Consider the following 48,399-nt stretch of genomic DNA (forward strand, 5'->3'; position numbering starts at 1 on the left):
GGGTTCGGGTTCGGGTTCGGGTTCGGGTTCGGGTTCGGGTTCGGGTTCGGGTTCGGTGGGGGCGGGCGTTTTTGCGCAGTTCCCCGCGCCCCTGATGCCTGCGGCGCAGCTGCGGCTCCGGTGGGGGCTTGTGTAGCGCGTGCGGTTCGGTGGGTGGGTGGGTCGGGGCCGGGGTGGGGGGTATCCGTCCTCGGTCCGGCGGTTCTGCTGCTTTAGCTGTGCTCTGTAACGGACGCCGGCCGCTGCGGGCGGACACCCCCCCACCCCGTCCCCTTGCCGCCGTACGCGGCTACCAGCCCCGTCGGGGCGCGCGGTCGCGGCGGGGGAAGGTGTCGAACGGCCCGTCGTGGCGCGTGAGGTGGCGGTCCGCCCGAGCGAGTGGGGTGGCGAACGGAGTGGCGTCGGCGACTGCACCCACCCAGGGGCGCGGGGAACTGCGCGACCAGCCCCCACCGGCCCGCACCCGCCAAACAACCGAACCCGGCACCCCACTACGCGCCCCGCCCAACCCCAAACGCATTCGTCTCGCTGTCAGGGAACCCGGGTGGGGACCGGGTCCCTCTTTCTTCACTGAGTGGAGCGGACCGTGCATATCACATGAATCTGGAGCAGACAGTGACAACGCCGGACATAGCAGCGCGGCGCGCACTGGGGGCCTGTGCCGTCCTGATGGTCGGCGCTCTCACCCTCACCGCGTGCGGAGGCGACTCCGACAAGGGTGAAGGCAAGGGCGGCAAGGACCCCGCGAAGACGTCCGCGGCGGAGATCGTCTTCTCCGCCAGGAACGGTTCGACGGGCGCGTCGATCAACAGGACCGGCGTGAAGGTCAGCGACGGCACGCTGACCGGCGTGAAGATGACCGTGGCGGGCACGGGGCAGGAAGTGCCGGGGGCGTTGGCCGCGGGCGGCGGGAGCTGGAAGCCCGAGGAGCAGCTGGAGCGGGGGACGAAGTATGAGATAGCCGCGACGGCCAAGGACTCGGACGGCAAGGCCGTGGCCGCGAAGTCGGTGTTCACGACCGTCTCGAAGGCGAACAGCTTCATCGGGACGTACACGCCGGACAACGGGACGACGGTCGGTGTGGGGATGCCGGTGTCGTTCACCTTCGACAAGGCCATCAGCGACAAGAAGGCCGTGCAGTCGCACATCACCGTCAGCTCCAGCAGCGGGCAGCAGGTGGTGGGGCACTGGTTCGGGGCGCAGCGGCTCGACTTCCGGCCCGAGGAGTACTGGAAGGCCGGCTCCAAGGTCACGATGAAGATCGACCTGGACGGGGTCAAGGGCGCCAACGGTGTCACCGGTGTGCAGGAGAGGACCGCCGGCTTCACGGTCGGGCGCTCCCAGGTGTCCACCGTGGACGCCGACACTCAGACCATGAAGGTCGCGCGGGACGGGCAGACCGTGAAGTCGGTGCCGATCTCTACGGGCAGCCCCGAGTTCACCACGTACAACGGGCAGATGGTGATCTCCGAGAAGTACAAGAAGATCCGCATGGACAGCCGGACGGTCGCGCTGGCCAACGCGTACGACATTCCTGATGTGCCGGACGCCATGCGGCTGACGCAGTCGGGGACGTTCATCCACGGCAACTACTGGTACAACCAGGGGGATCCGCCCTTCGGGCGCACCGGCACCAGTCACGGCTGTGTCGGACTGCGGGACGTCAAGGGCGGGAAGGCGGACACCCCGGCCAAGTGGTTCTACGACAACTCGCTGGTCGGGGACGTGGTCATCGTGAAGAACTCCCCCGACAAGACGGTGGCGCCCGACAACGGGCTGAACGGCTGGAACATGGCGTGGAACGAGTGGGTCGCGGGGAGTGCCGGCGGCACCTCCTGATCGCTCCAAGCAGCCTCTGACCGGGGCGTTTTGACGGTTCGTCGGGCCGCGCGGGAACATCCTGCGCGGCCCGGGCGTTTTCCGTGCGTACGTTTTCTCGGTTCCCGGACATGATGTCCGACCGAGGAGCTACGGTATGCACCCACAAGGTGACATGCAGCAACGCCGGGAGAAACCTTGAGCGTTCCGTACGAGACGGCAGCGTACGAACCACCCGAGTCGCCCGAGTCTCCGGAGGAGCACCTCGCGCGGCTCCTCGGCCGTGCCCTGAACTCCTTCGAGCTGCCCGACGAGACGATCCGGAGACTGGACTGCGCGCTGGCGTACGACAGTTCGCTGCACTCCGCGCACCACAGCGCGGGGCTGCACCGGGAGACGTACCGGCACACGTGGCTGCTCGCCGACGGCTCGGCGCTGACTCTGTGGGAGCTCGTCCACAACACCGCGCGGGACAGCCTTCCGCAGCACGAGGTGTACGTCGACGAGGAGGAGCTGCGTGCGGCGACCGCGCGGCTGCCGTTGCCGCCGGACGCGCCGGACTTCGAGCTGCCGGTGACGGTGCAGCTCTCGCCCGTGCACCTGCCGCGGCACGCCTACGTCCCGGACGACTCGGCGGACCACGCGCGCCGGCTGCTGCGCCGCGCGGAGAACGCGGACCGGCCGGGCCCGAAGACGGCCGCGCTGCTGGCGGAGGCGTTCGCGCACCAGATCACGCAGGCGTTCGGGCGCCCGTGCCGGGCGGGCCGCGCCGGGCTGGGCTTCTCGCTCTACGAGCACGCGTTCCTGCTGCGCGACGGGGCGGAGATCTCCCTGTGGGAGGTCGAGCACACGGCGACGCCCGACGGGCGGCACATGTGCGAGGTGTACGTCACCGAGGACGCGGCCCGCGACGCCATGGAGCGGCGCGCGGCCCGGGTTTCCTGAGCGGGCCGACGGCTCCGCTCAGCGCCCGCCGCCGAGCTGTCGTACGAGACCCGCGAACGCGTCCTTCTCCGCCGGGGTCAGTTCGACGGACTCGTGGCCGGGAGCGGCCCGGCGCTGGCGGGGAAAGGCGGGCAGGCCGTGGTCGACGCGCCACGCGACGGCCTCGTGGCGGCCGTGCCGCAGCAGGTAGGCCAACCCCGCCGTCCAGGCGAAGGCCACCAGGACGAGAAGAGTGAGACCAAGCAACTGGTAGACGGAGACGTGCTCAGGCATGCGTTCCAGTAGACACCACGGTCCGGGACTTTGGTCCCGGACCGTGACGTATCTCGCAGTTGCCGTGAACAGCTCACCGCTGCCCCAAAGGGGCAGGGTCAGGCGGCTATCGGCTGCTTGTGCTCGGCCGCCGGGGCGGCGGCGGCCGGGGCGGCGGTGGCCGTCGTTCCCGGTGCGGGCTTGCGCATGCTCTTCAGAACGACCACCAGAGCGGCCGTGACGCACACCCCCGCCGCGATGGCGATCAGGTAGAGGAACGGGCTGCCGATCAGCGGGACCACGAAGATGCCGCCGTGCGGGGCGCGCAGCGTGGCGCCGAAGGCCATCGACAGGGCGCCGGTGACCGCGCCGCCCGCCATCGAGGCCGGGATGACCCGCAGGGGGTCGGCCGCCGCGAACGGGATCGCGCCCTCGGAGATGAAGGACGCGCCCAGGACCCACGCGGCCTTGCCGTTCTCGCGCTCGGTCTCGGTGAAGAGCTTCTTGCGGACGGTGGTGGCCAGAGCCATGCCCAGCGGCGGGACCATGCCCGCGGCCATCACGGCGGCCATGACCTTCATCGCGGAGTCGCTCGGGCTCTGCACGGCGATCCCGGCGGTGGCGAAGGCGTACGCGACCTTGTTGACCGGGCCGCCGAGGTCGAAGCACATCATCAGGCCGAGGAGGACGCCGAGGAGGATCGCGTTGGTGCCGGAGAGGCCGTTGAGCCAGTCCGTCATGCCCTTCTGGGCCTCGGCGATGGGCTTGCCGATCACGACGAACATCAGGAAGCCGACGATCAGCGAGGAGATCAGCGGGATCACGACCACCGGCATGATGCCCCGCAGCACCGGCGGGATCTTGATCCGCTGGATCGAGAGGACCACGGCACCCGCGAGCAGACCGGCGACCAGACCGCCGAGGAAGCCCGCGGCGATGTTGGAGGCGATCATTCCGCCGACGAAGCCGGGGACGAGACCGGGGCGGTCCGCCATGCCGTACGCGATGTATCCGGCCAGGACCGGGATGAGGAAGCCGAAGGCGACCTGGCCGATCTGGAACAGCAGGGCGCCCCAGCTGTCGATCTCGGTCCAGGAGAAGTGCTTCATGACCGAGGGCGCGCTCGCGATCTGCCAGCCGCCGATCGCGAACCCGAGGGCGAGCAGCAGGCCGCCCGCGGCGACGAACGGGACCATGTAGCTCACGCCGGTCATCAGCCACTTGCGGAGCTTGGTGCCGTAGCTGTCGCCGGACTCGCCGGCCCGCTCGACCGGTGTCCCCGCGCCCGCGCCGGCGCCCGCCGTCACCTCGCCGCGCTCGGCCTTGCCGCGGACCTCGGTGATGAGTTCGGCGGCGCGGTTGATGCCCGCCTTCACGCCGACGTCGACGGTGGGCTTGCCCGCGAAGCGGTCCTTGTCGCGTACGGGGACGTCGTGGGCGAAGATCACGCCGTCCGCCGCCGCGATGGCCGCCGGGTCGAGCCGGGTGAAGCCGGCGGAGCCCTGGGTCTCGACGACGAGTTCGACGCCTGCCTCGCGGCCGGCGTTCTCCAGCGACTCGGCCGCCATGTAGGTGTGGGCGATACCGGTCGGGCAGGAGGTGACGGCGACGATCCGGAAGGGGGCCTCGGCGACGTCGGGAGCGGTGTTGGCCGCTGCGGCATCGGCGGAGGCCGCCGCCGATGCCGCAACGGAGTCTTCGGTGGCTCCCTCGGCAGGCACCTCGTCGCCACGGATCAGCGCCGCCGCGCTCTGCGCGCTCCCCGCGGACCGCAGCGCGTCCGTGAACTCGGTGTTCATCAGCTGCCGCGCGAGGGAGGACAGGATCGTCAGGTGGGCGTCGTCCGCGCCGGCCGGCGCGGCGATCAGGAAGATCAGGTCGGCGGGTCCGTCCGGCGCGCCGAAGTCGATCCCGGCGGAGCTGCGTCCGAAGGCGAGCGTCGGCTCGGTGACGTGCTCGCTGCGGCAGTGCGGGATGCCGATGCCGCCGTCGAGGCCGGTCGGCATCTGGGCCTCGCGGGCGGCCACGTCGGCGAGGAAGCCGTCCAGGTCGGTCACCCGGCCCAGGGCGACCATGCGCTCGGCGAGGGCACGGGCCGCCGCTTCCTTGGTGTCGGCGGACAGGTCGAGATCGACCAGGTCCGCGGTGATCATGTCGCTCATCGCGGGCTCCTTCGCACGCGTATCGCCCGGGGAGTGGAGTGGGCGTAAGGGGAGGGGACGGGGGTGCAGCGGTGGGGGGTCGGGGGGAGGCGGGGGGGGGCGGGGCGTAACAGCGCCGGGGCGGCCGTACCGGCGACGGACGGGGAGACCGCCGGGACCGGGCCGCTCATGACACCGGCTCCTTCAGCACCCGGTCCACCGGCACCTCGGCCGTGACCGTCACCGCGGCCGGGTCCAGGTCGTCCGGCGTCGGCATGACGCTGCCGGGCAGCTGGACGGCCGCCGCTCCGTGCGCGACCGCGGAGGCGAGGGCCCCTGGGCCGCTGCCGCCGGCGATCAGGAAGCCGGCCAGCGAGGAGTCGCCGGCGCCGACATTGCTGCGTACGGCCTCCACGCGCGCGCTGGCGAACCAGATGCCCGAGCCGTCCACGAGCAGTTGCCCGTCGGCGCCCAGGCTCGCGAGGACCGCCCGCGCACCCATCTCACGCAGTTCCTCGGCCGCCTTCACCGCGTCGCCCACCGTGGACAGGGGGCGCCCGACGGCCTCCGCGAGCTCCTCGGCGTTGGGCTTCACCACGTCGGGCCGTTCGCGCAGCGCCGCCAGGAGCGCGGGCCCCGAGGTGTCCAGCGCGATCCGCGCACCGCCGGCGTGCGCCCGCGCGACGACCTCGGCGTACCAGGAGGGCGCGAGCCCCCGGGGCAGGCTGCCGCAGCACGCGATCCACGCGGCGTCACGCGACTGCACGCGGACCGTCTCCAGCAGCAACTCCTGCTCGGCGGCCGACAGTTCGGGACCCGGCGCGTTGATCTTCGTGAGCACCCCGTCCGACTCGGCGAGCGCGATGTTCGACCGGGTGGCCCCGGCGACCGGGACCGGTGCGACCTCGATGCCCTGCGCGTCGAGCAGGTCGGCGACGAGGGCCCCCGGCGCCCCGCCCAGCGGCAGGACCGCGACCGTGCGCTGTCCGGCGGCCGTGACGGCCCGCGAGACGTTGACGCCCTTGCCGCCGGGGTCCATGCGTTCGCCGGTTGCGCGGATGACCTCGCCGCGCTCCAGGGACGGGACCTCGTACGTACGGTCCAGGGACGGGTTCGGGGTGACGGTGAGGATCATGCGCGCACTACTTCCGTGCCGCCACTCTCGATGGCGACGGTGTCTTCGGGGCTCAGCCCGCTGTCGGTGATCAGCAGGTCCACATCGCTCAGGTCACCGAAGCGGGCGAAGTGCTCCTGCCCGTGCTTGGCGGAGTCGGCGAGCAGCACCACGCGGCGGGCTGCGGCGATCGCCGCGCGCTTGACCGCGGCCTCGGCGAGGTCGGGGGTGGTGAGACCGTGCTCCGCGGAGAAGCCGTTGGCCGCCACGAACAGGACGTCGGCCCGGATCTCGCCGTACGCCCGCAGCGCCCAGGCGTCGACGGCGGCGCGCGTACGGTGCCGTACGCGCCCTCCGACGAGGTGGAGCTGGATGCCGGGGTGGTCCGCGAGGCGGGCCGCGATGGGCAGGCTGTGCGTGACGACGGTGAGCGAGGCCTCCAGCGGGACGGCGGCGGCCAGGCGGGCCACGGTCGTGCCGGCGTCGAGGATCAGGGTGCCCTCGGTCGGCAGTTCGGCGAGGGCCGCCTTGGCGATGTGGTCCTTCTCGTCGGCCGCGGTCGTCTCGCGCTCGGCGAGGTCCGGCTCGAAGTCGAGGCGCCCGGCCGGGATGGCCCCGCCGTGCACCCGGCGCAGCAGCCCCGCGCGGTCGAGGGCCTTCAGGTCGCGCCGGATGGTCTCCGCGGTGACCTGGAACTCCTCGGCCAGCGAGACGACGTCCACCCGGCCGCCGTCGCGGGCGAGCCGGAGGATCTCCTGCTGTCGCTCCGGTGCGTACATGTCCGCTCACCTCCGACTGATGCCCGAACGTGTGGTTTCAGTCGGGAGGCTACGCCCGGATTTCCGGAAAGTAAACAGTTTCGGACCCCATCCGGGCATGAACGGACTTCCGAGGGGGCCGGGCACGGCAAAGGGCCCGGCACCCCAGCGGGTACCGGGCCCTCACCGCGGGCCTCAGGACACGAGCTCCGGCTCCTTCTCCTCCACCGCGGGAAGCCCGGCGGCCCCCTCCGCGTGCAGCACGGGTCGCTTCGGCAGCGCGAACATCAGCAGGAAGATGACGCCCATCACCGCCGCGACCCACCCGAGCGCGTGCTGGAAGGCGTCCACGAAGGCCGGGCCCACCTGCGCCGGCCCCAGGTCGTCCCCGATGACGCCGAAGAAGACCACCGACACCAGCCCGAGCCCCAGCGCGTTGCCCATCTGCTGCACGGTGTTGATCAGCCCCGACGCCGAACCGGCGTGCTCGCGCGGCACCTCCGACAGCACCGCGTCGGTGAGCGGCGCGACGATCAGCCCCATGCCCACGCCCATCACGACCAGCGGCAGCGCCATCTGCCACGAGCTGATCGACATGCCGTACCGCCCGGCCTCCCAGAGGTAGAGCAGCACGCCCACCGCCATCAGCAGCGCACCGGCCTGGAGCACCCCGCGTCCGAACCGCGGCACGAGCTTCTGCACCGACAGCCCCGCCGCCGTGGAGACCGCGATCGAGAACGGCACCCCGGTCAGCCCCGCCCGCAGTGGGCTCCAGCCGAGGCCGGTCTGCATGTACAGCGTCCACACCAGGAAGAAGATGCCGAGCCCGACGCCGAACACGGTCTGCACCGCGATCCCGGCCGCGAAGCTCTTCACCTTGAACAGCGACAGCTCGACCAGGGGCGACCCGTCCCGCGCGCCCTTGCGCCTCTCGTACGCCACCAGCGCCGCGAACACCAGGGGCGCTCCGGCCATCGACACGTACCCCCACAGCGGCCAGTCCAGCTCCTCGCCGCGGGTCAGCGGGTAGAGCAGCATCAGCAGACCGAGCACGACCACGGCCACGCCCACCAGGTCCAGCTTCAGCGCCCGCGGGGCCTTGGACTCGGTGATGAAACGGCTCCCGAGGACGAGCCCCATGATCCCGACCGGCAGGTTGATGAGGAAGATCGGCCGCCACTCGAGCCCGAAGAGGTTCCACTCGGTCAGCAGCGCCCCGAGCAGCGGACCGGACACGGCCCCCAGTCCGACGACCGCGCCGAACAGCCCGAACACCTTGCCCCGCTCATGCGCGGGGAAGGTCGCGTGCACGATCGACAGGACCTGCGGCACCATCATCGCCGCCATGCCGCCCTGCAGGATCCGGGCCGCGACCAGCATGTCCGGGTTCGCGGCGAAGCCGCACAGCGCCGACGCGAGCGTGAACCCGCCGATGCCGACGAGGAACAGCCGCTTGCGCCCGTGGATGTCACCGAGGCGCCCTCCGGTGATCAGGCCCGCGGCGAAGGCGAGGGCGTAACCGGCGGTGATCCACTGGATGTGGCTGACGGAGGCACCGGAGTCCTGCCGGATGGACGGAATGGCGATGTTGACGATCGTGACGTCGACGAGGTCCATGAAGGCCGCGGTCATCACGATGGCGAGAGCGAACCAGCGACGCCGGTCGCCCGCGGCGGACGGTACGTCGTGGATGCCCGAAAGGGAGGTCTCGGTGGAGGTCATGTCCTGAACCTATGACCCCATTAGGTCAGATCGTGTCCTAGTTCTGCGGCATTCTCGAACTCATGACGACGGACACTCCGGCACGGCTCCTGACGCTCCTCTCCCTCCTCCAGACGCCCCGCGAATGGCCCGGCGGTGAGCTCGCCGACCGCCTCGGGGTCTCCCGCCGCACGGTGAGGCGGGACATCGACCGCCTCCGTGAACTGGGCTATCCCGTCGAGGCGTCCAAGGGCTCCGACGGCGGCTACCGGCTCGTCGCGGGCAAGGCGATGCCCCCGCTCGTCCTCGACGACGAGGAGGCGGTGGCCATCGCGGTCGGACTGCGGGCGGGGGCGGGGCACGCGGTGGAGGGGGTGGACGAGGCGTCCGTACGGGCGCTGGCGAAACTGGAACAGGTCCTGCCCTCCCGGCTGCGGCACCGGGTGTCCACCCTCCAGGCCGCTACGACTCCGCTGACCAGCGGGGACGGGGCGAGCATCCCGACCGAGACCCTGACGGTGATGGCGTCCACGGTGGCCGGCCACGAACGCCTCCGCTTCGGCTACCGCGCGAAGGACGGCGCCGAGTCCCGCCGGGTGGTGGAGCCGTACCGGCTGGTCTCCACCGGGCGCCGCTGGTACCTCGTCGCCTACGACCTCGACCGCGGCGACTGGCGGACCTTCCGGGTCGACCGGGTGAACGACCCCTTCGCCACGGGGGCCCGGTTCGCTCCGCGGGAGCTGCCCACGGGGAGTGCGGCGGAGTACCTGCGGCAGTCGATGTACCGCCGCCAGGAGACGTACGAACTCGTCGTGACGTTCGAGGGCGAGGCGTCCGTGGTGGGGGCCCGGGTGCCGGCCTGGATGGGGGTACCGGAGTCCCTGGGCGAGGGACGGTGCCGCTTGCGGGCGGCGGTGGCCGATTCCGTGGACTGGATGGCGGTGCGGCTGGCGATGACCGGGGTCGAGTTCCGGGTGGAGCAGCCGCCGGAACTGGTGGATGCGGTGCGGGAGTTGGGGGGCCGACTGGTTCGGGCGTCGGGGGAAGTCGCCTGAGGGTGGCAGGGCGGCGGGCGCCGGGCTCGGGCCGAACCCGGCAAGCCACCCCATGTGACAGAATCTCCCCTCCGGTGGGTCACCCCGTGGTTCAGGTACGGGGTGACCCGCCGTTTCGCTTTTCCGGGGCGCGAAAACGAGCCGGACCCCGGCGCCCGGGGGGAGGGGCGCCGAAGTCCGGCTCGGGGAGAGTCCCGGCGCCGGGGGGGGATAGCGTCGGGACTTGGTTCAGGAGGGTCCGAAGGGTCTGAAGTCCAGGCCTCCGGGGCCCGAACACCTGGACCCTGAAGTCTTGTGCCCAGGGTCCAGCCGGTTAAGCGGCGTAGTACAGCCATGTTTACGCGGTCTTTCGCCACCCGGCGTACGCGGGCACACCCCGCCTACGCCGCCGCGTCGAACCCGGTGGACCGCGCCAGCTTCTTCAGCTCCAGCAGGGCGTGCTTCTCGATCTGCCGGATCCGCTCGCGGGTGAGTCCGTGCTCCTTGCCGACCTCGGTCAGCGTGCGCTCGCGCCCGTCCTCGATGCCGTACCGCATCTTGATGATGGACGCGGTGCGCTGGTCGAGGCGGCCGATGAGGTCGTCCAGTTCCTCGCTGCGCAGCAGCGTCAGCACCGACTGCTCCGGCGAGACCGCCGACGTGTCCTCCAGGAGGTCGCCGAACTGGGTGTCGCCGTCGTCGTCCACCGACATGTTCAGCGAGACCGGGTCACGGGCCCAGTCCAGGACGTCCGTCACGCGCGCCGGGTTGGAGCCGAGCTCGGCGGCGATCTCCGCGGGCTCCGGGTCGCGGCCGTGCTCGCGGTTGAACTCGCGCTGCACACGGCGGATACGGCCCAGCTCCTCCACCAGGTGGACGGGCAGCCGGATGGTGCGGGACTGGTCGGCGATGGAGCGGGTGATGGCCTGACGGATCCACCAGGTCGCGTACGTCGAGAACTTGAAGCCCTTGCGGTAGTCGAACTTCTCGACCGCGCGCACCAGACCGGCGTTGCCCTCCTGGATCAGGTCGAGCAGGGGCAGTCCGCTGCGGGGGTAGCGGCGGGCCACGGCGACGACCAGGCGCAGGTTGGAGCGGATGAACACGTCCTTGGCGCGCTCGCTCTCCTCCACCAACGCCTCCAGCTCTTCGCGGGTGGCGTCCGCCTTGGCTTCCTCGAACCCGTCGAGGACCTGTCGGGCGAACACACCCGCCTCGATGATCTGGGACAGCTCGACTTCCTTGGCGGCGTCGAGCAGCGGCGTACGCGCGATCTCGTCGAGGTACATGCCGACCAGGTCGCGGTCGGCGATCTCGCCGCCATGGACGCGAACACTGCGTGCCGCGTCGGTAGACCCGCCGGTGGCGGACTTACGACGGGCGACGGCACGGGTTGCCATGCGTGCTCCCTTGCGAGTGGGGGTCCCCCCAGGCCTTTAGGGCTCTGGGGGAGGGTCAGCGGGTGGTCCTACGGACGCTGGGTCCCGGCTCCGGTTGCTTCCGGACTCTCCTCGGGTGCCCTGCATCCGATGGAAACAACGACTGGAAACCGGACAGAATTCCCAAGCCGTGCCGCTATTTTTCTGATCTTGCAGTATCCTGCCCGGCCACATGAGGAGGCGCGATGCCGTCGGAACGTACAGAGGTGCAGGTCAGGCCGGGAGTCGAGAGCGACCTCGGGGCTCTCACCGACCTCTACAACCACTACGTTCGTGAGACGCCGATCACATTCGATACCGCTGCCTTCACCCCGGAGGAGCGCCGCCCCTGGCTGCTCTCCCACCCTGAAGACGGGCCGTACCGTCTGATGGTTGCCACCGACACGGAGTCGACAGGAACCTCACAGCGGATCCTCGGGTACGCCACATCCAGCCCCTTTCGCGCGAAGCCCGCGTACGCGACCTCCGTGGAGGTCACCGTCTACCTCGCTCCGGACGCGGGCGGCCGGGGCGTCGGCACCCTCCTCTACAAGGCCCTCTTCGAGGCCCTGGCCGGCGAGGACGTGCACCGCGCCTACGCGGGCATCGCCCAGCCCAACGAAGCGTCCACGCGGCTGCATGAACGCTTCGGGTTCCGCTACGTCGGCACCTACCGGGAGGTGGGCCGGAAGTTCGGCCGCTACTGGGACGTGGCCTGGTACGAGAAGGACCTCTAGGCCCCGCGCGAGGACCTCAGCCGAACTGCACCGACCGCTTGGCCATCCCCATCCAGAACCCGTCGATCACGGACTTCTGCGTGTCCAGCTCGCCGCTCACGTCCGCCGCGCCCATGGTGACGAAGAGGGGCGCGAAGTGCTCGGTGCGCGGATGGGCGTAGCGCCCGGCCGGGGCCTTGTCGAGGAAGTCCAGCAGGGAGTCCACGTCCCGCGCCTCAAGGGCCCGCCGGCCCCAGTCGTCGAACTCCGAGGACCAGGTGGGCACTCCGGGGCCGGTGTGGCGCAGGGCCGCGAGGTTGTGGGTGAAGAAGCCGGAGCCGACGATCAGGACGCCCTCGTCGCGCAGCGGAGCGAGCTTGCGGCCGATCTCCATGAGCCTGACCGGGTCGAGGGTCGGCATGGAGACCTGGAGGACGGGGATGTCGGCCTCGGGGAACATCTCGACGAGGGGGACGTATGCGCCGTGGTCCAGTCCGCGGTCCGGGACGTCCTGCACGGGGACGCCGGGGGCGCGCAGCAACTTGCGGACGGAGTCGGCGAGTTCGGGGGCGCCGGGGGCGCCGTACGTCACCTTGTAGTAGTGCTCGGGGAAGCCCCAGAAGTCGTAGACGAGCGGGACGGGCCGCACCGCGCCGAGGGCGAGGGGGGCCTCCTCCCAGTGGGCGGAGACCATGAGGATCGCCTTGGGGCGGGGCAGGTCCGCGGACCAGGCGGCGAGCTCGCCGGGCCAGATCGGGTCGTCGGCGAGCGGCGGCGCGCCGTGACTCAGATAGAGGGCGGGCATGCGCTCCAGCGTGTCGGCGGACATGGCGGGGACTCCTCCGGTACTTCCGATGCAGTGGATGTTTCAAATTTAAAGCTTCTATGACATGACTGTACGCCTCATTTGTTTAAGCTTCAAGGAGAGAGCTCGTAGAGTGGGATACATGAACACGGCATCCGTCCCCGACGAGGAGCCCCAGTGGCTCGACGACGAAGAGCAGCGCATCTGGCGCTCGTACGTGCACGCCACGACCCTGCTCGAGGATCACCTCGACCGCCAGCTCCAGCGGGACGCCGGCATGCCGCACATCTACTACGGACTGCTCGTGGGCCTCGCCGAGGCCCCGGACCGGCGGCTGCGGATGACCGAGCTGGCCATGAAGGCGAAGATCACCCGGTCCCGGCTCTCGCACGCGATCGCCCGCCTGGAGCGCAACGGCTGGGTGCGCCGGGAGGACTGCCCGGACGACAAGCGCGGCCAGTTCGCGGTGCTCACGGACCCGGGCCTGGAGATGCTGCGGGGCGCCGCGCCGGGCCATGTGCGGGCCGTGCGCAACGCCGTCTTCGACCGGCTCACCCCGGAACAGCAGAAGTCCCTCGGCGAGATCATGGAGATCGTCGCCGAGGGACTTCAGCCGGACGAGGCGGGCGCGGATCTGCCCTGGCTCCGCTGAGCCGCTCACTCAGGGAGACCAGGGCAGTTCCTGGGGTCGTACGTACGGGGCGTCCCCATCCCCGTACGTACGAGGTTTTCGAAGGGGTACCGCGGGGCGGTCGCCGTCAGTGGGCGACGACCGGCACCGCCAGTTCCTCCTCGGCACCCTCTCCGGACCCGGCCACCGGGGCGGTGTCCGTGCGGCCGGCGTTGACGAGGGTCACGACGATGACCGCGGCGAGCACCAGCATGCCGACGGCGAACCAGATCGCGTTGGTGTAGCCGTGCACCTGGCCCTCCAGCGCCACCAGCTGCTGCTGGGACTTGGAGGTCGCGGACCCGATGTGGTCCTTGATGTACGCGGTCGTCGCCGAGGCGGCGATCGTGTTCAGCAGGGCCGTACCGATCGCGCCGCCGACCTGCTGCGAGGTGTTGACCATCGCGGAGGCGACACCGGCGTCCCGGGGCTCGACGCCCAGGGTGGCCAGGGACATGGCCGGCATGAACGCCGTACCCATGCCGAGGCCGAGCAGCAGCATGGCCGGCAGGATCGTCGAGGCGTACGACGACCCGATCTCCAGCTGGGTCATGAGGAGCATGCCGACCGCGGCGACCAGGAAGCCGGGGCCCATCAGCAGCCGCGCCGGGACGCGGGTCATCAGGCGGGCGCCGATCTGGGTCGAGCCGACCATCATGCCGACGATCATCGGCATGAAGGCGAAGCCGGTCTTGATCGGCGTGAAGCCCTTCACGATCTGCAGGTAGTAGGTCAGGAACAGGAAGGTGCCGAACATCGCGATGATCGCGATGCCGAGCGAGAGGTAGATCCCGCCGCGGTTGCGGTCGGTGATCACGCGCAGCGGCAGCAGCGGGGCCTTGGTCCTGGCCTCGGTGACGACGAAGGCGATCAGCAGGACGGCCGACGCGACGAACATGCCGACGGTCACGGAGTCGCCCCAGCCGTCGGACTCGGCGCGGGTGAAGCCGTAGACGAGCGCGACCAGGCCCAGGGTGGACAGCAGCACGCCGGGGATGTCGAGCGGGTTGCGGTTGCGGCCGCCCTCGGGCTCACGGATGACGAAGTACGCGCCGAGCGCGGCGACGATCGCGAACGGGATGTTCACGAAGAAGGTCCAGCGCCAGTCCAGGTACTCGGTCAGCACACCGCCGAGGATGAAGCCCACGGCGCCGCCGCCACCGGCGATCGCGCCGTAGATGCCGAAGGCCTTGGCGCGCTCCTTGGCGTCCGTGAACATCACGGCGAGCAGGGAGAGCGCGGCGGGCGCGAGCAGTGCGCCGAAGACGCCCTGCAGGGCACGGGCGCCGAACATCATGCCGCCGGAGGTCGCGGCACCGCCGAGCGCGGAGGCCGCGGCGAAGCCGATCAGGCCGACGACGAAGGCGCGCTTGCGGCCCCACAGGTCGGCTATGCGGCCGCCGAAGAGCAGGAGTCCGCCGAAGGCGAGGGCGTAGGCCGTGACGACCCACTGGCGGTTGCCGTCGGTGATGCCCAGGTCGGCCTGGGCGGAGGGCAGGGCGATGTTCACGATGGTCGCGTCCAGCACGACCATCAGCTGGGCGAGCGCGATGAAGACGAGCGCTTTCCAGCGGTTGGCGTCACCGGACACGGCTGGTGCGCCGGAAGCCTTTGCGGCTGTTGCAGACATGGGGGTACCCACTTCGGGACTTCGGAACGGAAAAAAATAGTGAAAGGGGACGGTCCGTCGTCGGTGACGGCCGGTCGAAAGTCGTTGTGGAGACTGTGCTCGCGCGCTGAACTAATCGGTTCTCGTCGGTCGGATCAGGTCTGGCGGAGGTCCTCCAAGGTCAGGGCCGCACCCGGCAGTGCGGAGCGGGCCGGGGCCCGCAGTCCGTCCAGGAACAGCTGAAGGGTGCGGTGCACGAACCCGTCGAAGGTGAGGCAGCCGGTGCCGGCCGGGGGCCGGGACAGCTGGGCCACGGCGACCATCAGGTCACCGACGCTCACGTCCGCGCGGAGCTGACCGGCCGCCCTGGCCCGGTCCATGAGCTGCTCGACGAGCTGCTCGATGCGTTCGCGTGCGGCCACCAGGTCGGGGTGGTACTGGTCGAAGGTGTCCTGGATCATCGGGCACAGTGCCGTGATCCGCTCGTCGGCGGAGGCGTGCACGAAGCACTCCAGGGCGCCGAAGGCATCCCCGGTCTGCGCGAGCGCCAGCTCGGCCGCCTCGGACGTCCGGTCCATGACGGAGCAGACGACCTCGCGGACGAGCGCGTCGCGGTCGGGGAAGTTGCGGTACACCGTGGCGTTGCCGACGCCGGCCCGGCGGGCGATCTCGTCGAGCGGCACATCGGGGCCGAACTCGGTGAACATCTCGCTGGCGGCGGTGACGATCCGCTCGCGGTTGCGCAGGGCGTCGGCGCGGGGCGCCTTGCGCTGCACGGAGAGAGCGGTCTGCACGGTGGACTCCTCGGTTGGCGGGTGATCCGGGGATTCGTTCCCCGTTTCGCTCGGACACTGGTCTAAACGGGGAGACGCTCCCCGGTTATTTCGGGTTGAGGGGAAATTTATGTTGTGACCTGAGTCACAAGTCCGCGATACCCACGTTCGGTCTCCCCCAGCGCGCGTGCACCCCTCCCCCGGCCACAGGGTGATCGAAGAGGTGCAGCCTTCCGACCAGCGGCTGCCGCGCTCCGAAGGGTGCTCGCATGCCGTGGACCAGACGTCGCATACGCCCGCGCCGCGCCGCCGCCCTCGTGTCCGTGACCGCGCTGACCCTCGCGGTGAGCACCTCGGCCGGCACCGAACGCCTCGTCCCCGGGACCACGACCGCCGGCCCCACCGCCCTGGCCCGCTCGGACACCCACGGCGCCTGTCAGATCAGCGGCGGCCCGGCCGTCCAGATGTCCGAGGGCCTGCCCACGCCCGGCGGCTACTCCCGCTCCACCGGCACCGTCCACGCCCTCACCCTGATGATCGACTTCTCCGACGCCCCCGGCTCCGGCAGCGCCCAGAGCCGCTTCCGCGAGTTCTTCCCGCAGACCCAGAACTGGTTCCGCACCAGTTCCTACGGCCGCCTCGACTACCGGCCCGAGGCCCCGATCACCGACTGGCTGCGCATGCCGAAGTCCTTCCGGGCCTACGGCATAGAGCGCGGCGCCCCCTTCGACCCGGGCTACCGCCGGCTCGTCCAGGACATCGTGGCCGCCGCCGATCCCCAGGTGGACTTCCGGGCGTACGACTTCCTGAACGTCCTGGTGACCCCGAACGCCGGCCCCTCCGCCCTCGACACGGTCCTGTCGGTGACCTTCGCCGGCAACCCCGACGCCCCGGTCGCCGACGGCGTCCCCGTCGCCAACGCCTCCTTCGTGTACTCCCGCCAGGACGACGGCTCGGGCTCCTACCCGCAGACCGGCTACCGGGTGCTGCCCCACGAGAACGGCCATGTCTTCGGCCTGCCCGACCTCTACACCCAGAACGGCGGGGGCGCGGTCGGCCACTGGGACATCATGAGCGAGGACTGGGGCGCCGACAACGACCTGCTCGGCTGGCACAAGTGGAAGCTGGGCTGGCTGGACCCGACGCAGGTCGACTGCGTGACGGCGCCCGGGACCTCGGAGTACACGCTGACCCCGCTGGCCCGGTCCGGCCTCGGCACCAAGCTCCTCTTCCTCCCCCTCGGCGGCCGCACCGGCTACGCGGTCGAGCTGCGCACCCGCGAGGGCAACGACGAGACGGTGTGCCGGCCGGGCGTCCTCGTCTACAAGGTCGACGCGGACGTGGACACCGGCCGGGGCCCGGTGCGCGTGTACGACGCGCGGCGCAACAGCGGGGGCTGCACCCGGAGCCCCAACGTCCACGCGGAACTCTCCGACGCCCCCTTCGCGGCCGGCGAGGAGTTCCGGGACCCGGCCAGGGGCGTGCGGGTGCGGGTGCTGGGGGCGGACGGGGACGGCAATTACCGGGTGTCGGTGACGCGGGGATAGCGGTGGGCGGCCGCCTCCCCCCGAGGCCGTGGCACGCCGTCGGTGCCGTGGCGGATTACCGTAGGCCTGCCGCGACCGCCGTACCGGAGAGCCGATGCCCGCTGAGACGACCACTCCCCCGCCGGTACCGGAGTCCGCCGTGCCGGCCGAGGCGGTCGCACCGCTGATCCGGGGGGTCTGGGTGCTGCGGGAGCTGACGGAGGCGGGCGGGACCCTGAGCCTGAGCGGCCTGGAACGGGCGACGGGCCTGGCGCGTTCCACGGTCGACCGCATCACGTCGACGCTGGCCCGCATGGGATACGTCCGTCTCGACGGCCGGGACGCGGTGGCGACCCCCCGGCTCATGGAACTCGGCAACGCCTATCTCGCCGCCCTGCGGCTGCCCGCCCTGCTCTCCTCGCGGGCCGACGCCCTCGCCGACGAGCTGGACGAGTCGGTGTCGCTGGCGGTCGCCGACCGTGACGGTATCCGCTTCATCCACCAGGCCACCCGCCGCCGCGCGATGTCCCTCAGCTTCCGCATCGGCGACCTGCTCCCCGCCGAACGCACCGCGCCAGGGCCCCTGTTCGCCTCCGAGTGGACGGACGACGACTGGCGGACGTGGCGCGAACGCCGGGCGGCGGACCCGGAGAACCGCGACTTCCCGGCCGTACCCCCACGGGAACTCCCGCTCCCGGAGGGCGCGTTCGAGACGAGGGCGGCGCAAGCGGGCAGGAACGGCTGGGCGCTGGACGACCAGTTGATCGAACCGGGCCTGGTGGCGGTCTCCGCGCCCGTACGGGATCCGCGCACGGGCCGGATCGCCTGCGTGGCGAACGTCGTGAGCCACACCAGCCGCCACACGGCGGCGGACCTGCGCGACACCCTGCTGCCGCGGCTGCGGGCGACGGTGGCCGAGATGGAACGCGAACTGGCCGCCGCCCCGGAGCCGGACCCGGGCCCGCCGCCCTCGGGATCGGCCGCGTGGATCGGCGCGTCCAAGCACGAACTGGGCCGGGAGTTCATCGAGTCCCTCGCGCGCGGCCTGACGGTCCTGACGGCGTTCGGCGAGGGCAGGGCCGCGCTGACCCTGACGGACGTGGCACGGGCGACCGGCCTGGCACGGGCGACCGCCCGCCGTGCCCTGATCACCTACGAACACCTCGGCCTGGTCCGCGGACAGCCGGAGTCCCGCACCTTCGTCCTCACCCCGCGGGTCCTGTCCCTGGGCTTCCCGCCCCTCTCCCGTACGACCCTCCCCCGCATCGCCGCGCCCCACCTGGCGGACCTCTCGGCCCGGGTGGGCGAGTCGACGGCGCTGGCGATCCTGGTGCCGCCGGGGCCGGGGCCGGACTCCGGCCCGGAGATCCAGTTCACGGCGAGGGCCGTGGCCCCGCGGATCATGGGCGTGGACATCAGGGTGGGCACCCGGCTGCCGGCCTCGGCGACGTCGCTGGGCCGGGTGCTGCTGGCGGAGAACCAGGCTCACGTCCTGCTGGACGAGGACTGGGAGGACGGTCTGCGCACGATCGCCGTCCCCCTGCACGACCGTACGGGCCGGGTCGTCGCCGCCGTGAACGTGGCCCTGCACGCGGCGGGCCGCACGGCGGCGGAGTGCGTCGATGAGCTCCTCCCCGAACTGCGCCTGACGGCGACCCGCATCGAGGGGGAGCTGCGGGCGGCCGGGCACTTCACTCGGGTTCCGCTGCTCTGAGGTCGGGGCGACGGCGGTGATCGAAGCACCCTGAACGCGGGTCCGCCGCGTGCCCCCCGTCGAGGCCACGCCGTCATGCCCGCAGGCAGGCGAGCACCGCGAGGACCCAGCGGCGGCCACCACCTCGTGGCCGACCCGTTGCAGCGGCCCGACGAGCCCTTCGCGCAACAGGCCGGCGTCCTCGGCCACGATCAGGCGAAGCGACCCGGAACCTGTTCCGGACCGCACACGTCATCACGGCACACAGGGCAGCAGCGCCGCCACCTCGACCGCCACCAACAACCGCTAGACTGTGCGCGGTGCACCACTCAGGTGACGCACCTGTGGATGTCTGGGCCCAGGGAGGGCGAGATCCACCCGATAAGGGCGGATTTCCAACATCTTTGCCCACACATCCCCGCCTTCGTAGCTCAGGGGATAGAGCACCGCTCTCCTAAAGCGGGTGTCGCAGGTTCGAATCCTGCCGGGGGCACAGAGAAACACCAGGTCAGGAGCCCTTCCGCCCGACGGACGGGAGGGCTCCTGCGCTTGCAGCACACATATGGCACACATGCCGTGCGCGCGGATGGTGGGGAGCTGTGCAGGATGGCCGTCACGGATGAGCTGGCTCGGCGTCGGTACGAGAAGCTGATCGACCGGCTCGAATCGATGATGCGAGCGGCTCTTAAGCCGCAGTTCCAGGGCTACCACGGTCAGCTGATCCTGAGCGGCGACGATCTTGCGGAGTTGGGCGACCTCAAGGACGTCCGGCATGCAGCTCGGGAAGCGGGACGTCGTCTCGGCTGGAAGACCACCACCCGTCTCGTCGGTGACCGGCTCTTCGTGCTGGACGAGCGGGAGGTACCTGAGGAGATCGAGCGGCTGGCCGGCGATGAGGCTGCTGCCGCGATCGACCGAGCCCGGCAGGACAGCCAGCGACCGCGCGGATGACCTGAGCCGAGGGAGACGGAAGGGGCTGCCCCACCGCATCAGCGCGGTCGGGCGGCCCCTTTCTTGCGGCTCCCCGGCACGCATCAGGCACACATCACGCTGCATCGTCCTCCAGGGCGGCCACCTCCTCAGCGGCCTTGCGGGCCTTCTTCTCCGCCTTCTCCAGCTTGGCCTTCGCCTTGGCCAGTTGCTTGGAGCGGCGCTTGTGCATCTTCTTCGAGACCTCGTCCAGACGGTCCGGGAAGAGGTGGCCATACGTGTCCAACGTCAGGGTCGCGGACTTGTGGCCCAGCATCGTCTGTACGACGTTGACGTCCGCGCCGCTTGCGATGGCCAGCGAAGCCGCCGTGTGCCGCAGCTTGTGCGGGGTGACCTTGAGGTGCCCAAGCCCGGCCTTCACGACCGCTGGCGCGAACAAACGCTGACGGAAGTTCCGCGCCCTCAGCGGTCCGCCCTGCGGGGCGGTGAAGAGCAACTCCTCGTCTCCCCGCCCCTGAACGTGCGGTTTCAACTCCTCTGCCAGGAACCGTGGGATCGGTACTGACCTGCGCTCATGGTTCTTGGGGGTGTCGAGGTAGAGCTTGCCGTTGTCCTCGGCGTACGCCTCGACGATGTGGGCCCGGCAGGAGGCCAGGTCCACGCGGCCCACCTTCAGCGCCGACGCCTCACCCCAGCGCAGACCGGTATAGGCCAGCAGCAGGATGAACACCCGGTAGGCGCCCGACGCGTTGGCCAGTGCGTCGACCTGCATGTCGTCGAGGTACACGTGGTCGGCAGGCGCCGCCTTCGGCAGCGGCACGCCGACCGCCGGGTTGACCGCCAGACGACGGGCCTTCACCGCGTAGCCGAGAACGCGGCTGAGGACGACGTACGCCTTGCGGACCGACCTGGGGCTGAGCTTCCTGCCGCCGGTCGCCTCGCCGGACAGCAGGTCCGCGAGCCACTCGGCGATGTCCTCGAAGTTGACGCGATCCAGCGGGGTGGTGCCCCATCTGGGGATCACATGGACGTCGAGAACGCCGCGATAGCGGCCCCGGGTCGAACGCTTGAGATGGATCTGCGCGGCCAGCCAGGACTCCGCCACCTCTGCGAACTTCACCCGGGCGGCGGCCGGATCACGGTAGGAGCCGTCATTGAGACGGGACTCCATCCTCGTCCGCTCCGCCTCGGCGTCGACCTTGCGGGCGAAGGTCTTCATCTTCGGCTTGCCGTCAGGGTCGTACCAGCGGACTCGGTAGCGACCGGGTGGCGTACGGCCCGCCCGCTTGGCATCAGCTGCGGCACGCGCGTACGCCGCGTGCCCTATGCGGTCCTCGATCCAGACCCGCGCCAACTAGCACCCCTCCCGGTCGCCGCTGGTCACCGACGGGAGCGGCAGGAGTAGCGTGGCGGCGGGGATGCCCAGCGCGGTGGCGATCACGACGAGGTCGTCGATGTCGCAGCGACGGCGCGCGCGTTCGGTTCGGCTGAGGGCGGTGTTGGTCATCGGGCGGCCCAGCGCAGTGCAGCGAGCGGCGAGCTGCTGCTGGGTCAGGCCGCGCACGAGGCGTAGGTGCTCGATGGCGCGGGCGGTGTGGAGGCCGGCAGGGCCTATTTCGACAGGTCGGGTTGCCATAACAGGTAGCTGTAACTTGCGGCCGGGCGCTATGGCAAGAGTTGGTTCTTAAACTCTACAGAAGTCACCCGAGGACTGAGTGGCGTTCCTCTCATCGAATTCCGGCACATCACGAGCCGTCTCTTCGGGAATGCCGTGCTACCTTCCCATCGCGCTCTGATTATGGGCGATTCGAGCAGGTATCAGCCGAACAGCGCACCGGGTTCATCGGATGACACCCGCGCACTCCGCAACACCACCGACCTGCGGAGGTATCGGATTCCGACACCTCTACCGATAACTTCGCCGTAAAAAATTTCGACTTCCGTGGAAGCGGTTTTGGCAACCGCTCATCCACCCTTACTGTTTTCGCCTCCCCAGCCACGCTGAGAGAAGTAGTACAGAGTTTCAGAACCAACTCTGGACTTCTCTCCGTGAGGTGTGGCTGTGTTGTCCAGGCCGTTGTCCAAGACCGAAAAGGAGCCTCGTGCCGACCTCTTCTCCCCGTAGCACCAATGCCCCTGCAACCGCTGCAACTGTCCGTGGCCCGCTTGCCACCCCTGCGGAGGTCGCGGCCTTTCTCGGGGTGCCGGTGAAGACCCTCTACCAGTGGAAGTACCGGGGCATCGGCCCCAACGTGCACAAGGTCGGTCGCCACCTGCGCTACCGCTGGCCCGAGGTGGACGCCTGGGTGAACGCCCAGTCCGCGTACGACCTCACGGCCTGATGCCGCCCTGCCGGGACAGCGAAGCGGCTCTCGGCGAGCCACCGCCGAGAGCCGCAGAGTCCCCGCCTCGTCGCCCTTGAACGATCGAATCGGTGGGCCGGGCTTGCCCGTCCGGCCCACCGGGAAGGAACGCCTGTGGACGAATCTACGTCCCCCGCCACCGCATCCTCGATACGCACCTGGCCGCCCGTCGCCGCCCCGGGCCAGGACCCCACCGCGAAAGCGCCCACCGCTGAGGACGACGAGCCAGGGCAGAGCGTGGAAGGCGCACAGCTACTGGACGAGCTGAGGGAAGCCATCGCGCGGTACGTGATCCTGCCCAGCAGTGAGGCCCTGACCGCCGTCACGCTGTGGGTGGCGGCCACGCACATCCAGCCCGCCCTCCAGCACGCACCTCGCCTCGCCGTGGTCGGGCCGGCGAAGCGGTGCGGCAAGTCCCGCCTGTTGGACGTGCTCACCGAGACTGTGCGCGAGCCGCTGATCACGGTCAACACCAGCCCGGCGGTGGTGTTCCGCGCCATCGGTGAGGACCCGCCCACCCTGCTGGTGGACGAGGCCGACACCATCTTCGGCAGCATCAAGGCCGCCGAGAAGAACGAGGAGCTGCGCGGCCTGCTCAACGCCGGCCACCAGCGCAACCGGCCCGCCCTGCGCATCTCGGGGCCGGAGCACAAGCCGCAGGCGTTCCCCACCTTCGCGATGGCCGCGCTTGCCGGTATCGGGGACCTGCCGGACACGGTCATGGACCGGTCCGTGGTGATCCGTATGCAGCGGCGCAAGGCAGGTGAGCGAGTGGAGCAGTTCCGGTCTCGCCGCGACATCCCCGCCCTGCACGCCCTGCGTGACCGGCTGACCGCCTGGCTGCGTCCGCTGACGGACACCGCAGCCGACCTGGTGCCGCCGATGCCGGTGCAGGACCGGGCGGCGGACACCTGGGAGCCGCTGGTGGTCGTCGCCGAACTGGCAGGTGACTCCTGGCCGGAGCGAGCACGGGCAGCGTGCGTGGCGATGTGCGCGGCCGAGGTCGGCCAGGAAGACGAGTCCAACGTGAAGACGCGGCTGCTGAAGGACGTACGCCGTGTCTTCGCGTGCTACGGAGATCCGGACTCCGTGCGCACGCGGGACCTACTGGAGGAGCTACTCAAAGACCAGGAGGCTCCATGGGCGGAGTACCGCAACACCGGTCTGACCGCGCGCTATCTGGGGATCCTGCTGAAGGGCTTCGGCATCCAGGCGGCCGTCCTCCGCTTCGAGGGCGGCCGGCAGGCCCGGGGCTTCGCGCGCACGCAGTTCACCGATGCCTGGGCCCGCTACTGCCCCGAGGAGCAACCACCCAGCGGCGATGGGACCACGCGTCACGAGTCGGCCGACCACCCGTAAACACCCGTCGCACACGTCGCACCGCAGGTCAACCCCGTGACGGGTCCGGTAACTGTGACGGGTCCTCCTGTACCACCCCAGGCTCCCGTACCAGCCCTGACCAGGCATGCGACGGGTGTGACGAGTCCGCCCCCTTCCCCACCGGCAGCCCTGCCCTGTGGCTATGGCAGCCGTCTCCCCCTGGAGTAACGCTTGCCCTCACGCACCACCCAACCCCCCGTGCCGGCACTGACTGCCGCGATCCGCCTCGGGGTCGCCCTGGTCGGCACAATCGCCTTGGCCCTCTCCTACGACGCCCTGCGGCAGATGGCCGTCGCCATCCACATCCGCGGAGTCCTCACATACGCCTTCCCGTTGGTGATCGACGGGTTCATCGCCATCGGCGTCGCCGCCCTGCTCATCCTGCGCACCGCACCCTGGCGCTCACGTCTGTACGTCTGGGCACTCGTCGGGCTCGCCACGGTCACGAGCATCTGGGCCAACGCCCTGCACGCCATCCGCCTCAACCAGCAGGCACGCACCGCCGGACTGCACCTGGACGACATCACCGTCGGCGCCCTGTCCGCCATCGCCCCTCTCGCGCTCGCCGGCGCGGTCCACCTCGACCTCGTCATCCGCCGCCACCCCACACCCCGCGCCCAAGAGGCTGCCGCCACAACGAGCCAAACGGTCGGCCACAGCCACAACGGCAGACACAGTGCCGAGCCGCCTGCCCGTTCGGACGATCAGACCTCCCTGCCGAAGAAGGTGCGGTGCTCGCCCGATGTGGCCGAGCGCGCGGACGTAGCGGAGGCAGCAGTCAACGTGCCGCAGGCCCCGACGCCGCTCACCAAAGAAGGCGGCCACGAACGCGACGCCACCTTCGACGAGCTGCTCGCTATCGCCCGCACCGCACCACTGGGACGCGGGGACCGCGCCTCACGTCGCAACATCGAGGCGGCCATCCGCGGCGCTGGGTACCGCATCGGCAAGGACCGCCTGACCCAGATCAAGGACCACGTACAGGCCGAACTCGACCAGGCCGCCCGCCGGCGGCAGGCCGAGCCCGACAAGGAACCCGTCGGCGCCCACTGAGCCCGCAGGCACGCCCGTCACCCTCGCGCTCGACTCCTCCCGTTCGTCCCCGCACAGCCCGGCGCGGGACGAGCGGTCTGGAGCCATGACCTCTTTCCCACCACGCACGGAGAACCGCACAATGCACGACCCGCACCACGAAGTCCCAAGCCTGCCGCAGCAGATGACCGCTACCGCCAACAGCGCAGCAAGGTATGACGCTGGACCGTCCAAGGGCCGGTCCAACGCGGACACCTCCGCCCCGGGGGTGGCGGAGGACCTCGGGCACCGGGGGGTGCCCGAGGAGGAAACGCCAGCCGACGCGGCCGAGCAGTCCCCCGCCGCGCTTGCCGACGAAGTCACCCTGCGTCGTATCGCTCGCCGGCGTACCCGCGAGAGCGTCCAGCGCAAAGAGCGTGTCGACGTCCGCTACAGCGCCGACGAGAAGTTCCGGATCCTCGCCCGTGCCCGCAAGATGGGCATCGCCGGCGCCCACCTCGTCGGCGCCGTCATCATGGCCTATCTCGACGGCGACCTCTCCGTGGGCCTGGCTGGGCAGCGCACCCAGCTCGACGACTGCCTCGACAAGCTCGACGCCCTGCGGGCCCAGGTCGCCCGCATCGGCAACAACGTCAACCAGATCGCCCACCGCGTCAACGCCGGAGGCGATCCGCACCCTGTGGACACCGCTGTCCTCGCCCAGACCGAGCGCACCCTGGACGCCGTCCGCGCCGCCATCGGCGACATCGCGCAGACCATGAACCACGCCGTCTCCGCGAGGGCGGCCCGGTGATCGCCAAGATCGGCAGCGGCAAGAGCACCGCCGGCCTGATCCGGTATCTGTTCGACACGAAGAAGGCCAAGGACCACACCGACCCGCACCTGGTCGCCTCCTGGGACGGCTTCGCTTCCGATCCCGGCCGCGCCGACGACTTCGACGCCACAAAGCTGCGGCTCGTGGCCGACCTCGACCTGCGGGTCAAGCAAGCCCGCCGACTGGGCCGGGCGCCCGAGCGGCACGTGTGGCACTGCTCGGTACGTGCCGCCCCCGGCGACCGGCACCTCACCGACGCCGAGTGGGCCGACATCGCCCACCGGATTGTGGCGGCCACCGGCATCGCGCCACAAGGCGATCCCGACGGGTGCCGGTGGGTCGCCGTACGCCACGCGGACGACCACATCCACATCGCCGCCACCAAGGTCCGAGGCGACCTGCGCACCGCCCGCCACTGGAACGACTACCTGACGGCGGACAAGGAACTCGCGGCCATCGAGAAGGAATACGGCCTGAAGCGGGTGGTGCGCGGCGACCGCACCGCCGTCCAGCGCCCCACCCGCGCCGAGACGGAGAAGGCCCGCCGCGCCGGCAAGACCCAGACCTCCCGCGAACGCCTGCGCACCACCGTCCGTCAGCTGGTGTCCATCGCCACCGGCCCGCAGGAGTTCCTCCACTTGCTCGACGGCGTCGAGGGCGTCCTCGTCGACGTCCAGCACTTCCCCTCCGGTGACGTACGCGGGTACAAGGTGGCCGTGGAAGGCGACACCAATGCCGCCGGTGAACCGGTCTGGTTCTCCGGCGCCAAACTCGCCCCCGACCTGTCCTTCCCCAAGATCCGCGAACGCCTCGCCGGCATCGAAGCTCCGCCCGTCACCAAGCCGGGCAGCCGGCGCGCGCCCAGCCCCTGGCACCAGGCCACCGCTGCGGCCGAGCGCATCCTCCACCACCTCGACCACGGCGACGAGGCAGCCGCCCAGGCCCACATCGCGGCCTTCGGCGAAGCCGTCGACCTCCTACCGCTGGTCGCCCCCAGCCATCTGCGGCCACATCTGCAGCAGGCCGCCACCGCGTTCGAACGTGCCACCCGCTCCCGCATGCGCGCCCAGCAGGACCAGGCCCGCGCCCTCCAGAGCGCCGTACGCGCTCTGCGCACCGCTCCGGTCATCGGCGGCTCCGGGCTGGCGATGTTCCTCGACATCGCCGTCCTCGTCGTCATCGCCACAGCCCGCTGGCACCAAGCCCGCCGGCACGACCAGCAGGTCGCCGCCGCCCACCAGGCCCTTGTCCATCTGCAGGCCGCGTACCAGCAGGCTGCTGCCGAGCCGCTGGCCGCCCTGGCCCAGCGTCGACCACCGGCCCGCACCGTGGAAAGGCACGCCCAGCGGATCCTCATGATCGTGCCCGAACACGCTCAGCGAGTCCTCGACGACCCCGGCTGGCCGGCTCTGGCCGCCGCCCTGACCGAAGCCGAGACCGCCGGCCACGACGCCGAGCTGCTCCTCCAGCATGCCGCCCGCCAGCGCACCCTGGACGACGCCCACTCCACCGCCAGGACCCTCACCTGGCGTGTCCAACGCCTCGCCGCCCGGCAGGTCCCCGGCGTGCAGGCACGAGCCGCCCGAGCCCACACGAGCGCGACAGCGCGACCGGCACGTCGCGAGCTGCGACGAGGACCGCTATGAGGGACAACGACCACCCGTACGAGCCAATCTGGCGACACCAGCTGGCGAGCGTAGATCCGCTGCAGCCGCCTCTACCTACTACCTATGCGGCTTCAGCCCCACGCGGAGGCGAGGACTCGCCTCCGCAGATCGACGACACCCTCGTTCTCCCGGCTGACAGCCCAGCACCAGGAGATCGAACAGCTACGGGAGCAGGCTGCCGCCGCCGGCAACGTGCGGCGTGGCTGTGTCAGTTTCTGTGGGAGTTGTTTCACGGTGGCTTCGGGAGTCATTCCGCCGGCTTCTCGGTGATCAACAACGGTGAGTTTTGATGTCACTCGCGGTGTCGGGGCTTCACCGCGGGTGGGCATTCTGGCTTTCTGCCGGCCTCGCGGGCCGGTTCCATGGAGACCGTGTTGCTGTTCGTCGCCCGCGTTCCTGCGGACTGGCCGACCAGGGAAGGTGGACAGCGCAACAGGTCGGTCGGGGCCGGGGTGTGCCCTGTTGGCCCTCTCGGGAAGAGGGCCGGGGGCGTATCCATGACATAGACCCCAGCGGTGCTCGGCAGGAGCTCGGGACGCTCTCAGAAGCACCCGACCCGTTGGACGCCCCGGACACGGTCCCGGGCGGCAGCGCCGTCTTTGGGAGACAGGCGTCTGTGTGTCCCTGGTCAGGCGCTCACAGGCTCTGACCAGGGGCATTCCAGCGTTCGTGGTTCCCCGATCCGTGCAGGGTGGCTGCGTGCGTCTTTGTGCCGTGCAGGCCAGGCAGTGGCGAGTCCCGTGGGGAGTAGGCTGCAGTCACCGAGGGTATTACGTGCGCCGGTGGCCGTGCTGACGCCGTTCTCGGTGAACGACAATGCCGGGCCGGTCAGACCGCGCCCGGAGGCAGGTTCACGTCATGGAACCGACTGCCGATCAAGTCGCACTCAGCGTAGTCCCCTCTCCACCGCTGCCGGCCCGGCTATCGCTGGCGCCATACGCAGCCGTCCCGGGCGGATTCGACGGAGCCTGGTGGCCGTACTCCCGCAATCTCGCCGACGAACTTCCCGCCCTGGTGGAAGCGATGGACGGGGTGGGCACCATCACCGGAGTCCTTCTGGGGATCGGGCTGTGGCCCGACATCCCGCACCGGATCTCCGTCGGCGGGCACGTCGTGACCGCAGGCTGGTTCATGTCCGATCACGAACAGCACGAGATCATGCTCTGCTCCTATCGTGACGGGTTTCGCACCCTGCTCATCGTTCCTCCCTCGACGGAGCCTGACACCGCAGCCTGGCTGATGAATAGGCCCGTACCGGTCGACAACAGCAGCACCGCCACCGAACTGCTGGCCATGGCAACGGCCCGCTTCGACGCCTCTGTTGAAGGTCCGCAGTGATCGGACTGCCGATGTGAGGCGTTCTGTCTGAGCACGGCCTGGACGTGCCGAGCCGCCCGTTCAGCCGGCTTCAGCCCGTTCGACCTGCGCCTTGGGGGCCGTCGGCGACGCCACCGGCGTCCTCGCCCAGGGCGCCACCGACGTCCTCGACACCGACGAGCCGATGCGCACCGACACCGTTTTCGACGCCGCCGGCCTCACAAAGATCCTCGCCGTCTGGTCCTCCATCGGCGCCCTGTGGGAAGACGGAACCCTCGACCGGCTCCCGGCACCACTGCCGAGGAGGACGTCTGGGTCCACTACGGCTTCAGCGGCACAGGCATGTGGATCGCCCCCATCGACGGCCGGTGGGCGGTACTTTTGACCAACGAGCTCTACTACTCCCGCGACCGCAAACCGCTGAACGGTGTCCGTAACGCCTTCCGAAAGCTGGCTTTCACTTAGGGACCAAATCCTCCTGGCGTGGGATGTTTCGCTCGGAGGGGTTCGGAGACCCGGTGAGCGGAGGTCGCGTCGTGTGCGGGTTCGGAAGTGAGCTGGCATTCAATTCGTCCACCCATACTGCCGTCCGGCTTCGATCGCGGGCGGCAGCGCTGTGGGCGTATTCAGGGGGCTGCGCGGCGGCCAGTGCTGGTCCGGAGCCGGGCGCATCCTGTGGCACCTGCCGCGACAGGGCAGGGACGGGGTGGCGCCCCTGCCCTTACCCCGTCGGCCCTCGGCTGTGAGGTACGCATCCTTCGACGCAGCCGCTTCCCCATCGCCCCGGCTTCGCCCTGCTGGTCGCCGAGACGACGGTGCTGGTCGGTTGCGCCTTCGGTTTTCCGATGGGCTCCGACGGCTCCGGCGGCCGGCAGGGCGGCGGAACGCTCCAGGAGATCATCCAGCGGCTCACTTCCCGGGCACGGTTCGTCGTCCTCACCCAGGTCGTGGCCCATCCGCACGCTCAGCACCGCGACATCGCCCGCCGGCTGCAACAGCGTCTCCTCACAGACCTGCACTCCTCCCTCGGCATCACCCTGCTGCATCCCGCCGACCAGACAGGACAAGCCGCCTTCTCGTCCTGGGGCTGGCAGAACATGGGTGAGGTCGTGGGGCTGCACGGCGCCGTCGCCCCCTGCGTGCTGACCTTGTCCGCCGAAGGAACAGCTCTTGCACGCCGGTGATGCGGCAGTGCGATGGCTGCGTGCCACGCCGTCTGCCACAGCCGGGAGTAATCTCAGACATACCGAGAACTTCCGGGCGCACGATGACGGCGGCGCCGTTCCCGGCGAGTGACACGAGACGGGCAGCCGGAAACCGCACGGCCCGGAACGGGATCGCACGATGAACGCCATCACACAGCCCGCCGAAGGTACGGCACCAGGTGACGGACACTCCTACCGCATGCCCTTGCCCCGGCTGCGCCTCACCCCGGACTTCAGCCATGGCCCGCTGGACGGCGCATGGTGGCCGCGCTGCGACGCACTGGAACTGGAACTGCCCGTACTGGTCGACCCCCTGGATCCGGGCATCGGCACCGTCACCCGTGTGACCGTGGAGCCGGCCGCCTGGCCCGATGCCCCGCAGGAGGTGATGGCGCCCGGCCACGTGATCGAGGTGGTGCTGACCGATTCCGCCGCCGAGGCGCATGCCATCACCGTGGACTGCGGCACCGTGGGGAGCTGGGAACTGCTGGTGATCCCCACGGAAGAGCCGGCCCGAGTGGCCACCCGGCTGCTGAGCGCTGCTGCCGACCCCGCGAACCCACTGTCGGCTCCGCGCCTGCCGGCACTCGCCGAGAGCGGCCCCGACGGACAGGACACATGGGAGTCGGAAGGAGGAGCCGGACCCGGTAAGCAGCCCGGTCGGCTCCGCACGACCGGCGGGCCGGGCATGCACGACCGCATGATGGAGCCATGGCACCGTCAGATCCTTTGTCATCCGGGCCCGCCCCCGCCCCTAGCGTGACCACGGAAGGTGAGCGAATGCCAGCAGGGCGACGCCCGGACCGGTCCGAGAGCTTCGGGGAAGCTCTTCTCGGGAAGATCCTCGACAGCGCGCACGAACTCCCGCCCCACCTCATCGGGCCCCTGGTCGCCGACGTGATGGGACAGCTCGGTGGCCACCGTCCGCAGGTGCTGTTGCAGGACTACGGCCAGTTGGTGCTCGTACCGCTGCCCGGCGAGGGCCTCACCGGCGGGGAGCCGCAGGTGATCGACGACTCCGAGGCGGGCCGCTGCTTTCTCGACGCCGTCCCTGTCGAGGTGCCTCAGGAGGGCGGCGTCCGGGTCCATCTGCCCCTGCTGGACGGCGGTGACCAGGTGGGAGTCATGGCGGTGACGCTGGACAGTGTCGACGATGACGACCGCCGCCTGCTGCTCAGAATCTCCGGCCTGGTGGCCGACCTTCTGGTGACCAAGCACGGCTACTCCGACCTGTTCTTCGGCGTCCGACGCGATGAGGGGATGAGCGTCGCCGCGGAGATCCAGTGGTCGCTGCTGCCACCTCTGGCCATGATCATGCCCCGGGTCGCCGTGGCCGGGATCCTGGAACCCGCCTACGCCGTGGGCGGCGACAGCTTCGACTACGCGCTGAACGGCGACGTCCTCCACGTGGTCATGATCGACGCGATGGGGCACGGGCTGGACGCGGCCACGATGGCCACCGTGGCCATCGGCTCCTACCGCCACGCCCGCCGCGCCGGCATCGGACTGTTGGAGATCTACGCGTTCATGGACCGCGCCGTGGCCGAGCAGTTCGGTCCCGAGCACTTCGTCACCGCGCAGATGCTGCAGCTGGACACGACCACGGGGCGGGTGCAGTGGGTCAACGCCGGGCACCCGCCGCCGATCCTCGTCCGCGACCACCGCGTCGCACAGCGTCTGGTCGCCCCGACGACCCTTCCCGTCGGCCTGGGCGGTTCGGAGCCTCGGGTGAGCGAACTGGGGCTGGTGCCCGGGGACCGAGTCCTCTGCTTCACCGACGGAGTGGTCGAGGAACACAAGAGCGGCGGGGAGGAGTTCGGCGAGGACCAGCTGATCGACTGCGTGAACCAGCTGGAGAGGACCGGCCGCGGCATCCGGGCGGTGACGCGCTCCCTGTCCCACACGCTCAAGCAGGCGCGCGGCGGACAGACCAGCGACGACGCGACGCTGCTCATGGTGGAGTGGCGCGGCTGACCTCTCGTCCCCGCCGTCCGTCACCGTTGCACGGCCGCAGGTACCGCACATCCGTGCGATCACTACGCCTCGCCGCCGGTCAACGCGGAGTAGTGTGGGCAGTACCGAGGGCATTTCGCACACCGGCTGCCACGCCGGGTCGTCCCCGGCGAAGGATGACACCCGGGCCGCGGCACAGGTGGCCCGGAGACGGGTCCGCATCATGTCGGCGACCTTGTACCCCACCCTGCCGCACCGCGAGCCCGTCGCAGCCCCGGCCGCACGTCTCGCGCTGAAGACCGACGGCGCCTCCCGCGGGCTGCTGGACGGAGCCTGGTGGCCACGGTCCCGGGACCTGCTCAGCGAACTGCCGGCGCTCACGGACGTGTTGGACCCCCTGTGGGGCCGCATCACCCGTATCGCCGTCAACCCGGAGCACTGGCCGGTCATCCCGCGCAAGATCCCCGTGAGCGGGCACATCGTCAAGGTCGGCTGGTTCACATCGGAGATCGACCCGCACAAACTGCTGCTGCTCTCCTACGGCACCAGCCGCTGGGATCTCCTCGTCGTTCCGCCCGAGACCGGGGCACAGTCGGCGGCCCGTCTGATGGCAGCCGTATCCGACCACGACGGCCCGCCCCTGACCGCGAGCGCGTACATCGCCGCGGAAGCGGCCCGGCACGCCGTCTCCCCCACCGACCAGGCACTGGACCCGGACGAGGCATGGGAGTACGAGGGCGGCGCCTCGGCGGTGTCCGCGGCCGGCACCGGACAGACCGGTCCGCCAGGGCCGGCCAGCCGGCTGATCATCGGTATGTGAGGTGGCCGCCATGAACGCCTTCCTGACAGCCATCGCTTTCCTGGTCCTCGTCGCAGTGGCGGCGTACGTGATCCACCGGCTCGGGCTCCAGCACGCCGACAGGATCGCGGCGTACCGGTACAGCACTCCCCGGCCCGGTCGCCGTGGCCGTGGCACGCCCCAGCCGCACGCCGCACCATGGGTCGGCATCCGGGCGTCCGACCGGCCGCCCGGCCGCCCCGCCCCACCACCCACCCGGCCCGCGGCGACGCGAGCCCGGGGCGTGGACGCAGGCTCTGGAGCACCAGAGGTTCCGAGCATCCGAACCGAGGCGTCATGACTCTTCCACGGCTGAACGTCTACCGGCACGACCGGGGCGCGCGGGCCCTGGTCACCCTGGCCGGTGTGATCGACCCCGTCACCGCGCCCCGGGTGCGCGCCGCTCTGGAGCAGTGTCTGCGGGACGGGATCACCCTCATCGACGTCGATCTGACCACCGTCGACCGCTGTGACGACAGCGGCCTGCGCGTCTTCCTCGACGTGTCGGAGCATGCCGCCGAGACCCAGGCGTTCCTGCTGCTGCACCACCCCTCCCCGCAGACCGAACGACTGCTCATAAACACGGGCTCCGACGGTCTGCTCTACCCGATGAGGCCGGGAGGAGCGCGCCCTCAGCGGGCCCGACGTCGGCAGAAGCGCCCCAGGGAACGGGCCGCCTGATCGGAGAGCGCTGGTGCGCCGGTCAAGCCGTACGCCGGTCGCGCCCCGTGCCGCCCACAGGACCGCGCCCGCTCCCGGTGTCGATGAGGATCTGTTCCGCGTCGCTGACGTTGTCCACCCGGACCGCCTGGGCCATCGCGGCACGGGCGGCATCCGGTGCCGCGTCGGGCGGGACGACCAGCAGCGAGAAGATGTCCCGGTCGCCCCGGGTGATCAGAACCGTGTCGTCACCGACCGGGAAGGAGTCGATGTGCACCACGTGGTCGTCCACGACGACACGCGTCGGGAGACCCTCCCAGGCGGAGGCATCCAGCCCCACACGGGACACGGGGCCGAGGTGGGCGACGAGGGCACTCAACAGGGCGGGCAGCTCGGCCCCGATGTCGCGCGAGCGCGGCCACCACGCGCCGTCGAGCGCGCCTTTGCGTGATTCGGTCGTCTCCAGCCGGAGAAGCGCAGATCCCGGTCGCACGGCCTCGTGGACGCCACTGGGCAGCCGCCGGGGAACAGGTGGTGTGTCCGAGCTGGTCATGATGACCACCCGTCTGTAGGGCCGGTGCGACGACGGGACTCCGCCCCGCAGCTCCCACGCTACTCCTGGCGCCACACGCACCGACGTCTGCAAGATCGCCCGCCCTCTCGCCCCGCCCCGCCCCGACGGAACGGATCCAGCACACATGAGGTTGGGAAGCCCCGTGAACACTGGAGAACCACGGAGTGGTGTTTTCCCAGGCCAGACGCACTCCGACCGACGTTTCCTCAGGTCAAAGCCCTGCCCAGGGAAAACTCCTAAAGCGGGTGTCGCAGGTTCGAATCCTGCCGGGGGCACAGACATAAGGGCCAGCTCAGGAGGGGTTTCCTCCAAGGCTGGCCCTTGGCCGTTTCAGGCGCCGTGCCACATCCGTGCCGCATCCGTGCCACTACGAGCCCGCCCGATCCTTTTCAGGGGGCTCGGGGGTGGCCACTCCCCCGCCGCCCCGGATCATGGCCCCAAGCCGGTCGGCGATGGCCCGGTCCCGGTCGCTGTGCCGTCGAGGCGAGCGTGTTGCCCGTGTGCCGAAGGTCGTGGAAGGGCAACTCGGCCGTGACACCCGCAGCCTTCCGAGCCTTCACCCAGTCGTCCCTCCGCCGCGGTTGCCCGCCTCTGCGGATCGACGAAGACGTGTGTCTCGGTCGGCAGCGGCGCGTCGAGGAGTGTCTGGACCACGTCAGGTCAGAAGGTAGGCCTTCAGGATCGTCACCGCGTAGGTGTTGCCGGTGGTGTCGGTCAGGGTGGATTTGAGGGAGACCGAGCGGGCGTTTTCCGGGTGGGTCAGGGTGAGGGCCCTGTTGCCGTGGGTGGTGGTCACCGGGGCGGGGGACCATGTCTTGCCGGCGTCGTAGGAGACCTTCACCGTCAGGGATTTCAGGTCGGTGGACGCCGGCCCCTGGAGGGAGAGGGGGATCGTGGTGCGGCACCTGGTGGGGCACCCCAGGGAGATCGACGTCGCCACGCAGGACATTCCCGAGCCGGCGGTCCGGACAGTCGACAAGGACGGCACCGCCACGCTGATCACCTTTTTCTCCCAGGAGTCCGGCACGGAGTCCTGACCCCTGAGGCGCGCCCGCCGCCGGCAGCCGTCACGGCACCTCGCATGACAAACCCACTGGTGATCGCTGGACGGGTGACGGGCCGACTCGGGGATCTAGTGATCGTTTCCAATGGGGTACAGCAACGGGCCATTGACCGAGCAGGTTCCTGCCTGGCTGGTCGCGGCTCGGCTGAGAGCGCTGATTGTCTGTCCCGCCCGGGGAGGAGTGAGGGAGGCCCCCCGACCGGGGGTTGCCCGGCGTCCGAGGTGATCCAGCGGCTGTGACCGGCCGTCAGCTCCCCGGACCGGTACTCGTCAGGATCACCAGCCGCTGCGTCGCCCTGGTCATCGCCACGTACCGGTCCACCGCTCCCTCGACGCCCTCACCGAAGTTCTGCGGGTCCACGAGGATCACCAGGTCGAACTCGAGGCCCTTGGAGAGGGCCGGGGTCAGGGAGCGGACCCGGGGGGTCGGTGCGAAGTCGGGGGCTCCGATGACGCAGGCGATGCCTTCCGGGTGGTGTTCGAGCCACGTGTCCAGCACCGACGGCAGGTCCGTCACCGGGCCGTACGTCACCGGGGTGCCGGTGCTGCGGATCGACGTGGGGACGTTGGCGTCCGGGAGGGCGGCGCGGATGACCGGCTCGGCCTCCTTCATGATCTCTTCCGGGGTGCGGTAGTTGATGCTCAGGGAGGCCATCTCGACGCGGTCGAGGCCCACCCGCCGCAGCCTCTCCTGCCAGGACTCCGTGAAACCGTGCCTCGCCTGGGCGCGGTCGCCGACGATGGTGAAGCTGCGGGACGGGCAGCGCAGCAGCAGCATCTGCCACTCCGCGTCGGTCAGTTCCTGTGCCTCGTCGACGACGACGTGGGCGAACGGGCCGGCGAGCAGGTCCGGGTCGGCGATGTGCAGGGCGGACTCGTCGACCAGGGCGTGGTGGAAGTCCTCGCCGCGGAGCATCGTCACCAGGCCCATGCCGTACTCGTCGTCGGCGACCGCGCTCAGGTTCTCCACGACCGTGGTCATGCGCTCGCGTTCGGCGGCGACGGTGGCCTCGTTACGGCGTCTGCGGCGCGAGATCTCGGGGTCGCCGAGCCGCTGCCGTGCCGCGTCCAGGAGCGGCAGGTCGGACACCGTCCAGGCCTGGCCGTCCGCGCGCTGCAGCGCTCGTACCTCGTCGCGGTCCAGCCAGGGGGCGCACATCCGCAGATAGGCCGGGACCGTCCACAGGTCCGAGACCAGGTCGGCCGCCTCCAGCAGCGGCCACGCCCGGTTGAAGGCGGTGAGCAGTTCACGGTTCTGGCGCAGCGACTTGCGCAGCAGCGCCTCCGGGGCGTCGCCCTCGTGCCGGTCGACCAGGATCGTGAGCAGCTCGTTCCAGACCTGGTCGCGCGCGTCGTTGTGCGGGGCGCCCTCCGCCGCGTCGAACGCCTCGGCCCAGTCGGCGGCGGTCAGCGGGATGTCGGACCAGTGGGTGGTGACGGTCATGCCCTCGGTGGGCGGCTCCTCGTAGAACCGGACGGCCCTCTCGATCGCCTTCACCAGGTCCGCCGACGACTTCAGGCGGGCCACCTCCGGATCGGTCTCGACCCCCGCCGTGGCTCCCTCGGCCACGAGGTCCCTGAGGACGCAGGTCTGCACGCCCTCCTCGCCGAGGCTGGGCAGGACGTCGGAGACGTAGGCCAGGTAGGGCCGGTGCGGGCCGACGAACAGCACGCCGCCGCGGCGGTGCCCGAGGCGCGGGTCGGAGTGCAGGAGGTAGGCGGAGCGGTGCAGGGCGACGACGGTCTTGCCGGTGCCGGGACCGCCGTCGACGACGAGCGCGCCGCGTGATCCGGCGCGGATGATGGCGTCCTGGTCGGCCTGGATGGTGCCGAGGACGTCCCGCATCCGTTCCGAGCGGTCGCTGCCGAGGCTGGCGATGAAGGCGGACTGGTCGTCGAGCGAGGCGCGGTGCCCGGCGAGGTCGTCGGCGGCGAACACCTCGTCCCAGTAGTCGCTGATCCGGCCGTTCGTCCAGCGGTACCTGCGGCGGCTGGCCAGCCCCATCGGGTTGGCGTGGGTGGCTCCGAAGAACGGCTCGGCCGCCGGGGAACGCCAGTCGACGAGCAGTCTGCGGCCCTCGCTGTCGGTGAGACCGAGCCGTCCGACGTACACGGGCTCGGTGTCGTCCGCGCCCACCATGTGTCCGAGGCACAGGTCCAGGCCGAAGCGGCGCAGAGTGCGCAGCCGGGCGCCGAGGCGGTGGACCTCCGTGTCCCGGTCCATGGCTTCCTGGCCGATGCCGCCGGGCGCCCGGAGGGTGGCGGCGAGGGTGTCGGACAGTTCGGCGATCGTCTCTTCCAGGCACCGGGCGATGGCCGCGAAGTGTTCCTCGTCGGCGGCGATCAGCGTCGGTTCGGCCTTGGCGGCAAGGCGCTCGGGAAGGTCGAACACACGGGTGGGCAGGGAATTCAAGTCAGCAGCTCCGATATGAGGTCATCGTCTACGACCACGAGGGACGAACGGTCCGGGCCGGTAAGTGTGCGCCCGCACCGGGGCCTTGCCGCAAGCCCCCCGGTGCGCTATACGTTGAGAGTGGCAAGGAGTGACGTGACCTCCTTGCCTTTGCTGTGTCCCCCTCCGAATCGGACCGCGCCGGGCACCGCAGCCCGCCTCCGCCGGAGCGCCATCCTTCCTCAGTATGAACCACTGGCATCGCACACACTCCGGAAAGCCTTCGAAACATTCGAAGAATAGGGAGACTTTCCGATCTTCCATCTCCGTGATCTTCCGAAAGATTTCGGCGATTTCCTCAGGTGAGAGGGATCTCGAAGCATTCGAAACATCTGCCGAAAGTGTTGACGCTTGACAGGGTCAGACCAAAACTGTGGGGCATGACTGACACACCCGCACACCCGACGCGCCGCACTGTCTGCGGCCTCCTGCTCGCCACCGGGGCCACCCTGGCCCTGCCCGGTACCGCGGAGGCGGCCACGGTCATCACCACGAACCAGACCGGGACCAACAACGGCTACTACTACTCGTTCTGGACGGACGCCCAGGGCACGGTCTCCATGACCCTGAACTCCGGCGGGAACTACAGCACTTCCTGGCGCAACACCGGCAACTTCGTCGCCGGCAAGGGCTGGAGCAACGGCTCCCGCAGGACCGTGAGCTACTCCGGCAGCTTCAACCCGTCCGGCAACGCCTACCTGGCCCTCTACGGCTGGACCTCGAACCCGCTCGTCGAGTACTACATCGTCGACAACTGGGGCACCTACCGGCCCACCGGAACGTACAAGGGCACCGTCACCAGCGACGGCGGGACGTACGACATCTACCAGACCACCCGGTACAACGCCCCGTCCGTGGAGGGCAACAAGACCTTCAACCAGTACTGGAGCGTGCGGCAGTCGAGGCGGACCGGCGGTGCCATCACCACCGGCAACCACTTCGACGCGTGGGGCCGGGCCGGCATGCCGATGGGCAGCTTCAAGTACTACATGATCCTCGCGACGGAGGGTTACCAGAGCAGCGGCAGCTCCAACATCACGGTGGCGTGATGAGGGCCCGGGCGCACCTGCCGTTACTGGCCGCCGCCTCGCTCGCCGCGGCCGGCACCCTCACCGTCCCCGCCGCCGCTGCCCCCGCGCAGGCCGCCGCCTGCTCCGGATACGTCGGCCTCACCTTCGACGACGGCCCCGGCAGCGGCACCACCACCCTGCTCAACTCCCTGAAGCAGTACGGCCTCAGGGCCACCATGTTCAACGAGGGCCAGTACGCCGCCGCCAACCCGGCGCTCGTCAGGGCCCAGGTCAGCGCCGGGATGTGGGTCGGCAACCACAGTTACACGCACCCGCATCTGACCCAGCAGAGCCAGGCGACCGTCGACTCGGAGATCTCCCGCACCCAGCAGGCGATCGCGAACGCCGGCGGTGGCACACCGAGGCTGTTCCGGCCGCCGTACGGCGAGACCAACGCGACGGTGAAGGCCGTGGAGGCCAAGTACGGGCTCACCGAGGTCCTGTGGCAGGTCGACTCGCAGGACTGGAACAACGCCGGCAGCGACGCGATCGTCGCGGCGGTCGGCCGGCTCACCAACGGCCAGGTCATCCTCATGCACGACTGGCCGGCCAACACCCGCGCGGCGATCCCGCGCATCGCACAGACACTGGCCGCCAAGGGGCTGTGCTCCGGCATGATCTCGACCCAGACCGGCCGCGCGGTGGCGCCGGGCTGAGCCACGGCCACGGCAGTACTGCCGCAGCAGTCCGGCCACAGCAGTCCGGCCACGGCATTCCGGCCGCGGTGAACCGGCCTCGGCGCGGCGGTCTTTCCCCCTTGGACCACCGCGCCGAACCCGGGTCAGCGGAGAAGCCGCTCCCGCACGACGACGTGGCGAAGGCGGACGGCAACGACTGTCTGTACGGCCTGGAGATCGAGAACCGCGGCAAGGGCGGGGACCCCTACCCGGCGGCGCAGTACCGGCAGGCCGTGCTGTGGGCGGCGGCGATCTGCCGGGCGCACGGCTGGAGCGAGAAGTCCGTCGCCGGGCACAAGGAGTGCCAGCCGGGGAAGATCGACCCCAGCTTCGACATGGACGACTTCCGGGCCGCCGTGAAGAAGCAGCTGGCGGCCGGGGCCGGCAAGACACAGCCGTCGAAGCCCGCGGGCAAGCCCCGCGTGGACCTGTCCCGGCTGGTGACGGCCGCGAAGACCGACCCCGGGGCCAAGCAGGGCCACGTCAGCTACATGGCCGGCACCAACCTCACCGAGGCCGCCCTCGCCGAGCTCGGCTACCTCTCCCGCGCCTACGCGGGCGACGGCTCCTTCGGCACCACCACCGTCGCCGCCTACGCCAAGTGGCAAAAGCACCTGGGCTACACGGGCGCCGACGCCAACGGCATCCCCGGCAAGGTCTCGCTGTCCCGGCTGGGCGAGCGGACGGGGCTCTTCACGGTCGTGGCCTGAGCGGTCCCAGGACCGGCCCGCCACCGCGGCAACAGCGCCGTGGCCGAGTTGCGGGCCGGCCCGGACCCTGCGGTACTGGCTGTATCTCCCGAACCGTCGCGGAGTCCTGTCTACAGGACCTCGGGCAGAGGAGGCACAGCATGGCCAGACATCTGGTGGTCTGCTGCGACGGGACCTGGAATCGCGCCGATCAGTCGCACAAGACCAATGTGGCCAAGGTGGCCCTGGCCGTACGGCGACGCACCGCCGTCGGCACGGAACAGCGGGTGTACTACCACAGCGGGGTCGGTGCCCAGCGGCCGGAACGGCTGCGAGGCGGCGCGTTCGGCCTGGGCCTGTCGAGGAACGTGCTCGACGCCTACCGCTTCCTCATCCAGACCTACCAACCCGGCGACCGCCTGTACCTGTTCGGGTTCAGCCGGGGCGCGTTCACCGCGCGCAGCCTGGCGGGGCTGGTGCGCAACTGCGGCATCCTGCGCCGGGAGCAGGCCGACCGGATCGGCGAGGCGTGGGCGCTGTACCGCAGCCGCACCAAGCAGCCGACCAGCGTGGCGGCCACCCTGTTCCGCCAGGCCTACGCCCACGAGACGGAGATCCGCTTCGTCGGCGTCTGGGACACGGTCGGCTCCCTCGGCATCCCGGTCCCGGCCCCCTGGTTCCTGCGCCCGCTCGTCAGCCGCTTCAACAAGCACTGGGCCTTCCACGACACCGACCTGAGCACGTGGGTCAACGGTGCCTTCCACGCCCTGGCCATCGACGAGCAGCGCTCCGCGTTCCCGCCGACGCTCTGGCACCAGCAGAAGGGCGCCGCCGAGCAGGGCCAGGAACTGCGGCAGGTCTGGTTCACCGGGGTGCACACCGACGTCGGAGGCGGCGAGGCGGACTCGGGGCTGTCCGACCTCACGCTGCTGTGGATGGTCGGGCACGCCACCCGGTACGGCCTCGAGTTCGACACCCGGGTCCTCAGCGAGAAGGGGCCGGACGAGATGAAGCCGGACAGGAGCGCCGACTTCGCCGTCCGACCGGACCCGCTGGGCGCGCGGCACTATTCGCGGGTGAAGTTCTACAAGGTGTTCCGGGTATTGGACCGGCCCATCGGTCAGGCGGAGGAACCGAGGGACCCCAAGAAGCCGAGGGCACCCGAGGACCACGTCCTCGACGGGTGCGAGTACCTGTCCGACTCCGTCCTCGCGCGGTACGAGCTCAAGAGCGACTACCGCCCTCCGGAGCTCGACGAGTACTTCACCATCTTCGGGGAGGCCCGGCGCGTCGAGCACGCACCGCTCCGGGTGGACGAGCCCGCCCCGTACAGTGCCCCCGTGCCGACCGTGGAACCCTGCCCCGCCTGCGACGGGCCGTTGACGTCCGGCGGCATGCTCCTGGTCCACCGCGAGGACGACGGCCTGCGCGCCTGCCGCACGCTGTGGCGCTGCGCGGAGGGGCACCTGTGGTGGCGGTGGGCCGACCGCCCCGGAAAACCGCTGGAGGAGTGTCCGTATCCGAAGGTGTTCCGGGGCATGTTCCAGGGCTGAGGAACCCGTACAGATTTCCTGTACGGGTGACAACGGGTGAACGTACGCCCCGAAATGGGGAGTTCACCGGCATGAGCAACAAGAGCCTCAGTACGCGGCGCCGGAAGAACGCGACCGCCGTGAAGATGGTCGGGTCTCTCGTCGGCACCTTCCGGCGGGCGGCCGGTCTCACCCAGCGGGCCCTCGCCGACGAGGTCGCCGTGGACGAGGAGACCATCGCCTCCGTCGAACAGGGCAGGCGCACGCTGAAACCGGACCTCGCGGCCCAGCTCGACGAACTCCTCGACACCAAGGGGGCGTTGTCGGTCGCGCTGGAGAACATGCCGGAGATCGACCTCTTCCCGCGCTGGGCGGAGGAGTACATCGACCTGGAACGGGAGGCGCTGGCCCTGTCCTGGTACGACAACCAGGTCCTGCCGGGCCTCCTCCAGACCCCGGCGTACGCCCGCGCGGTGTTCCTGAACGACGTGCCCGCGCTGACGGAGGCGGAGATCGAGCAGCGGGTCGCGGCGCGCACCGAGCGCCAGGAGATCCTGGAGCGCCCGGAGCCGCCCACAGTCAGTTTCGTCATCTCCGAGGTGACCGTGAAGGACAGACTGGGCGGGAGCGAGGTGCACTCGGAGCAGCTGGACCGGTTGCGTGAGTTGGCAGGCCTGCCCAGCGTCACCCTTCAGATCATGCCGGTCGGCCGTGGCTTCCACGCCGGGCTCTCGGGGCCGTTCATCCTCGTCGAGACGCCTGATCACCAACGCGTCGGATACGTCGAAGGACAGCTCCACGGCCGGATGGTCGCTGATCCCGACGAGGTCTCCGTGCTGGAACGCAAATATGCGATGCTGCGGTCACAGGCGCTCAACCCGCAGGAGAGCAAGAGCCTGTTGGACCGTTTGCTAGGAGACTCATGAGCACCGCACTTCAGTGGTTCAAGTCGAGCTACAGCAGCGAGCAGGGCGGCGCGTGCCTCGAAGTCGCCGCCTCACCCGGCACCGTCCACATCCGTGACTCCAAGGACACCCACGGCCCCACGCTCACCGTCACCCCCGGCACCTGGACGTCGTTCCTCGCGCTTGCCCAGCGCTGAGAGCGTCAGGGTCACGGCGATCGACGCGGTCGCCATGAGTGTCATCGCCGTGGCCGGGGACGTCAGTTGGGCCAGGGTGCCGACGAGGGCGGCACCGAGGCCCTGGAGCGCGACCATGCCGGTGGTGTGCAACCCGAAGGCCTGACCGGCGAGTTCGTCGGGCGTGAGGGACATCAGGCGTTCCTGGAGAACCAGCGAGGCGGCGAAGCCCACCGCGGCCACGGTGACGGCCAGGACCGACAGCGCGAGACCGGGCCGTAGGAAGAAGAACAGGTACGGCACCGCCAGCAGCAGGCGCAGCGGGGTCGCGAGGCGGGGCCGCAGCGCGGGCGGCACCAGGCGGCCCACCGCCAGGTCGCCCAGGAACATGCCCAGCGCCCCGCACGCGTACATCGTGCCCGCGGCCGAGGGGGCGTAGGAGACGTAGAGCGATTCGCCGCCCACGATCAGGCCGTTGGGGACCCACAGGCCGAGGAGGGCCAGGCGACGGGGGCGCGAGGACCACAGCAGGGTGTTGGTGGTCCAGGTCGCGGAGAGGGACGGGCGGCCGGTGGAGCGCGGGGGCGGGCCGTGAGGCCGAGGCGGGTGACGGCGGCCGACAGCAGGTAGCAGGCCGCCGTGAGGAGCAGGCAGGCGCGCGGGGACAGGAGCGCGAGGAGCGCGCCGCCCGTCGCGAAGCCGGTGATCTGGATCAGGCCCCAGAGCATGTTGAAGACCGAACGCCCGAGGACGTAACCGCCCTTGGGGAGGATCTCGTTCATCAGGCCGCCGCGCACTCCCCCGCCCAGGGAGGCGACGAGCCCTTGCAGGAGCAGGACGACGAAGACCGCCCAGATCGGCAGGCCGGGCAGGGCCAGCACCGCCGTACCCGCCGCGAAGGCGAGGGAGACGACGGTCAGGGTCGCGCGCGGGGGCAGCCGGTCGGCGCCGGAGAGCAGGAACGCGGCCCCCAGCAACTGCGCGAGCTGGGGGCCGAACATGCTCACCGCCGAAAGCAACGGGGAGCCGGTGGCCCGGTAGACCAGCGTGCCGAGGGCCAGGCCGCCGATGGTCTGGGCCGCCGCGTAGGTGGCGAAGGAGAGGAGGAAGGGGGCGTAGTCCGGGGTGCGGAAGAGCTCGCGGTAGCTGCGCATGCGCAGGAGTGTCGTCAGCGGCCGGCGGGTGACGGTTAGTCTTTCGCGCGTCCGCGAAACGACCGGGGGGTTCATGGGCTGGTGGCAGGTCGACGGGGACACCCTCGTCCGCAGCCGGTTCATGGTCTGCCCGTTCACCGAGACCTTCGCGAGCCTGCGGCTGCTGCACCGGGGCACCGGCGCCCACCCGGGCGAGGATGCCTGGCTCCGTGCCCAGCTGCCCGGCTACCGCGCGCGCCTCGCGGCCGACCCGGTGACCGCGCTGCTGGTGCGCTCCGGGATGGGCACGTCCTGGATCGCCGACTTCCTCGCGCCCCTGCCACGTGACGGCTCGCCCCTGGAGGAGACCCTGGCGCGGATCCGGGCCACCGATCCCGCCCGGGCCCGCGCGGACGTCCGGGTCTCCCTGCGCGGCCCACTGCCCGCCGCCCTGGAGCGCGACGACCTCCCCGAGCGGGTGGCCGCGCTCCTCGCCCACGTCTGGACGGCGACCGTACGGCCGTACTGGAACCGTCGGCGGCAGATCCTGGAGGCGGACGTGGTCGCCAGGACCGCGCAGGTGAGCCGGGGCGGCTGGGCGGCCGTCATCGACTCCCTGCTGCCGGGACAGACGCGCTGGCTCGGCGACAACCGGCTCCAGGTGAACCGGCACGAGCACCCGCCCCGCGACATCCGCGGCGCCGAACTCGTCTTCGTCCCGGTCACGCCGGGGCGCGGCTGGGTGACCTGGGAGGAGCCGGGGCGGTACGCCCTCGTCTACGGCTGCGCGGGCGCCCTCGCCGACCCGGGCGCCCGGAGCGTGCCCGCGAGCCTCGGCACGCTGCTCGGTGCCGGGCGGGCCCGGGTGTTCGTCCTCCTGGACTCGCCGCTGAGCACCAGCCAGCTGGTCGCCGTGACCGGGCAGGGGCTGGGGTCGGTGGGGCGGCATCTGCGGGTGCTGCTGGACGCGGGCCTTGTGGAGCGGCGGCGGGCGGGGCGCTCGGTGCTGTATGTGCGGACGGCGGCCGGAGAGGTGCTGGTGGCGGCTTCGGGGGCCGGAACCGGGGATTCACCGAGCGGGGTTAGCATCCGCTCATGACGACTACAGATGGTTCCTCCCCCCTCGGCGTCGAGATCGGGGCCCTCACGGGCGGCTCCGCCGACCTCGCCCAGTACACCGGCAAGGCCGTCCTCATCGTGAACGTGGCCTCCAAGTGCGGGCTCACCCCGCAGTACAACGGTCTGGAGAAGCTGCAGGAGCGGTACGCGGAGCGCGGCTTCACCGTGCTCGGCGTGCCCTGCAATCAGTTCCTCGGACAGGAGCCCGGCAGCGCCGAGGAGATCGCTGAGTTCTGCTCGGCGACGTACGGCGTGACCTTCCCGCTGACCGAGAAGGTCGAGGTGAACGGTGAGGGGCGGCACGCGCTGTACGAGCGGCTGGTGGGCTTCGCCGACACGGAGGGGCACAGCGGGGACATCCGCTGGAACTTCGAGAAGTTCCTGATCGGGCGGGACGGGGAGGTTGTCGCCCGCTTCTCTCCGCAGACGGAGCCGGAGTCGGACGAGGTTGTGGCTGCGGTGGAGGGCGCGCTGGCGTAGCAGGCCGGGTGCGGGTTCGTCGTGGCCAGCCCCCACCGGCCCGCACCCGACACCCAACCCCACGGCCGAAGCGCCGCAGGCCCCCTCGGCAAGGACGGCGATCTGGTCGAGAGGGCTCTGTGGTGGTGCTTGTGCAGTTGTAGTGGTGTGGCGTGGTGTCACACCTTGACCGAGGCCACGAAGGCACTCCAGGCCTCGGCGGGGAAGGCCAGCTTCGGCCCCTCGGGGATCTTCGTGTCGCCGAGTTCGAGTGCTTCCTCTTCGGTCGACCTCACCATCAGGCACGCCCCGTTGGCGTTGGTGTAGGTGGAGGTCGTCCATGTGTCCAGGGTCCCCAGACGAATTGCCATATTCGCTCCGTAGCCAGATGCGCAGTGTTCGGATTACGCCAACCTTTACTGATCGTTGGCGTGATCGACGCTACTCGCCGGCCTCCTCTTTCGGAGCAGTCATTCACTCTTACGGCGGCATATTCCAAAGGACTCTTCCAGACGGACGAGGCCGGGGTGTACTATCCGGCCCGCCCTGTCCGGAAGGGGCTCAGAAGCGCTTCACCGGGCATACTCCCGGGCGTACTCCTTGGCGATGTCCTCGATCAGCTGACGCGACTGGTCGACGTTGAGCGCCTGCGCCCTCAAGTGCTCGTACATCACGGTGTACTTCTGCACGTCGTGCGCCTTCTCCAGGTACAGGTCGCTGGTGACGCCCTCGATGTAGACGACGCTGGAGTCCGCCGCGTCCGAGAACTCCAGGATGGAGTACTGCCCGCTGAGCCCGGGATGGGCGCCGACGTCGAACGGCAGCACCTGCACGGTGATATGAGGCTGCTGGGACATCTCCACGAGATACTCCAGCTGCTCGCGCATCACCTGCCGGCTGCCGACGACCCGGCGCAGGGCCGCCTCGTCCAGAACGACCCACAGCCGCAGGGGATCCCGCTCGGCCGCGACCCGGCTCTGCCTGCGCAGCCGTACCTCGACGCGCTTGTCGTTCTCCGTCTCCGTCGCCTCCGGCGCGCCGCCGCGCACGATGGCCTCGGCGTACGGCCGGGTCTGCAACAGGCCGGTGATGATCTGGGGTTCGTACACGCGCAGCGACTCGGCGTCGGTCTCCAGACCGATGTAGACGCTGTACGGGATGTCCCCGAACGCGTGCCACCAGCCCTGCTGCCGCGAGTCCTTGGCCATCTGCATCAGGGATTCGACGACCCGCTGGTCCTCGACCTCGTACACCCCGCACAGGTCGCGGACGTCGCGCTGGCTGATGCTGCGCCGGCCGTTCTCCAGCCGGCTGATCTTCGACTGCGACACGAGCAGCCGCTCCGCCACCTCTTCGGCCGTCATGCCCTTGAGCTCACGGAGCCTGCGCAGCTCCTGGCCCAGCCGGCGCCGCCTGACGGTGGGATTGACATTGGACGCCACGGGACGTGCACCTCCGGCTGCGTGCCTCGTTCTTGACTTTGCGTATCTGCTGTTGAGCAGACTGCCACCAAGGTGCTTATTACCGCTGGGAAACGGTGGATATGCGGTGCGTACACGTCAGTCGGGGACCACTTGGTGCCGTGGAGTCCGGGCGGGCCCGAACATGCGGCCGCGCGGGGCGGCGGAACCCGGCGGCGCCCGATGTACGGACGTCCGGTTCCGTCGCCCCGCGCGGACCAGCGGCTCCCGAACCGGGTCTTTGGGGACTGACGGTGCGGCGGCTGAGCGGTACGTGGTGCGGGTCGTGCGTGGTGCGGATCGTGCCTGGTGCGGTCGTGCTGCCGGCGGTGCGTGCCGTGGGACTGCGGCTCAGTGAGCCACGGCGCGCGCCATCGGTCCTCGGCGCGGTTGCATCGGAACGCCACGAGCGGGTTCCGGCGCGGGCCTGGCTCCGGGGGCGGCCTGACGGCCGGCCGGTGCCGGGCTACGACGTGGCTGTGCGGCCACGCCGTTCTGGACGTCCATCACGGCGTGCGCGACGAGTCCGCCCATCGGGTCGTGCCTGATCAGGTCCCGGAGCCGGGAGCGCGAGGAACGTCCCTCGTTGCCCGGATACAGGTGCTTGCCGAGGCCGACCGCGTGTGCCAGGGCGGCGAGCGCCGCGGTCCGCGGGTCCGGCGGTACGCCGGTGCGGATCGCCGAGTCCAGTCGGGACCTGATCTCCCGGCTGATCTCGTTGTCCGTCGCCTGGTAGCGAGTCGTCGGCAACACCCCGCACATCTGACCCGCCACGGCATGCACCATGCCGCACCGCTCCAGATGCGAGAGGTAGGTCTGGCGGAGCCCAAGGCGCGGCCCGCCGATCCAGTTCACTGCCCGCACGGGAGCGCCACGCCTTCGCAGCAACTCCAACGCGCAGTCCAAAGTCGGATCTCCTGTCGGCCGTGGGGCTACCACGGCGATACGATCCCCGTCTGGGGCTATCCGTCCGGCCAGCGCCAGCTCCACTAGCTGCGCTCCGGCCAGACCGAGGTCGAGCGACTGCGGCTGTGCGGTGGTACCCGTGGTCGGGTCCAACGCCAGCAACAGAAGCTCCTCCGGAAGTGTTCTGCGGCTCCTGCCCATCCATGCCTCCCCGCGTGGATGAAAGACAGGGTGACCCCTCTCACATTGGTCTGTCGAGGGTGCGTGACCTGTTTGTAGTGGAACCGGTAGGTATGTCGTTCTCGTCTACCGCTTGGGGCAGGGCCACACACAGGACACTGGTACATGGTTCGGACAGCGTGGTGTGGCGGCTGCCCGGGCGGCGATTCAACGGATCGGCAGGCGCAGGGTGACGGAAACCGATCACCTGCGGCACATGGAGGAGGCATCGGTGGCGGGCGAGTCCCCCGACAGGTCGAAGCAGCGCGAGTCGTCGGCAGAACCGACGTCGGGGAGCGCGAGTCCGGTTCCCGAGGCGAGGAGTTCCGCACCCGATCCCCGGCTCGCGGTGGCACGGGAGTCGATCTCTCTCGGAGGCGTCGACACGGCCACGAGGGTCTTCTCGGTACGTGATCTCCCGAAGACCGCCGACGAGAGCCCCGCAGAGGCTGGAACGGACGGTCCCGGCACCGGGGAGCCCGAGGACGCCCCTTCGGCCACAGAGGAGCGCCCAGAGGCCCCCGAGGACGCCTCACCGGCGGACGACGACCCGGCGACGGCGGACGGCCCGAAGGACGGGGGCCCGGCGGAGGGGCCGAAGGACTCCGGCACGGCCGAGGACTCGGGCTCCGGTGCGACTGAGGACTCGGACGGCTCCGGCACGGCCGAGGGCTCCAGTGCGGCTGACGGCCCGGACGACTCCGGCACTGCCGAGCGCTCGCCTGACGCGGGCACGGCGGAGGGGTCCGAGGACTCCGGGGCGGCCGAAGGGTCGGACGACGCGGGCACGGCGAAGGCTCCGGAGGACACGGACCCGGCGAAGACCCCTGACG

45 protein-coding genes, 1 tRNA gene and 4 pseudogenes are annotated in these 48,399 nt (G+C 70.4%); 31 read left to right on the top strand and 19 right to left on the bottom strand.

The annotated features are described in order from the left end of the window. The first annotated feature begins 615 nt into the window (after positions 1-615). Positions 616-1,839, top strand: a complete 1,224-nt coding sequence (locus tag H293_RS0130645; RefSeq protein WP_259294562.1) for a L,D-transpeptidase — start codon at positions 616-618, stop codon at positions 1,837-1,839. Between the two features lie 177 nt (positions 1,840-2,016). Next, the gene (locus H293_RS0130650) at positions 2,017-2,763 is read left to right on the top strand and encodes a DUF6227 family protein (protein WP_020121648.1); all 747 of its coding nucleotides are present in this window, start codon (positions 2,017-2,019) and stop codon (positions 2,761-2,763) included. 18 nt (positions 2,764-2,781) lie between these two features. On the opposite strand, the gene H293_RS0130655 is transcribed toward H293_RS0130650, so the two are convergent. From H293_RS0130655 to H293_RS0130675, 5 genes are all read right to left on the bottom strand, one after another. Continuing rightward, on the bottom strand, positions 2,782-3,036 hold the full coding sequence (locus tag H293_RS0130655; RefSeq protein WP_020121649.1) for a hypothetical protein: 255 nt from the start codon (positions 3,034-3,036) through the stop codon (positions 2,782-2,784). Between the two features lie 98 nt (positions 3,037-3,134). Continuing rightward, positions 3,135-5,177, bottom strand: coding sequence for a PTS fructose transporter subunit IIABC (locus H293_RS0130660; protein WP_020121650.1), 2,043 nt, complete (start codon positions 5,175-5,177; stop codon positions 3,135-3,137). A gap of 166 nt (positions 5,178-5,343) precedes the next feature. Beyond that, positions 5,344-6,291 (bottom strand): 1-phosphofructokinase, encoded by a 948-nt coding sequence (gene pfkB, locus H293_RS0130665; protein ID WP_020121651.1) that lies wholly within the window; start codon positions 6,289-6,291, stop codon positions 5,344-5,346. After that, complete coding sequence (locus tag H293_RS0130670) at positions 6,288-7,049, bottom strand: DeoR/GlpR family DNA-binding transcription regulator (protein ID WP_020121652.1); 762 nt, start codon at positions 7,047-7,049, stop codon at positions 6,288-6,290. Before H293_RS0130670 ends, pfkB begins: the two co-directional genes overlap by 4 nt. A 174-nt stretch (positions 7,050-7,223) precedes the next feature. Continuing rightward, a complete protein-coding gene (locus tag H293_RS0130675) occupies positions 7,224-8,750 on the bottom strand; it encodes an MFS transporter (protein ID WP_020121653.1) in 1,527 nt (508 codons plus the stop codon). Between the two features lie 62 nt (positions 8,751-8,812). Between H293_RS0130675 and H293_RS0130680 the strand changes: the two genes are divergently transcribed. Next, positions 8,813-9,784: a helix-turn-helix transcriptional regulator gene (locus H293_RS0130680; protein WP_020121654.1), complete on the top strand. Its 972-nt coding sequence runs from the start codon at positions 8,813-8,815 to the stop codon at positions 9,782-9,784. A gap of 380 nt (positions 9,785-10,164) precedes the next feature. Here H293_RS0130680 and H293_RS0130685 read toward each other — a convergent pair whose 3' ends face one another. After that, positions 10,165-11,163, bottom strand: a complete 999-nt coding sequence (locus H293_RS0130685) for a sigma-70 family RNA polymerase sigma factor (protein ID WP_020121655.1) — start codon at positions 11,161-11,163, stop codon at positions 10,165-10,167. Positions 11,164-11,387: 224 nt separating this feature from the next. Between H293_RS0130685 and H293_RS0130690 the strand changes: the two genes are divergently transcribed. Then, positions 11,388-11,918: a GNAT family N-acetyltransferase gene (locus H293_RS0130690; RefSeq protein ID WP_020121656.1), complete on the top strand. Its 531-nt coding sequence runs from the start codon at positions 11,388-11,390 to the stop codon at positions 11,916-11,918. 16 nt (positions 11,919-11,934) lie between these two features. Here the strand turns inward: H293_RS0130690 and H293_RS0130695 are convergent, their stop codons facing one another. Further along, entirely contained in the window at positions 11,935-12,726 is a 792-nt protein-coding gene (locus H293_RS0130695; RefSeq protein ID WP_020121657.1) for a dioxygenase family protein, read from the bottom strand. Between the two features lie 118 nt (positions 12,727-12,844). On the opposite strand from H293_RS0130695, the gene H293_RS0130700 reads away from it, so the two are divergent. Continuing rightward, on the top strand, positions 12,845-13,354 hold the full coding sequence (locus H293_RS0130700) for a MarR family winged helix-turn-helix transcriptional regulator (protein WP_020121658.1): 510 nt from the start codon (positions 12,845-12,847) through the stop codon (positions 13,352-13,354). Between the two features lie 106 nt (positions 13,355-13,460). Here the strand turns inward: H293_RS0130700 and H293_RS0130705 are convergent, their stop codons facing one another. Together H293_RS0130705 and H293_RS0130710 are read right to left on the bottom strand one after the other, a co-directional pair. Continuing rightward, positions 13,461-15,002 (bottom strand): MFS transporter, encoded by a 1,542-nt coding sequence (locus H293_RS0130705; RefSeq protein ID WP_028808340.1) that lies wholly within the window; start codon positions 15,000-15,002, stop codon positions 13,461-13,463. Between the two features lie 134 nt (positions 15,003-15,136). Then, positions 15,137-15,775: a TetR/AcrR family transcriptional regulator gene (locus H293_RS0130710; RefSeq protein ID WP_020121660.1), complete on the bottom strand. Its 639-nt coding sequence runs from the start codon at positions 15,773-15,775 to the stop codon at positions 15,137-15,139. A 248-nt stretch (positions 15,776-16,023) separates the two neighbouring features. Between H293_RS0130710 and H293_RS0130715 the strand changes: the two genes are divergently transcribed. The 4 genes from H293_RS0130715 (at position 16,024) to H293_RS0130730 (ending at position 19,924) form a co-directional block, all read left to right on the top strand. Then, entirely contained in the window at positions 16,024-17,301 is a 1,278-nt protein-coding gene (locus H293_RS0130715; RefSeq protein ID WP_020121661.1) for a M6 family metalloprotease domain-containing protein, read from the top strand. A 94-nt stretch (positions 17,302-17,395) separates the two neighbouring features. Next, on the top strand, positions 17,396-18,994 hold the full coding sequence (locus H293_RS0130720; protein WP_020121662.1) for an IclR family transcriptional regulator domain-containing protein: 1,599 nt from the start codon (positions 17,396-17,398) through the stop codon (positions 18,992-18,994). Between the two features lie 399 nt (positions 18,995-19,393). Further along, positions 19,394-19,466 (top strand) — tRNA-Arg (locus H293_RS0130725). Positions 19,467-19,579: 113 nt separating this feature from the next. After that, positions 19,580-19,924, top strand: coding sequence for a hypothetical protein (locus H293_RS0130730; RefSeq protein ID WP_020121663.1), 345 nt, complete (start codon positions 19,580-19,582; stop codon positions 19,922-19,924). A gap of 94 nt (positions 19,925-20,018) precedes the next feature. On the opposite strand, the gene H293_RS50240 is transcribed toward H293_RS0130730, so the two are convergent. After that, positions 20,019-21,257, bottom strand: coding sequence for a tyrosine-type recombinase/integrase (locus tag H293_RS50240; protein WP_106968445.1), 1,239 nt, complete (start codon positions 21,255-21,257; stop codon positions 20,019-20,021). Next, positions 21,258-21,539, bottom strand: coding sequence for a helix-turn-helix domain-containing protein (locus tag H293_RS50245; protein ID WP_028808341.1), 282 nt, complete (start codon positions 21,537-21,539; stop codon positions 21,258-21,260). Between the two features lie 466 nt (positions 21,540-22,005). Here H293_RS50245 and H293_RS55335 point away from each other — a divergent pair, with 466 nt between their 5' ends. The 12 genes and pseudogenes from H293_RS55335 to H293_RS50260 all read left to right on the top strand — a co-directional run bounded on the left by H293_RS55335 (position 22,006) and on the right by H293_RS50260 (position 33,153). Then, positions 22,006-22,245: a helix-turn-helix transcriptional regulator gene (locus tag H293_RS55335; RefSeq protein WP_028808342.1), complete on the top strand. Its 240-nt coding sequence runs from the start codon at positions 22,006-22,008 to the stop codon at positions 22,243-22,245. Positions 22,246-22,380: 135 nt separating this feature from the next. Continuing rightward, positions 22,381-23,625, top strand: coding sequence for a DUF3631 domain-containing protein (locus H293_RS50255; protein WP_020121665.1), 1,245 nt, complete (start codon positions 22,381-22,383; stop codon positions 23,623-23,625). 219 nt (positions 23,626-23,844) lie between these two features. Continuing rightward, the gene (locus tag H293_RS0130760; protein WP_020121666.1) at positions 23,845-24,699 is read left to right on the top strand and encodes a DUF2637 domain-containing protein; all 855 of its coding nucleotides are present in this window, start codon (positions 23,845-23,847) and stop codon (positions 24,697-24,699) included. A 121-nt stretch (positions 24,700-24,820) separates the two neighbouring features. Next, positions 24,821-25,471: a MobC family plasmid mobilization relaxosome protein gene (locus H293_RS0130765; RefSeq protein WP_020121667.1), complete on the top strand. Its 651-nt coding sequence runs from the start codon at positions 24,821-24,823 to the stop codon at positions 25,469-25,471. After that, the gene (locus tag H293_RS0130770) at positions 25,468-27,138 is read left to right on the top strand and encodes a relaxase/mobilization nuclease domain-containing protein (protein ID WP_020121668.1); all 1,671 of its coding nucleotides are present in this window, start codon (positions 25,468-25,470) and stop codon (positions 27,136-27,138) included. The genes H293_RS0130765 and H293_RS0130770 overlap by 4 nt, the downstream gene beginning before the upstream one ends. A gap of 879 nt (positions 27,139-28,017) precedes the next feature. Beyond that, entirely contained in the window at positions 28,018-28,497 is a 480-nt protein-coding gene (locus tag H293_RS0130775; protein WP_220450794.1) for a DUF5994 family protein, read from the top strand. Positions 28,498-28,755: 258 nt separating this feature from the next. Further along, positions 28,756-28,941: pseudogene (locus H293_RS60420) on the top strand (serine hydrolase domain-containing protein); the annotation flags it as partial. Positions 28,942-29,321: 380 nt separating this feature from the next. Then, on the top strand, positions 29,322-29,660 hold the full coding sequence (locus H293_RS0130790; protein ID WP_020121672.1) for a hypothetical protein: 339 nt from the start codon (positions 29,322-29,324) through the stop codon (positions 29,658-29,660). Positions 29,661-29,820: 160 nt separating this feature from the next. Next, positions 29,821-30,444, top strand: coding sequence for a DUF5994 family protein (locus tag H293_RS0130795; RefSeq protein WP_013002878.1), 624 nt, complete (start codon positions 29,821-29,823; stop codon positions 30,442-30,444). A 17-nt stretch (positions 30,445-30,461) separates the two neighbouring features. Beyond that, the gene (locus H293_RS0130800) at positions 30,462-31,655 is read left to right on the top strand and encodes a PP2C family protein-serine/threonine phosphatase (protein ID WP_020121674.1); all 1,194 of its coding nucleotides are present in this window, start codon (positions 30,462-30,464) and stop codon (positions 31,653-31,655) included. Between the two features lie 94 nt (positions 31,656-31,749). Then, positions 31,750-32,454: a DUF5994 family protein gene (locus tag H293_RS0130805; RefSeq protein ID WP_020121675.1), complete on the top strand. Its 705-nt coding sequence runs from the start codon at positions 31,750-31,752 to the stop codon at positions 32,452-32,454. A 315-nt stretch (positions 32,455-32,769) separates the two neighbouring features. Then, positions 32,770-33,153, top strand: coding sequence for an STAS domain-containing protein (locus H293_RS50260; protein WP_020121676.1), 384 nt, complete (start codon positions 32,770-32,772; stop codon positions 33,151-33,153). A gap of 22 nt (positions 33,154-33,175) precedes the next feature. Here H293_RS50260 and H293_RS0130815 read toward each other — a convergent pair whose 3' ends face one another. From H293_RS0130815 to H293_RS50265, 3 genes and pseudogenes are all read right to left on the bottom strand, one after another. Next, the gene (locus H293_RS0130815) at positions 33,176-33,685 is read right to left on the bottom strand and encodes a DUF5994 family protein (RefSeq protein WP_033415843.1); all 510 of its coding nucleotides are present in this window, start codon (positions 33,683-33,685) and stop codon (positions 33,176-33,178) included. 388 nt (positions 33,686-34,073) lie between these two features. Then, positions 34,074-34,318 (bottom strand): annotated as a pseudogene (locus tag H293_RS62010) (site-specific integrase); the annotation flags it as partial. A 43-nt stretch (positions 34,319-34,361) separates the two neighbouring features. Continuing rightward, the gene (locus tag H293_RS50265) at positions 34,362-34,547 is read right to left on the bottom strand and encodes a hypothetical protein (protein WP_020121678.1); all 186 of its coding nucleotides are present in this window, start codon (positions 34,545-34,547) and stop codon (positions 34,362-34,364) included. A 52-nt stretch (positions 34,548-34,599) separates the two neighbouring features. On the opposite strand from H293_RS50265, the gene H293_RS58535 reads away from it, so the two are divergent. Continuing rightward, positions 34,600-34,743: a hypothetical protein gene (locus tag H293_RS58535; protein WP_220450795.1), complete on the top strand. Its 144-nt coding sequence runs from the start codon at positions 34,600-34,602 to the stop codon at positions 34,741-34,743. Between the two features lie 273 nt (positions 34,744-35,016). On the opposite strand, the gene helR is transcribed toward H293_RS58535, so the two are convergent. Then, complete coding sequence (gene helR / locus H293_RS0130825) at positions 35,017-37,182, bottom strand: RNA polymerase recycling motor ATPase HelR (protein WP_028808343.1); 2,166 nt, start codon at positions 37,180-37,182, stop codon at positions 35,017-35,019. 419 nt (positions 37,183-37,601) lie between these two features. Between helR and H293_RS0130830 the strand changes: the two genes are divergently transcribed. The 6 genes from H293_RS0130830 to H293_RS55355 all read left to right on the top strand — a co-directional run bounded on the left by H293_RS0130830 (position 37,602) and on the right by H293_RS55355 (position 42,291). Further along, positions 37,602-38,270, top strand: coding sequence for a glycoside hydrolase family 11 protein (locus H293_RS0130830; RefSeq protein ID WP_020121681.1), 669 nt, complete (start codon positions 37,602-37,604; stop codon positions 38,268-38,270). Then, positions 38,270-38,947, top strand: coding sequence for a polysaccharide deacetylase family protein (locus tag H293_RS0130835; protein WP_020121682.1), 678 nt, complete (start codon positions 38,270-38,272; stop codon positions 38,945-38,947). The genes H293_RS0130830 and H293_RS0130835 overlap by 1 nt, the downstream gene beginning before the upstream one ends. A 101-nt stretch (positions 38,948-39,048) precedes the next feature. Beyond that, a complete protein-coding gene (locus H293_RS50270; protein WP_020121683.1) occupies positions 39,049-39,678 on the top strand; it encodes an N-acetylmuramoyl-L-alanine amidase in 630 nt (209 codons plus the stop codon). Positions 39,679-39,818: 140 nt separating this feature from the next. Next, entirely contained in the window at positions 39,819-41,210 is a 1,392-nt protein-coding gene (locus H293_RS0130845; RefSeq protein ID WP_020121684.1) for a DUF2235 domain-containing protein, read from the top strand. 71 nt (positions 41,211-41,281) lie between these two features. Further along, entirely contained in the window at positions 41,282-42,115 is an 834-nt protein-coding gene (locus tag H293_RS0130850) for a helix-turn-helix domain-containing protein (protein WP_020121685.1), read from the top strand. Beyond that, positions 42,112-42,291 (top strand): DUF397 domain-containing protein, encoded by a 180-nt coding sequence (locus tag H293_RS55355; protein WP_078612700.1) that lies wholly within the window; start codon positions 42,112-42,114, stop codon positions 42,289-42,291. The genes H293_RS0130850 and H293_RS55355 overlap by 4 nt, the downstream gene beginning before the upstream one ends. Here the strand turns inward: H293_RS55355 and H293_RS52955 are convergent. Next, positions 42,253-43,424, bottom strand: a pseudogene (locus tag H293_RS52955) (MFS transporter); the annotation flags it as partial. The gene H293_RS55355 and the pseudogene H293_RS52955 sit on opposite strands and share 39 nt — an antisense overlap. 73 nt (positions 43,425-43,497) lie before the next feature. Here H293_RS52955 and H293_RS0130860 point away from each other — a divergent pair. Then, positions 43,498-44,502: a winged helix-turn-helix domain-containing protein gene (locus tag H293_RS0130860; protein ID WP_020121686.1), complete on the top strand. Its 1,005-nt coding sequence runs from the start codon at positions 43,498-43,500 to the stop codon at positions 44,500-44,502. Further along, the gene (locus tag H293_RS0130865; protein WP_020121687.1) at positions 44,499-45,002 is read left to right on the top strand and encodes a glutathione peroxidase; all 504 of its coding nucleotides are present in this window, start codon (positions 44,499-44,501) and stop codon (positions 45,000-45,002) included. Before H293_RS0130860 ends, H293_RS0130865 begins: the two co-directional genes overlap by 4 nt. A 158-nt stretch (positions 45,003-45,160) precedes the next feature. Here H293_RS0130865 and H293_RS0130870 read toward each other — a convergent pair whose 3' ends face one another. The 3 genes from H293_RS0130870 to H293_RS0130880 all read right to left on the bottom strand — a co-directional run bounded on the left by H293_RS0130870 (position 45,161) and on the right by H293_RS0130880 (position 47,548). After that, on the bottom strand, positions 45,161-45,352 hold the full coding sequence (locus H293_RS0130870) for a DUF397 domain-containing protein (protein ID WP_007382715.1): 192 nt from the start codon (positions 45,350-45,352) through the stop codon (positions 45,161-45,163). Between the two features lie 201 nt (positions 45,353-45,553). Continuing rightward, entirely contained in the window at positions 45,554-46,423 is an 870-nt protein-coding gene (locus H293_RS0130875; protein WP_020121688.1) for a helix-turn-helix domain-containing protein, read from the bottom strand. 369 nt (positions 46,424-46,792) lie between these two features. Continuing rightward, positions 46,793-47,548, bottom strand: coding sequence for a GOLPH3/VPS74 family protein (locus H293_RS0130880; RefSeq protein ID WP_028808344.1), 756 nt, complete (start codon positions 47,546-47,548; stop codon positions 46,793-46,795). A gap of 208 nt (positions 47,549-47,756) precedes the next feature. On the opposite strand from H293_RS0130880, the pseudogene H293_RS60430 reads away from it, so the two are divergent. Next, a pseudogene (locus H293_RS60430) lies at positions 47,757-48,399 on the top strand (D-alanyl-D-alanine carboxypeptidase); the annotation flags it as partial.

Source organism: Streptomyces canus 299MFChir4.1 (assembly GCF_000383615.1).
GTDB lineage: Bacteria > Actinomycetota > Actinomycetes > Streptomycetales > Streptomycetaceae > Streptomyces > Streptomyces canus_C.

Bases quoted from the DNA above. Each gene is read 5' to 3' on its own strand.
- H293_RS0130655 (WP_020121649.1), bottom strand. From the start codon at position 3,036: ATGCCTGAGCACGTCTCCGTCTACCAGTTGCTTGGTCTCACTCTTCTC.
- H293_RS0130660 (WP_020121650.1), bottom strand. From the start codon at position 5,177: ATGAGCGACATGATCACCGCGGACCTGGTCGATCTCGACCTGTCCGCC.
- pfkB (WP_020121651.1), bottom strand. From the start codon at position 6,291: ATGATCCTCACCGTCACCCCGAACCCGTCCCTGGACCGTACGTACGAG.
- H293_RS0130670 (WP_020121652.1), bottom strand. From the start codon at position 7,049: ATGTACGCACCGGAGCGACAGCAGGAGATCCTCCGGCTCGCCCGCGAC.
- H293_RS0130675 (WP_020121653.1), bottom strand. From the start codon at position 8,750: ATGACCTCCACCGAGACCTCCCTTTCGGGCATCCACGACGTACCGTCC.
- H293_RS0130680 (WP_020121654.1), top strand. From the start codon at position 8,813: ATGACGACGGACACTCCGGCACGGCTCCTGACGCTCCTCTCCCTCCTC.
- H293_RS0130685 (WP_020121655.1), bottom strand. From the start codon at position 11,163: ATGGCAACCCGTGCCGTCGCCCGTCGTAAGTCCGCCACCGGCGGGTCT.
- H293_RS0130690 (WP_020121656.1), top strand. From the start codon at position 11,388: ATGCCGTCGGAACGTACAGAGGTGCAGGTCAGGCCGGGAGTCGAGAGC.
- H293_RS0130695 (WP_020121657.1), bottom strand. From the start codon at position 12,726: ATGTCCGCCGACACGCTGGAGCGCATGCCCGCCCTCTATCTGAGTCAC.
- H293_RS0130700 (WP_020121658.1), top strand. From the start codon at position 12,845: ATGAACACGGCATCCGTCCCCGACGAGGAGCCCCAGTGGCTCGACGAC.
- H293_RS0130705 (WP_028808340.1), bottom strand. From the start codon at position 15,002: ATGTCTGCAACAGCCGCAAAGGCTTCCGGCGCACCAGCCGTGTCCGGT.
- H293_RS0130715 (WP_020121661.1), top strand. From the start codon at position 16,024: ATGCCGTGGACCAGACGTCGCATACGCCCGCGCCGCGCCGCCGCCCTC.
- H293_RS0130720 (WP_020121662.1), top strand. From the start codon at position 17,396: ATGCCCGCTGAGACGACCACTCCCCCGCCGGTACCGGAGTCCGCCGTG.
- H293_RS0130730 (WP_020121663.1), top strand. From the start codon at position 19,580: ATGGCCGTCACGGATGAGCTGGCTCGGCGTCGGTACGAGAAGCTGATC.
- H293_RS50245 (WP_028808341.1), bottom strand. From the start codon at position 21,539: ATGGCAACCCGACCTGTCGAAATAGGCCCTGCCGGCCTCCACACCGCC.
- H293_RS0130765 (WP_020121667.1), top strand. From the start codon at position 24,821: ATGCACGACCCGCACCACGAAGTCCCAAGCCTGCCGCAGCAGATGACC.
- H293_RS0130775 (WP_220450794.1), top strand. From the start codon at position 28,018: ATGGAACCGACTGCCGATCAAGTCGCACTCAGCGTAGTCCCCTCTCCA.
- H293_RS0130790 (WP_020121672.1), top strand. From the start codon at position 29,322: ATGGGCTCCGACGGCTCCGGCGGCCGGCAGGGCGGCGGAACGCTCCAG.
- H293_RS0130795 (WP_013002878.1), top strand. From the start codon at position 29,821: ATGAACGCCATCACACAGCCCGCCGAAGGTACGGCACCAGGTGACGGA.
- H293_RS0130800 (WP_020121674.1), top strand. From the start codon at position 30,462: ATGCCAGCAGGGCGACGCCCGGACCGGTCCGAGAGCTTCGGGGAAGCT.
- H293_RS50260 (WP_020121676.1), top strand. From the start codon at position 32,770: ATGACTCTTCCACGGCTGAACGTCTACCGGCACGACCGGGGCGCGCGG.
- H293_RS0130815 (WP_033415843.1), bottom strand. From the start codon at position 33,685: ATGACCAGCTCGGACACACCACCTGTTCCCCGGCGGCTGCCCAGTGGC.
- H293_RS0130830 (WP_020121681.1), top strand. From the start codon at position 37,602: ATGACTGACACACCCGCACACCCGACGCGCCGCACTGTCTGCGGCCTC.
- H293_RS0130835 (WP_020121682.1), top strand. From the start codon at position 38,270: ATGAGGGCCCGGGCGCACCTGCCGTTACTGGCCGCCGCCTCGCTCGCC.
- H293_RS0130845 (WP_020121684.1), top strand. From the start codon at position 39,819: ATGGCCAGACATCTGGTGGTCTGCTGCGACGGGACCTGGAATCGCGCC.
- H293_RS0130850 (WP_020121685.1), top strand. From the start codon at position 41,282: ATGAGCAACAAGAGCCTCAGTACGCGGCGCCGGAAGAACGCGACCGCC.
- H293_RS55355 (WP_078612700.1), top strand. From the start codon at position 42,112: ATGAGCACCGCACTTCAGTGGTTCAAGTCGAGCTACAGCAGCGAGCAG.
- H293_RS0130860 (WP_020121686.1), top strand. From the start codon at position 43,498: ATGGGCTGGTGGCAGGTCGACGGGGACACCCTCGTCCGCAGCCGGTTC.
- H293_RS0130865 (WP_020121687.1), top strand. From the start codon at position 44,499: ATGACGACTACAGATGGTTCCTCCCCCCTCGGCGTCGAGATCGGGGCC.
- H293_RS0130870 (WP_007382715.1), bottom strand. From the start codon at position 45,352: ATGGCAATTCGTCTGGGGACCCTGGACACATGGACGACCTCCACCTAC.
- H293_RS0130880 (WP_028808344.1), bottom strand. From the start codon at position 47,548: ATGGGCAGGAGCCGCAGAACACTTCCGGAGGAGCTTCTGTTGCTGGCG.